A 47,652-nucleotide genomic window follows, 5' to 3' on the forward strand; every position below is an offset into this window, starting at 1 on the left:
CCCGGTTGAAGAAACGATTCTCGGTGCTGAGGCTGAGGACCTCGTTGTGCGGCCCGAACCGGATCTCCTGAAATCCGCCGGCGCAGAGCGCCTGCTTCACACTTGTCAGCGAGATCGGCGCTTCGACGCCGTCGATCCAACCCACCCCGCGGCCCGCGGTAAGGTCGGCCTGGTTGACGTGGATCATGACGGTGGGGGCGGCGCCGCCCATGGTCGGGGTCCCCGCGTCACGGGTGGCGGCTTCGAACACACCACGGAGGATGTCGGCGCGTTTCTGACCACCGTTACGGTCGTCGCTGAGGGCCGCGGCCTCCGCCCCCGGGATCAGCTGCCCGGCCGCCATGCGCGCCTGTTCTTCTTCGGTCGGAAACTTGGGCGCCGCGTGGGCGGAGAGATACGTGTCGAAGATGGCGTTCATGATGCCGCGGAGCTCCGGCGTGACTCCGCCGCGGAGCGGGTAGAGACCGTCGCGGAAGAGCCCGAACCCGACAGTGCTGCGGGCCTCGGCGACGGGCTCGTTGGGGGCGGTGCCGTCGGGATCGAGGCGAGCCTGCCACTGGCTGGCCATACCCCGCACCAGGTCCGCAGGGAACGCGAACCCCTCCCCGGGCAGGCCGCGGATGTCGTCGGTGACGGCGCCGGTCGCACTGGCCACCAGGGCACGTTCGGCAGTGCCGAGGTCGTCGGGCGCGACCCGGGCCGCGACCTGGTCGAGGGCGGTGACGATGTTCTCGGCCGCGTCCACGCCGAGGTCCCCGGCGGTGAGGGAATCGGCCACGGCCGGGTAGTAGGGCGGCAACATGCTGGTGCCCGCCCGGCGCGGGGTCACGTTCTCGCCCAGGCGCACCCGCCGGTTCGCCTCCCGGGAAGAGACGCGGCTCAGGCGAGTGATCAGATCGATGCCGCTGCTGGCCCCGTTCTTATACGCCAGGGACTCATGGCCCAGGATGCGGCGGGACCGCACCGAAATGTCGGCGGCAGAGGCAACCCTGGCCGCATCGACCCGGCGGCCGAGGTCTTCGACCGTGCCCAGCACCATCATCGCGTCCGCCTCGCCCAGGAGCGAGAAAGAGACCGAGTCGAGCACGGCCGCGGCCAGATCACGGGCCTGCTGCAACTGCTGCACGAGAGGTGACTGTGCACGGGGTGCCTGCGCGAGGGGTGCCTGCGCGAGGGACGGCACCGCCTGCGGTGAGGCGGTGGGGTGGTGCGGAGTGGGGGCTCCAGCCATGCCTAATAGTAGATGTGTACTAATAATAAGTCAAGAGGTTCTGCACGAGTATAGAAAATAATTCGGTCGGCGCGGTGCCGTGGTTGGCCGACCACGCGCATCCGTCGGTGCGCCCCTCAGGCACCGCGGGCTCCCTAACGAATTCGACGGAGATTTTACCGATTTCGAGCCCAAACGGATGTTCTGGGCCGGTTCTGAGCAAAATCTCCGTCGAATTCGTTCGGCCGGGGGCCGGCGGCGGATGCGTCGCGATGGGTCGGGAGGTTGGGGCGCCTTCAGGCTGAGCCAGCAGCCCCGCCACCCCCAGCAACAGCAACCTCAGCCTGCAGCGGAAGCGCCCGGACGCTCTCGAAGCGGCGCAACTCCCCGTCGATCGGATCGGTGAAGGTCACCTCGCTCGCCAGGAGCTGCAGCGGGCGGGTGAAATCGTCGAGCGCGACATCCTGAACGACCGGGTACACCGGGTCATCGATGATGGGGATCCCTAGGCCCAGCATGTGCATTCGCAGCTGATGGGTCTTTCCGGTGCGCGGCGTCAGCCGGTAGACGCCCGTGTGCTGCAGAACGGTCTCCAGCTCGATCAGCGACTCGGCATTGGCCGGGTCGTCGGTCACCTCGGCTTGCCAGTGGCCGCGCCTGCTCGTGAGGTGGTTGCGCACGGTGACGGGCAAATCCAGATCCGGCCGCAGCGGGGCCAGCGCCCGGTAGGTCTTTTCGACCTCGCCGCGTTGGAACATCGATTGATACTCCCCACGCCAGCGCCGCTCCGTCGCCAGAACCACGAGGCCCGATGTCACCCGATCCAGGCGATGCAACGGCGAGAGCTCGGGAAGTCCCAACTCGGCGCGCAAGCGCACCACCACACTCTGTGCAACGTGTCGGCCGCGCGGAATGGTCGAGAGAAAGGCCGGCTTGTCGATCACGACGAGTCGGGCATCCCGATGCACCACGTGGATGGTCCCGGGCACGACTGTCTCATCGGCGAGATCGCGATGAAACCAAACAAAGGTACGCGGGCCGTAGGGGTCGCTGCCCACGACCAGCGCGCCCGACTGATAGGCGAAGCGTTCCCCGGCCAGAAACCCGGCGACATCGACAAACTCGGCGAGTCGCTCGAGCAACCACGCACCCATGGTCGGCCACGGATGCGGCCCGGCCCGGCCCCCATCCGGCGTGCATACCCAGGCAGCGTCAAGCCCGTGGCGCTGTGGCAACGGGGAGGGCGGTGGCATTCACCGATCGTACGCCGCCCGGCAACCGCCCCACCAACTCGGAGACACCGGCGGCGAGCCGAAGCACATGACTGCGAAACCCTACAGGTAGTATGTGAATCGCACCCCAACCACTAGATGTGGTTCTTTCGCCCGACTCAGCGTCCCGCCCGATTGCCGTGGGTACCGACCCAAGGAGATGGCAGCGCGTGCTGAAAATGGAAAATCCCGGCGCAGGAAACCTCACGACCGAGCATGCTCTGGGCGCGCTTATGGTGGCCAAACGGGACGGCCGCCTGCTCGCCTTCGACAACGCCCGCATCTACGCGGCACTGGCCAAGAGCTTCACCGAGGTGAACGGCGAGTTGACCCCGCTCACGCACCGCACCATCCGTGACCTGGTCGCTCGCGTCGACCGCGAGATCGCCTCGCGCTTCGCGGTCGACATCAAGATCTACGAGGTGCAGAACATCGTGGAACACGCCCTGCTGGACAGCAAGGAGTACGACGCCGCCGAGGCCTACATCAACTACCGCATCCAGCGGGACTTCGCCCGCAGCAAGGCCACCGACATCAACCACTCGATCATAAAACTGATCAGCAAAGACGAGTCGGTCGTCAACGAGAACGCCAACAAGGACAGCGACGTCTTCAACACCCAGCGCGACCTGACCGCCGGCGCGGTGGGCAAGGCCATCGGCCTGAAGATGCTGCCCCCGCACGTCGCCAACGCCCACCAGAAGGGCGACCTGCACTTCCACGACCTCGACTACCACCCCTACGCGCCGATGACGAACTGCTGCCTGATCGACTTCACGACGATGCTGAGCCAGGGCTTCCGAATCGGCAACGCCGACGTCAACCCGCCCCGGTCGATCCAGACGGCGACGGCCCAGATCTCGCAGATCATCGCCAACGTGTCGTCGAGCCAGTACGGCGGATGCTCGGGGAATCGCATCGACGAAGTTCTCGCCCCCTACGCCGAGAAGAACCTCGAAAAGCACCTGGTCGACGCAGGCAAGTGGATCGCGGATAAGTCGCAGCACCGGTCCTATGCCGAGGAGAAGACCCTCAAGGACATCTACGACGCGATGCAGAGCCTCGAATACGAGATCAACACCCTGTTCACCTCGAACGGGCAGACCCCCTTCACCTCCCTGGGCTTCGGCCTCGGCACCAGCTGGTTCGAGCGAGAAATCCAGAAGGCGATCCTACAGATCCGGATCGAGGGGCTCGGCAGCGAGAAGCGCACGGCAATTTTCCCGAAACTGATCTTCACCATCAAGCGCGGCCTCAACCTTGCACCGAACGACCCGAATTACGACATCAAGCAGCTTGCGCTGGAATGTTCCACCAAACGCATGTACCCCGACATCCTCAACTACGACAAGATCGTCGAACTCACCGGCAGCTTCAAGGTGCCGATGGGCTGCCGCTCGTTCCTGCAGGGCTGGACCGACGAGCAGGGCAACGACGTCTCCGAGGGTCGGATGAATCTCGGAGTCGTGACGCTCAACCTGCCCCGGATCGCCCTCGAGGCCGCCGGTGACAAGGACAAGTTCTGGAGCATCCTTGCCGAACGGGTGAGCACGGCGCGCGACGCCCTGCTCTTCAGAATCGACCGGTGCAAGGAAGCGACCCCGGAGAACGCCCCGATCCTCTACATCTACGGCGCCTTCGGCCAACACCTGAATGCCGGTCAGCCCGTCGACACCCTCTTCAAGAACAAGCGCGCCACCGTTTCCCTCGGCTACATCGGCCTCTACGAGGTGGCCGCGGCCTTTTACGGCGGTGACTGGGAGTCCAATCCCGAGGCGAAGGACTTCACCGTCGAGATCCTGCGCACGCTCCATGGGCGCACCCAGGAGTGGAGCACCGAGTACGGCTACCAGTTCAGCGTGTACTCGACGCCGAGCGAGAGCCTGACCGACCGGTTCTGCCGACTCGACACCGCGAAGTTCGGCGCCGTGGCAAACCTCACCGACAAGGACTACTACACCAACAGCTTCCACTACGACGTGCGCAAGAGCCCGACGCCGTTCGAGAAGCTGGACTTCGAGAAGGTCTACCCGGCGTACTCCTCCGGCGGGTTCATCCACTACTGCGAATACCCGATCCTGCAGCAGAACCCCAAGGCACTCGAGGCGGTATGGGACTACTCCTACGATCGCGTCGGCTATCTGGGCACCAACACTCCGATCGACCGGTGCTACGCCTGTGGCTTCTCGGGCGACTTCGACGCCACCCCGCGTGGGTTCGAGTGCCCCGAGTGCCACAACGCCGACCCGATGACCTGCGATGTCGTCAAGCGCACCTGTGGCTACCTCGGCAACCCGCAGGCCCGCCCGATGGTGCACGGCCGGCACACCGAGATCACCTCCCGGGTCAAGCACATGCCGGGCACCACCGGCATCCGTGGGGCGGATGCCGCGGCATCCGTCGCCGTGGATGCGTAACCCCCGGCCCGGCGAGTGGCTGTCGGAGAAACTGAGCCAGCGGTACGTCGGCGACTACAAGCCCTTCGTCTTCGTCGACGGCGAGGGGGTGCGGTGCAGCCTGTACCTGTCCGGTTGCCTGTTCGCCTGTGAGGGCTGTTTCAACGAGGCCACCTGGAGTTTTCGCTACGGGCAGCCGTACACCCAGGAACTTGAGGATCGGATCCTGGCCGATCTCGGCCAGGAGTACGTACAGGGCCTCACCCTCCTCGGCGGGGAGCCGTTCCTCAACACAGGGGCGTGCCTGGCCCTCCTCGACCGCGTGCGCCGGGAGCTCGGCACGTCGAAGGATGTGTGGTGCTGGACCGGCTACACGTTCGAAGAACTGTTGCGGGAGAGTGCGGACAAGCTGGCCCTTCTCGGCACGATCGACGTTCTGGTCGACGGTCGGTTCGAACTGGCCAAGCGCGACCTCAAACTGCAGTTCCGGGGGAGCAGCAACCAGCGGATCATCGACGTTCAGGAGTCCCTGGCCAGTGGACAGGTGACGCTGTGGGGCGGGCTCACGGACGCGACCGGCACCTTCGAACAGATCGAGAAACGGAACCTGATCTAGGTCAGAACAGCGGCCAGGGCACCGCGGGCATGTCGCCGCGCGGCGCAGGGAACCGCCCTTCAGAGCGCAACCGGTCGCAGCGTGCAGCCAGTGCGGCGATCTCGGCGTCGGTGAGCAACCCGCCGAGGATGTCGCCGAGCTCGCCGGTCAGCTGCGCACTGAACCGGTCGATCCCGTCCAGCTCGTCGGCGATGAGCTCGTCGCCCAGCCAGCCCCAGAGCACGGTGCGCAACTTATGGTCGACGTGAAAGGTGAGGCCGTGGTCGATGCCGTGACGGTGCCCGTCCGGCATCGCCAGGATGTGGTCGCCCTTGCGATCGGCGTTGTTCACGATTATGTCGAACACGGCCATGCGTCGCATCGCGGCCGAGTCCTCATGGATGAGGGTCACCGCACGATTGTGCTCGTCCCGGCCGTCGAAGACGCGACGCCAGCCCGGGGTCGGCGCGGCTTCCCACGGGACGAGGTCGACGGCATCCTGATCGGGATCGGTATGCTGCCACAGCTGCACCATCCCCCGGCCCATCGGGCCACCCCGCAGCCAGGTCCGAGGCACGACGTTCCAGCCGAAGGCCTGCGAGACCAGGTAGGCCGCGGCCTCGCGGTTGGCGAGGTTGCCGTCGGGAAAGTCCCACAATGGATTCTCGCCGGCGATGGGCTTGTAGACCACCGTGAATCCGCCGATAGTGCCGAGGAAAGTCGCGTTCGAGGCCGTCGTGATGCGTCCCGTGAGCTCGAGCTCACCGTCGAGCTCACCGTCGAGGGCGGCATCGTGCATCAGGGGCTGCCGGGGAGGGTGCAGGTGTGTCCGTCGGCGTCGATGGGGTTGCCGCAGAGCGGGCAGAGGGGGCGGCCGGCCCCCACCACCTCGCGCGTGCGCTTGGCGAAGGCCCGGGCGGTACCGACGGGCATCCGTACCAGGAGCATCTCCGCCGGCTCCTGCATGATCGCGTCGAGCAGATCCTCGTCGGGCACGTCGTCACTGGCCGGATCGACTTCCACGAGCGGATAGGCCTCAAGCACGACCTGCACGGTCGAGGGGTCCCAGCCCAGGCTCATCCCGCCGGTGCGGAATTCCTCCGCGACGGGTTGATCCAGCGGCTCGTTGTCGACGAGTTCGACGGGGGTAGTGCTTGGGATGCTGAACGGGTTGCCCTCATGGCTCATCAGCTGGTCGAGCATCTCATCGATTTTCTCGGCGAGCAGCGCGGATTGTTGTTTCTCCAGGGCGATGCTCACAATCTGAGCTCCGGTGCGCACCTGCAGGTAGAACGTGCGAGAACCAGGCGGACCGACGGTGCCGATGACGACACGATCCGGCCAGGCAAACTCATGGACGATTGTGGGCATGTGGGTATTTTAGGCGACCGTTGTGTGCGGCGCCTGACCAGCCCCGCCACCCACCGGCGCGTCGGCCAGAGGGGCGCTGGCGCCGAGCCAAGCGAGGTCGCCGGCATCCGTGTTGATGGCGTGCACGCTCGGCCGGCTGGTGCCGAAGCGCACGATCGAAACGGATGCCGGACCCACGTTGATGCGCTGAAAGAGGTCGAGGTGCATGCCGAGCGCATCGGCCAGAACGGACTTGATGATGTCGCCGTGGCTGACCGCCACCCACACCGCGCCCGGACCGTGCTCGGCCTCGAACGCCGCATCGTGACGACGGATGGCCGCGACCGACCGGGCCTGCATGGTCGCCATCGACTCTCCGCCGGGAAAGGTGACGGCCGACGGCTGAGACTGCACTGACGACCAGAGCTTCTCCTTGGCGAGATCGCCGAGGGCTTGGCCCTGCCACTCACCGTAATCGCATTCGGTGATGTCCTCCTCCACCGGCGTCACGAGCGAGCCGGCCTGCTGATCCAGGATGAACTGAGATGTCTGCCGGCAGCGCTCCAGAGGACTCGACACCACGCCGACCAGCGGCACCACGGCCAGGCGCTTGGCCGTGAGGGCGGCCTGGTCTTGCCCGATCTGGTCGAGTCGAACGCCGGCAGCGCGGCCGGCCAGCATTCCGGTGGCATTTGCAGTGGTGCGGCCGTGCCGCACGAGGATGACTGTGGCCATGGGTACAGCCTAGACAGGCAGGGTGGGAACGGAGCCCGGCCAGACGATCTGATGCTTGAGGAAGCCGGATGTCACGTCGCGTCCTCCAAGCTGACCGCCGACACCGTCCACGCGGTGCAGTCAGCTGGTCTCTCCGTGATTCAGTCGGTCGGGTCGGTGATGAACCCCTCGTCGATCATCCAGGCATAGGCCACATCAGCGGGTTCCTTCCCGTCGACGTCAACCTGACGGTTCATGCCGCGCAGAACCTCGTCGGTGAGCTTGGGCGAAATACGAGCGAAGATCTCTTCCAGGCCGGGGGTGGCCTCGATCGACTCGGTGAAGAAGACCGGCGCGACGTTGTACGCAGGGAAAAACGCGAGATCGTCGATCAGAACTGTGAGGTCGAGCGCGTCGAGTCGACCGTCGGTCGTGAAAACCTCGCCGAAGTTGCAGGCGCCGTCGTCGGTCGCGCTGTAGATCGCACCGGTGTCGTAGATTCCGATGTTGCCATTGGGCACCCCGTCAGCGGCGCCACGTTCGAGTCCGTAGTGGGCGAGCATGGGGTTCATGCCGTCCGGCCGGGAGTTGAATTCGGATTCGACGCAGAAAGTGCGATCCTCCACCGGCAACGCGGCGAGTTCGGACATGGTCGTGATGCCGCCGAGCTCGGCGACCGCCTCACTGCGCACAGCCAGGGCATAGGTGTTATTCATCGGGGCCGGTGCACCCCAGGTGATGCCGTTCTGGATGTCGATGTCATACACGGCTTGCCACATTTTGTCTTGGTCGGCGATCGACTCATCCTGACCGAGGTAGGTCAGCCAGGCGGTTCCGGTGTATTCCCAGAGCATGTCGGCCTGACCAGAAAGAATCAGCTCGCGGGTCGGCTGGCTGCCGGGCAGATTGCTGAGGTCTGTGACGTCGAATCCCGCGGCGGTCCCGGCGAGCACCGCGATCTTGCCGAGCAGTAGCTGCTCCGTGAAGTTCTTGGACGTGACCGTGAGGTCGACGCCCTCGGCGCCCTCGAGCGGGGTGATCGACCCAGGTCCGACCGCGGGAACGTACGAGGTTGCCGGCTTCAGGCCGCAACCGGTCAGAGCGACTGCGGACAGGGTGAGGAGACCGGCTACCACCCCCCAGCGGCCGAGGGACGTGAGGCGGGTGCGAGAAGACGAGCGATACATCTAGAGTCCCTTCGGGCGGGCGATGTGTTCCACAACGCGGCCGACCCAGTCGATGAGCAGGGCGAGCAGAGCCACGAGCAGCGCTCCGGTGACGAGCACGGGGGTGAGGCTGAGATTGACGCCCGTAGTGATCAGGATGCCGAGTCCGCCGCCGTTGACGAACGTGGCCAGGGCCGCGGTGCCCACCAGCAGAACGAGAGCGGTGCGCACGCCCGACAGCATGACCGGAACGGCGAGCGGGAGCTCCACCCGAAACAATACGGCGGAGGAGCTCATGCCCATGCCTCGTCCGGCCTCGATGAGGCGGGCGTCGACCTGCTGCAGGCCCACCATGGTGTTGCGCAGCACCGGAAGCGCGGCGTAGAGCACGAGACTCAGCGTCGCGGCCCAGAAGCCGAAGCCGACCCAGAACGCGAGCAGCACGACGACGCCGATCGCGGGGGCCGCCTGACCGAAGTTGGCGATGGCGAGCACCGGAGCGGTCAGAAACCGCAAGGGTCTGCGGGTCAGGGCGATTCCCAAGGGAATCGCGATGACCAACACGATCACCGCGGCGAGCAGGGTGAGCTGGATGTGCTCCACCGTGTAGACCCAGAGCGCGCCGGGAGCGAGGGTGGTGAGCACGATCGGCGACAGGTTGGCCGTCAGCAGCCAGATCACGAGCGCCAGGAACGCGAGCAGGATGCCGGCCAGCTGGTAGACCAGTCCCCGCCAGGATCGCCACACCGTGCGCGCACGGCTGACCGGTACGCCGGTCGCAGTCGGGTCGCCCGGCGTTTCAACGGCGGAATCGCCGCCGGCAAGGCCCGCCTCTGTATGCGGGGTGCGGGTACTCACTGAACGGACCGCGCGTCAGCGCCGCTGGGATCGGTCTCGATCAGGTCTGCCTCGGCGGCAGACACCTGCGCCTGGAACAGGCCGGTGTTCAGCCCGACGGGGGCCTGGTCTGACTCAAGCACGGCAGCGGACTGTGACCGGGTGATGGCGTCCATCACGGTTTGAACGTCGATGACGCCCTTGAACATGTCGCGGCGGCCCGTGACGAGCGCGGCCCCGGCGCTCGAGACGAGCATCGTGTCGAGCGCGTCATTGAGAGTAGCCCGCTTGCCGACGAGCGGAAGTTTCGGGTCGGGAACGTCGCTGATGACCTCGAGGCGGCCGAGCTGGCGCGCGGAGAGCCACTGGATGGGTCGGCGACGCTCATCGACGATGACCGCGTGGCCGTGGCCGGTCTCGACGACGCGGGCCAGCACATCCGCTGCCCGTTCACCGGGTTTGCCCACGACGGCGTCGCTGAGGCTGACCTCCGCCACCCGGGTCAGGGTGAGCTGTTTGAGGCCGGCGCCGGACCCGATGAAGTTTTCGACGAACTCGTTGGCCGGGTCGCCGAGGATGCGTTCCGGAGTGTCGTACTGCACGAGCTGGGCACCCTCGTTGAAGATGGCGATCCAGTCGCCGAGCTTGACGGCCTCGTCGAAGTCGTGGGTCACGCAGACGATGGTCTTCTGCAATTCTTCCTGGATGTTGAGCAGTTCGTCTTGCAGGCGCAGTCGGGTGATCGGGTCGACGGCGCCGAAGGGCTCGTCCATCAGAAGCACGGGCGGGTCGGCCGCGAGGGCGCGCGCCACGCCGACGCGTTGCTGCTGGCCGCCGGAGAGCTCCTTGGGGTATCGGTCGCGGTAGAGCGCCGGGTCGAGGGAAACAAGCTCGAGAAGCTCGTCGACGCGGGCCGCGATGCGGGCCTTGTCCCAGCCGAGCATCTTCGGCACGATGCCGATATTGGTGGCGACTGTCATGTGCGGGAAAAGTCCTCCGGCCTGAATGACATAGCCGATGCCTCGGCGCAGAGTGTCGCCGTTCATGTCGGTGACGTCGTCGCCATCGACGACGATGCGCCCCTCAGTCGGTTCGATAAGCCGGTTGATCATCTTGAGTGTCGTGGTCTTGCCGCAGCCCGAGGGACCGACGAGCATCACGATCTTGCCGGCCGGGATCTCCATGGTGAGACCGTCGACGGCGGGGCGCGCCTGGCCGGGGAACCGCTTGGTGACGTGGTCCAACAGGATGCTTGCACCGGTGATGCCGGTGGGGGTGACGGATTCTTCGGTGCTGCTGGATTCAGCAGGGTTGGATGCAATGTACTCAGACACGGATACCTCGAGGTGTGGTCAGGCGGCCGAGGCCGACGAGAAGGAGATCAAGAATAAGGGCGAGCACGACAACGCCGATGACGCCCGTCAGCACTGACTCGAGGGAGTTGGCGCCGCCGAGTCGGGATAGGCCGGAGAAGATGAATCCACCCAGGCCCGGGCCGAGGGAGTATGCGGCGATCGCGGCGACACCCATGACCATCTGAGCGGATACCCGAACGCCCGTGAGGATGATCGGCCAGGCGATCGGCAGTTCCACCTGCAGGAGCGTGCGAAACCGGCTCATGCCGATGCCGCGGGCGGATTCCACGATCGATGGAGCGATACCCGACAGGCCCACGACCGCGTTCCGCAAAATGGGCAGCGTGGCGAAGAACGCCACCACGACGACGGCCGGAAGGACACCGAAGCCGAGCGGCGCGATGAGCAGTCCGATGAAGGCAAACGACGGGATGGTCAGGCCGATGGCCGACACCGAGTTGGCGATCCCGGTGAGCGCGGAACTGCGGTAGACGAGTGAAGCCAGCACGACGGCAATGACGGTCGCCAGGATCAGGCACTGAACGACAAGACTGAAATGCTGCCAACTGCTGAATAGGATCTGCTCATACTGATCCCCTAGAAAGTCCAACACATCAAAACCTCTTCGAGTTGAGAACACACTGATTCACCGCCACCGGCACGGGCGCAATGGGAGGCGCGGATGCCGAACTGGATGGGGACGCAGGCTGTGAGCCTTCGGTGAGGGTTGCTGAGCATTCTCGCACGGCCACCCCCCTATTGCCGCAGCGAGATATAACGAACCGGTGTGCGCCTGACTGGCCGACTGGATGCTCCTCTAGGGTGTGAACACCGTTTACGTCAGGAAGCAGCTGAATGAATTTCGATCTCGCAGGCAAGACCGCCCTCATCACCGGCGCCAGCTCGGGCATCGGCAGTCACTTCGCCCGAGCCTTCGCCGCGACGGGGACGAGCCTCATTCTGGTGGCCCGCCGAACCGAGAAATTGGAGGCTCTCGCATCCGAATTGCGCAAGCAGAACGGGATCGACGTCCACGTCATTTCGCAGGACCTGAGCGAGCCCGGTGCGGCCGCCGCGGTCGAGCACCAACTCCTCGACCAGCAGATCACCGTTGATGTTCTCGTGAACAACGCCGGCTTTGGAACCAATGCGCGCCTGGTCGACGAAGACCGAGCCCGCCTTCACGCGGAAATCGCTCTGAACGTCAGCACGCTGGTCGACCTGACGGCTGCCTTCCTGCCGGGCATGGTGGCCCGAGACTCGGGCATCATCGTGAACATCGCCAGCACCTCGGCGTACCAGCCCGTGCCCGGGATGGCGGTCTACGCAGCCACGAAGGCGTTCGTCCTGTCGTTCACCGAGGCCGTCTGGGGCGAGACCCACAACACCGGAGTGCGGGTTTTCGCGGTGAGTCCGGGGTCCACCGACACTGAGTTTTTCGACATCGCCGGTTCGCAGTCACCCGGCAAGCGAGTGCCGGCCTCGAATGTCGTCGACGTGACCCTGGCTGCCATCAGCGCCAGAAAATCGGTGCCGTCCGTGATTGTCGGTGCGCGCAACAGAATCACCGCATCGCTCGTCACGTTCATCCCGCGCAGAACGGTGATCACACTTGCCGGTTCGATCTTCCTTCCCCGGGGCTAGCCGATCGGTCTGTGGCTTTCCGAAGGTCAGGTCCAGTGCCAGGTCGAGAGCAAATTCGGCCAGGGCACCATCGGCCGGCTTTCGCCTCGCGGGGCACTTCTGACGCCGCCGCGGTGAAGTGAGCGACCGGGCGCGCGTCGTGACCTCGAGGCCGACGGCAACCCCGCATCCCGCTTTTCGTTCTGACCAGACATAGGCATTTCAGTAACCGAAATGGCGTTCCACGCAGTCGGGACTAGAGCAGCGGTCCGCGCCGCGCCGATAGCCCGGCGAAGAGGGCGTGCAACAGCGGGAGCGCGGACACGGCTACGAGCACCGTTCCGAGCACGACATCTTCGGCACGAAGCAGAATGCCGCCGATCAGCAGAGCGGCGAAGAGGATTGCCGAGACGATCTGACGTGCGGTTCGCTCGATGATGACCAAGCGACGCTCGATCCGGGGAGTCTGCACCGAGACGGTACCGTCGTCGAATCGCGTCGTGAGGCTGTCGAGTCGCTGGGGAAGCCGCGCGATGATGGCCGCAACCGACGCCACTTGCTTCGCGGTCGCCTGCACCACGTTCCCGCCCTCGGCGCGGATCAATTGGGCGGAATATGGCTCGACGGAATTCCAGATATTGAAGGCGGGGTCGAGCGAACTGCACATTCCCGAGGTCAGCGACATCGCGCGCACGATGAGCAGAAAGTTCTCCGGAAGCTGAAACGGCAGCGAGCGCACCACATCACCGAACTCGATGGCGAAGGCGCGGAACTCGCGCGGGTCGACATCCTGCAACTCGGCGAAACCCATCCCGCCGAAACGGGCGAACAGCTTCGTCATCGCGCGCTCGAGTTCGGCGGTATCAGCGGACGGCAGGAGCACACCCACTTCGCGGATGCCGTCCACCATCCCCTTTCCGTCCCGTGACGCGGCGGCGATGAGCAGATTCACCAGGCCCCGACGCAGGACATCGGGCACGTCGCCCATCATCCCGAAGTCGATGAAGGTGAACTTCCAGGCCCGGCCGTGGTCCGCTCCGGGTACACCGGCGGCGAGCGGCGTGACGAAGATGTTTCCGGGGTGCGGGTCGGCGTGGAAGTAGCCATTGACGAAGAGCTGGTCGAACATGACCGCCGCGAAGTCCTCGGCAACTTCTGACGGGTCGATTCCGGCTGCCCTCAGCCCGTCGACGTCGTTGATCTTGATCGCGGTCACGTCTTGGAGGGTCAGCACGCGCCGCGTGGTGCGCTCCCACACCAATTCGGGAACGCTGACCCGGGGGTCGTCTGCGAAGTTCCGCTCGAACCGTTCGGCGCTTGCCGCCTCGTGCAGGTAGTCGATCTCCTCAAGACTCGTGAACGCGAACTCCTCGACCAGGGCGGGCATGTCGACGCGATCCGAAACGAGACGCACGTGGCTGAGCCAGCGGGCAACACGTCGGAGAGCGCCGAGGTCGACCTCGACGATCTCGCTGATGCGCGGCCGCTGAATCTTGACGACGACGTCGAGCAGGCCGGTCTCGGCGGCATCGAGTTCCGACAGCCGAGCGCGGTGCACCTGACCGAGGGATGCTGCGGCCAGCGGCGAGGGATCGATGTAAGAGAACGCACGCTCGAGCGTCACACCCAGCTCGGCTTCAGCGACGGCCTGGATCGCCGGAAAGGGCACCGGCGGAACCTCGTCTTGCAGACCTTCGAGCTCTTTCGTGATCTCCGGCGGCAGCACGTCGAGGCGCGACGACATGAACTGGCCAACCTTGATCATGAGGCCACCGAGGTCGAGCGCGAGCACGTGGAAGCGCTGCGCGATGTGCTGCAGTCGCGCCGATCTGCTTCGTGCCGCGACCCGCGCGAGCCCGACCCGCGGGAGAAGGACCTCGTAACACCACGTCTGCGCCAAATACAGGGCGGCGAACCGCAAAATCCGGCGGTAGCGGGCACGCAAGTCCGCGACGTCGGTCATCTGATCTCCGTGATGCCGACGTGCTGAGGGCACTCGGTCAGTCCTGGGCGAGGATGGCGTACAGCTTGCGACGCGCCTCATCCAGGATGGCGACAGCCTGCTTCACCTGCTCCGGGTTGCCGGATCGCGCGACCTGCGCGGCGGCCTGAGCCAGGTCGATGCCGGCCTTGGGCAGCGCGGCCGCCCGCCCGGTGTCCCGAGCGCTCTGGGCCTCCCACGGGGCCGGCTGGTCGGCCATGGCATCCGCTACCCCGCGGCCTTCGTCCGTGAGCGAGTAGGTCTTGCGACCGTTGGACTCCTCGGCGTTGATGAGGCCCTCGTCCGCAAGCAGCTGAAGCGTGGGATACACCGAGCCGGGGCTCGGCTTCCAGGCGCCATTGCTGCGTTCCTCGATCTCATGAATGATCTGGTAGCCGTGCATCGGCTTCTCGGCGAGCAGCGCAAGCACCGCCGCACGCACGTTCCCGCGTGCCATTCTCGGACCGGCCTTGCGGTCGAACTGTCCGCGCAGCTGCTCCATGGCATCCCACATTCCGCTGGGCCAGCCCTCACCAGCACCGCCCCGGCGTGCCCTGAACCCGTCACCCATAAATGAACCACTCATGATGTCCTCCTCAGCGCCGAAGCCATCCGGCTCGACGATAGTTAACGATATATCGTTCGCGACGTGATGGCGAAACCAGGATCAATCTTCTTTCCACCGTCTGGGCGGCGCCTGTGCCCACCCTGCCGCGCGGTAATGTTGACCCCATTGCCGTCGCCTTGCACCAGGACGACGCCCCTGAATCCGAGGAGAACCAGATGTCCGTCGGCCTGCTCGCCGTTGTCGATGACATACTCACCGCCGCTCTCAAAGCTAGCGCGAAGACCGCAGGCGTCGTGATCGACGATGCGGCCGTCACGCCTCAGTACGTTCAGGGACTGTCACCGGCGCGCGAGCTTCCCATCGTGTGGCGGATCGCTCTCGGTAGCCTGTTCAACAAATTCGTCATCATCATCCCGCTCGCACTACTCCTCTCCGCCTTTGCGCCGTGGGTGTTGCCGTGGCTGCTGATCATCGGCGGTACCTATCTGTGTTTCGAGGGTGCGGAGAAAGTCACCGAGTGGTTCGGAGTTCATCACGGCACTGACGACACTGAGATGCGAGATGAGCGAAAGCTCGTCTTCGGTGCTATTCGCACCGACCTCATCCTCAGCACAGAGATCATGCTCATCGCACTGGCGGGTCTCGATCCCGATTTTGGCATCTGGATGACGCTCGGCGCCTTGGTCGTGATCGGCCTGGGGATGACGGCGCTCGTCTACGGTGCGGTCGCCCTGCTGGTCAAGATCGACGACATCGGGCTGACGCTGATGAAGCACCCGGTACGACGGGTCAGACGCACCGGCGCGCGCATTGTGCGATCGATGCCGGCCGTGTTCCGAGTGATCAGTGTCATCGGCACGGTCGCCATGTTGTGGGTAGGAGGCCACCTGGTGATCGTGAACCTGAACGACACGATCTGGAGCGTTCCCTACGACGTTCTGCACGCCGTGACGCAGGCGGTCGAACCTGCCGGACCCATCATTGTCTGGGTCACCGACACCGCGATGTCGCTCGTTTTCGGGCTCATTCTCGGCCTGATCATTGTCGCGGCCCTGTCCGGGATCTCGCGCCTTCGCAAGCAGAATCGGTCCCACCGCGTAACGGCCTGACCCCGTCGCCGGCTGGCAAGCCGCAATCAGCATGAAACGAGGATGTCCCGGTGCAGTTCTCCCTGTGGGTGGCCCTTGTCGGCGCGGGCACCCTGATCAGCTTCACGCCCGGTGCGGGGGCGATCAACACCATGAGCAACGCTCTCAACGCGGGCTTTCGCCGCTCCATCTGGGGAATCCTCGGCCAGCAGGCCGCGCTTCTCATCCACATCGTGATCGTGGCACTCGGTGTCGGTCTGCTCGTGGCCGGTTCTCCGATCGCCTTCAACGTTATTCGCTACGCGGGTGCCGCCTACCTCGTCTACCTGGGCATCCGTCAGTTTCTGGCCAAGCCGGAACTCGATGGCGAGCGCACCCGGGCCCTGAGCGATGAGCCCCGCTGGTCGATGTTCCGACGCGGGCTGTGGGTGAACATGCTCAACCCCAAAGCGATCGTGTTCTTCCTTGCGTTCCTGCCTCAGTTCATCCGGGTGGACAGGCCGATGCCGACCCAGTATCTGATCGTCGCGGCCACCGTCGTTGCGATCGACATTCTGGTGATGTGGTTCTTCTTCGCCGGAACAGCGCATTCATTCGCGCGATTCACCCGCGACGATCACGGCCAGCGCGTGTTGAACCGCGTCTTCGGTGTGCTCTTCGTGGCTGTCGGCGTGCTGCTCGCGGTCCTCCACTGAGGAATCCAAACCACCGGTTGAAGGTGTTTTTCGCAGCCGGGTGAGCAGCCGAAAAATCACATACCAAGACCACTAGGCTGTTCGAAGATCGTCCCATTGGCACCTCGGACGTGATCGAGCGCAAGGAGCACAGATGACGCCTGCCGTGGACGCCGACCTCGTGATACTAGGTGGTGGACTCGCCGGTCTCACGCTGGCCGCCCGGCTGGCCCGAGTACGTTCCGGTTTGCGCGTCGTGGTGCTGGAACCCCGCACGGCCTATCAGGACGACCGCAGCTGGTGCTTCTGGCGACCGGAACAGCACGACCTGTCACACCTGGTCTCACGAAGCTGGAAGACCTGGACCTTTTCGGATGCGGCGGGCCTCACCGTTCGGCATCGGGTACCCGGGCTGGCCTACCAGTACATTCGGGGCAGCGATTTCTACGCGAGCGCGCAGGCCGACATCGCCGAGTCTGCGAACGTCGACCTGCGCCTCGGCGTGCACGCCGAGACGGTCGACGCAGTCCCCGGCGGCGTTCGGGTTGAGACGAGCGCGGGCCCCCTACTGGCCCGTCAGGTGGTTGACACCCGACCACGGGCCGCCGAGTCGATGCTGTACCAGAGCTTCGTGGGCTTCGAACTGGAGCGTGAGCATCCGTTGCCGTTCGAGCTCGGCGAGGTCACGCTGATGGGGTCGCTCGACGCCGACGCCGAGGGTTTGAGCTTTGTGTACGCCCTGCCCCTCGGCCGGAACCGCGCGATCGTGGAGTGGACCCGCTTCGGCACGGCGCCGATAGAGCGGGAGCGCCTGGTCGGCGAGCTCGACGAGGTACTCACCGGGCTCGGCCTGGCCGACGCCCGCCGGGTGCGCACCGAGGGTGGCGTGCTGGCCATGGGTCTGGGCCGGCAGACGGCGTCGCCGATCCCCGGGGTCGTGCACGCCGGCAATGCCGGCGGGGCGCTGCGGGCTGCCTCGGGCTACGGGTTCCTGCGCATTCAGCGCTGGGCTCAACTCTGCACGGAGAGCCTGCTCGCTGGCCAGGGGGCGGTGGGCCACCCAGACGAACCTCGGGCGAGGCGCGCCTTCGATCGCATCTTTCTGCAGGCCGTTCGGGCGCATCCGGAACGCACCGCGGAGTATTTTTTCGCCCTCGCCCGCGGCGTTGCCCCCGCCGCGCTGGTGCGCTTTCTCAGCGACGGCGACCGACCCACGGACTACGCACGCATCATCGCGAGCCTGCCGTGGACCCCTTTTCTTGCCCAGGTGGCCGCGCCTGCGGCGTTCAGCCCGGCACAGACCCTGCCGGCCACCAGACCGACGCCGACCACAGAAACCAGCGTGCAGCGATGACCGATCAGACCACTCCTCCCCGTAGCGAGGCCGCCCGCGTCACGCCGCGGCGGCGGCGCGTGCCCGCCGAGACGGTGGTGTTCTCCAGCCTGGCCCTGGTCATTCTGGCCGTGGTCGGACTGGGCATTCCCATGCCCTCGCCCACGGTTCAAATCGTGCTGCTGGGCATCCTCGCCGGTGTGCTGGGCCTGCCCCACGGCGCTCTCGATCCACTGATCGCGCGCCGGGCTGGGCTGTGGCGCACTCCGCTGGGCTTCGCCGGGTTCAACGCGGTCTACATTCTGGTCGTGGTCGGCGTGGTGCTGCTCTGGCTGGTCGCGCCCGTGCTGAGCCTGGTCGCGTTTTTGCTCGTGTCGGCGCTGCACTTCGGCTCCGATTGGAATGCGGACCGGTCGGTCGGGCTGCGTTTTCTCGCCGGATTCGGGCTGCTCACCGTGCCGGCGCTGTCGCATCCTGACCAGGTCAGAGCAATCTACGTGGTGCTGTCCGGTGACGGAGGCGCAGTGGTGGCCAGCGTGCAGGAGTGGCTCGGGCCGATCGCCGTGGCAGGTCTGATGATCGCTGCCCTGGTCGCCCTGCGACACCGGCCGAGCGAGAGCGTTGAGATCGTGCTCGCCACAGTGCTCGGCCTGGCCACAGAACCGCTGGTCTTCTTCGTGCTGTATTTCTGCGCACTGCACAGTTTTCGGCACTTGAAGGGAGGATTCCAGGAGGAGCGGGGCGGCGGACGGCAGACGGCCCTCCTGGTCGTGGTCTACACCGTGGTCCCCCTCCTCGCGGTAGCGGTCTTCCTCGTCGCGTTCGGCCCCGGCGGCGTTCTCAGCGAGCAGATCCTGCAGCTGGTGTTCATCGGTCTGGCAGGGCTCACCGTGCCGCACATGATGGTGGTGACCTACGAAATTCGTCAGCGACGAGCAGCTGGTGCGGTTCTGCTGTGACATCTCCTGCCCGTGCCGAGCGGAACTGTGGTCAGCACTGCGTCGCCCACCAGGGTGATGCCCCCATTCGAGGAGGTCCAGATCTCGGTCGGCTTGCTCGCCGTAGTCGATGACGTACTTACCGCCGCCCCCACGGCGAGTGCTAAGACCGCAGGAATCATCATCGACGACGCGGCCGTCACCCCACAGTACGTTCGGGTTTTCACACCGGCACGCGACCTCCACGCTGTCAGGCAGATCGCACTCGGCAGCCTGTTCAACAACTTCATCATCATCCCGCTCGCACTGCTCCTTTCCGCATTCGCACCATGGGTGTTGCCGTGGCTGCTGATCATCGGCGGCACCTATTTCTGCTTCGAGGGTGCGGAGAAAGTCACCGAATGGTTCGGCGCCCACCATGAGGCTGACGACACTGAACCGCGGGATGAGCGAAAACTCGTCTTCGGCCCTACTCGCACCGACCTGATCCTCAGCACAGAGATCATGCTCATCGCACTGGCGGGTCTCGATCCCGATTTCGGGACCGGTTTGACGCTCGGCGCCCTGGCGGTGATCGGCCTCGGCGCGCGCATCGTGCGGTCAATGCCGGCCGTGTTCCGGCTCATTCTGGGCCTGAGCATTGTCGCGATCTTTTCCGGAGTGTCGCACTTTCTGGAACGGAATCGGACAGACCGCGTAGCGGCCTGACGAGAGCCTCGTGGGCGTCGGCGTGCTGCTCGCCGTCATCCACTAAGAATCTGAGGATGCTTCTGCGTCTACCCGGGCTGCGAATTCCTCCATGCCTGTGGCGATGTTCTCTTGTCGAGAGTCGTCATCTTCGGGGTTGTCAGGAGCGTCATACGGCCAAGACATGTACACGTTGGGGTCGATCACGAGGAACGCGGCCAGCGAGCTGCTCGGGATCGCTTCATAGTCGCGCACCTGCTCGTCTGACTGGTCCATGCCCATCCAGGCGATACCCGTGTTTTCTGGCAGGACAACCCAGCCTTGACCGCGGAACACCTCGGCGAGATCTGGTGGGACGCTGGCATGCACCTGAGCGAAACCGCGGGTGGTGAGGGCCGGTGCGAGAGTGTTGAGGAGTTCCCGGCACACCTGCGCGGATCCACCGGTGATCAGCAACTCGAAGACGGCGGTGCCGTGATCGCTGACGATTGCATCGTCGATGTCATCGTCGGTGGAGTCTTCGTCGAGCTGATTTTCGTCAACGTAGCTGTCCGGTTCGGTGACAAGAGCGCCGAGAAGCCGGCCGTCATCGGTTTCGGCGACGAGGGCCAAAGCCATGGACTCAATTTGGAGTTCGATGGTGTCGTCGAAATAGATCTCAGGCGCGTCATCGACTTCGGCCTGCGGGTGTTCAGCGAACAACGCGACGAAAGCGGTCCGATGCTTCTTATTGAGGCGTCGGACTCGGAAGCTCAGTTTCTCGCTCATGCTTGAGCCTCTCGACGATGTTCTGCGTGCTGTCATGCTCCGGTATCGGAACAATCGAATTTATCATGCGGGCCAGAGCAACATTGGCACTCAGCTCCACACCTCCTCGTCCTGACGCTCATCGTCAGGGGAGCATACTTCCGCTTCTATTTCTTGATCTCGTGCCGAGACGAAGAGTTTTCGCATGGCGCCAAGGTAGCCCGCTGCCAATGAACGTGGCTACTGTGGCGAGACGTTCGTCTTGCGATCCGAGCGGGGCGAGAAAAACAGAATCGAGACCGATCATGGGAAAACTCGACGGCAGGATCGCGCTGGTGACAGGCGGTTCCGTGGGTATGGGCGCGGCGGATGCGACGCTGCTGGCAGCAGAGGGAGCCCGGGTCATCGTGGCCGACATAGCCGATGACGCCGGACAGGCGCTGGCGGATTCGATTGGCGGCGTCTACCGACACCTCGACGTGGCAGACGAGGCGCAGTGGAAGCAGGTGGTGGCCGACGTCGACTCCACCGTCGGTCACATTGACATCCTCATCAACAACGCCGGAATCGTCGCATTCACGCCTGTTGCCACTACAGAGTTGGAGGAGTGGAACCGCGTCATCGGCATCAATCTGACCGGAGTCTTTCTGGGCATCCGCTCGGTCGCTGAATCAATGAAAGCTGCCGGCGGAGGCGTCATCGTCAACGTGTCGTCCACCGCGGGAATCATGGGCTACTCCAACCTGAGCGCCTACGTTGCCAGCAAGTGGGGAGTGCGCGGACTTACAAAAGCCGCGGCCCTGGATCTCGGCGCTGACAACGTCCGCGTAGTCTCGGTGCACCCTGGCGGCATCCGTACACCGATGACCGCGGGTATGGAAAGTTTGGAGATGTACGCGGGGCAGCCGATCCCGCGCATTGGCGAGCCTGAGGAGGTGGCGAAGCTGATTCTGTACCTGGTCGCCGACGCAACCTACTCCACGGGCACCGAATTCATCGCCGACGGCGGTGCGACGGTTGGGCAAGTCCTGAACGTGTGAGCGTCAGGTCGCCGGTTTCGACCCCTGCGGAGTGACGACCACCTTGCCGAGCGCACGCCCTTGTCTGAGGGCAGGGACGCCCATCCGGCGCCCGGTCAGCAGGCCAAGCGCAACGCCGATCGTCGCGACCCCAGAAGCGTGGGCACTGCTCCGCCAACGCAGAAATAGCGGCCGTCCGGAGCAAGCGCCTACCGTGACTGAATAGTCCAACTCGACGATTTGCTGCTTCAGTCGCTTTGTCTCGGCCTGCGCGTCAGAAGCCGTTTCCGAAAGGATGGCACAACACGGTCGGGCAGATGATGGGATTTCGATGGGAAGTTTTTTTGGGATTTTCCATCTTCTCGGTATTGCGGTTTGCTCTCCGTGCCGCTTGGATGCTGGAGATGAACGGTTCTCATGTCCCGAGTCAATGACGCGCCGGTTGTGGCGGTTCCCGTCTCCCGCGCGACAGGGGTTATGGTCGCGGTGCTCCGCGTCGGTGTTGCACTGATGTGGATCCAGAATGTCGCCTGGAAGATCCCTCCGGACTTCGGCCGAGCACAGGAGAACGGACTTTACTTCTGGGCGAGCCAGGCGATCGCCCATCCTGTTCTACCGCCCTACTCCTCACTCGTCGAAGCCGTCATCCTGCCCAATATCGAGGTCTTCGGGTGGTTCACCCTCCTCGTCGAAGGCGGACTCGGGGCTTTTCTGCTCATCGGCCTCGCCACGCGTTTCTGGGCTGTCGTCGGCATCGGCCAGACCCTGGCAATCACGCTTTCAGTACTTTTCGCCCCGAACGAATGGCACTGGTCGTACTATCTCATGGCGCTCGCTCACCTCGCGATCTTCGCGACCGCAGCTGGGCGAAGCTATGGAATCGACGGTGTCCTTCGCCAGCAGTGGGTGCAATCCTCAGGGCGCGCGGCCCGACTGATGATGAGGCTGTCATGAGGCGATCACCAGCCGGCTCGAGCGCCTTCGACCGCGCTAGCGTCCTTCTCGGCCTGGCCTCACTTGTGTTTGCGGGCTTTGTGTTCGGCGCCCAGCTTCCGACCGAATTCGACTTCGTGCACATCGGGGCAACTGGTGCTGTCGTTCTACTTGTGAGTGGCACACTCGCCATCGCCGGCGGTGCCACTCGGCGCCCCGCGCTCTACGCTGCCGCCGGTGTTCTGCTGACCGTCGCCGCGCTCGTGCAACTCGCAGGGCTCGCGGCGTCTTTCAGGCCGCTGGGGGGCGACGCCTCTACCATGGCGGTCACCGGTGGTCTCGGCCTCGGGCTTCTCATGCTCGCCCGCGCTGTCCGTTCGCTCATTCGCACCCACGATTCCGACGAAAGGTAAGCCGTAATGGACCTGAATTCACGCGTTCAGCCCGTGCTCGACGTTGCACGAACTCACGCCCACGCAGTAGATGCGGATGGGCGTTTTCCACATGAGGCCGTCGCGGCCCTGCGCGAGTCCGGTTTGCTCGGACTCACTCTGCCCACTGAGGTTGGTGGTCTTGGTGCGGGGCCACGCGAGCTCGTCGAGGTCATCAGCCAGCTTGCGGGAGCGTGCGGGTCGACCTCCATGATCTATCTGATGCATGTGAGCGCTTCCATGCCCGTCGCAGCCGCACCGCCAGCGGGGATGCCCGCACTCCTCGAGGATCTCGCCAGCGGTCGCTCTCTTGCCTCCCTCGCGTTCTCTGAAGCGGGTTCCCGCTCACACTTCTGGACTCCGGTGTCGCGCGCGACCTCGACGTCAGACGGAATGCATATTTCGGCGAAAAAGAGTTGGGTGACCTCCGCAGGCCACGCGGATGTCTACATCATCTCTACCGGGACTGCGGATGCCGAGACCGTCGACCTGTTCGCGGTCCCGGCAGATAGCCCGGGGCTCAGCGTTGACCGGCCGTGGAGCGGTATGGGATTGCGTGGGAACTCCTCGAGCCCGATGACCATCGACATGGATTCTTCCGAGGGATTCCGTCTCGGGACGGCCGGTAGCGGATTCGGGCTCATGATGAGTTCTGTTTTGCCGTGGTTCAATCTCGGCAACTCGGCTGTGTCTATCGGGCTCAGCCGTGCGGCCGTCGACGCAGCGGTGAGGCATACGGTGGGAACCCGGCTGGAGCATCTCGACCAAAGCCTGTCAGCGCTACCGACAATTCGGGCGCAGTTGGCGAAGATGTCAATCGATCTCGCGAATGCGAGCGCGTACCTTGATCGGGCCGCTGGTCGCGTGGCTGACCCGCAGGAGGATACCCCCCTATTCGTGCTCGGCAGCAAGGCATCATCGAACGATGCCGCACTGCGAATTACGGATGCCGCGATGCGCGTCTGCGGCGGTGCGGCGTTCTCGGAGCACCTGCAAATAGATCGGTACTTTCGCGATGCCCGCGCGGGCCACGTGATGGCTCCGACATCCGATGTGCTCTATGAGTTCTACGGCAGGGCGATCACTGGCCGCCCACTTTTCGACGCACCGGAAACCGTCGCGGCACCCGCCGCCCAAACTCGTGACACTGCCTCTACGGGTGCTGCAGCGTGAGTGCGCCCCTGATCATCGGCTCCGTTGCGTACTCTCCCAATGTCGTACCCATCTGGGAAGGGATGCGAGACTACTTCGCCGAGACCTCAACGCCGATCGACTTCATGCTGTTCTCAAATTATGCGAGTCTGGTGGACTCCCTCATCACGGGAACAATCGATCTCGCGTGGAATACCAACCTGGCCTGGGTGCGCACTGTCGCCCAGACGGATGGAGCATGCCGTGCACTCGCGTCCCGGGATACGGACCTTGTGTTCCAGACGGTGTTCGTCGCCCGAGCAGGCAGCGGTTTCACCGGGCTGGAGAGTCTTCGTGGACGTCGACTTGCCCTGGGGTCACGCGATTCAGCGCAAGCCGCCATCCTTCCCGTACATTTCCTGCGTGAGGCGGGGATCGGCGAAACGGATGTCGATCTCACTCGCATCAATAGCGATGTCGGGAAACACGGTGATACTGGCAGGAGCGAACTCGACGCCCTTCGCGCGGTGCTCGAGGATCGGGCGGATGCTGCGGCGATCGGCATCAACACGTGGCAAGCGATCGGTCGCGGTGAGCTCCTCCCCGGCGCGTTCGAGTCCTTCTGGATCTCCCCCGAGTACAGCCACTGCACCTTCACTGCCATGCCGTCGCTGACGATCGACCGGTCGGACGAGTGGGTGGCAAACCTATTCGCGATGGACTGGGAGAACCTCGAACATCAGCGAATCCTCGAGATGGAAGGCCTGCGGGCGTGGGTGTCGCCGAAACTTGACGGGTATGCCTCGCTCATCGCGGCCGTGCGGGAACAGAAAGTATCGGACCGATGGTGACCGCGAGCCCTCCGGTAGGCGCGGGCCTGCTCCTCGACCTGGTCGAGAACGTGAGCCGGGTGGCAACAGGCCGTACGGCTTCTGTCGACTTCGGGACATGCGATCGGGAGGCCGCCCTGGAACTCATCTCAGCGTGGTGCCTTTCGAGTGGGAATGAGATCGTCAGCATGGTGGGGTCGGCCATCACCGTGCTCCACGGCCGCTCGCCCGACCCGCTCGCCGGGCTCGATCCCGGTCAGCTCCCAGGATCCCGGGTCTGGGTATATACCAATTTCGATTGCAATCTGGCTTGCGACTATTGCTGCGTTCGGTCGTCTCCGAAGGCAGAGCGGAGAGCCATCGGAATGGATCGAGTCCGGCAGATCGCGCACGAGGCTGCAGATGCCGACGTCAAAGAGCTCATCCTCACCGGCGGAGAGCCGTTCTTGCTGAATGACCTCGACGAGTTGGTCAATGCCTGCACGAACAAACTGCCCACGACGTTGCTCACCAACGGCATGCTTTTTCACGGCAGGCGGCGCGAGCGCCTGCGTCGAATGGACCGCTCCCAGCTCGTGCTGCAGATCAGTCTCGACTCTGCCACATCCGAGATCCATGACAGCCACCGCGGCTCCGGGTCCTGGGCCAGGGCCGTCGCGGGCATCCAAATCGCACACGACGAGGGATTTCGAGTCAAGGTCGCAGCCACTTTGCCGGCCGACCAGATGCACGAACTCGCGCCGTTTCACGCCTTTCTCGATACTCTCGGTATCCTGCGGGACGACCAGGTAATCCGCGCACTCGCCCACCGCGGAGTCGCTGAATCCGGCATAGAACTGACCGTTGACTCGCTCATACCCGAGGTGACGATCACCGCCGACGGCGTTTACTGGCATCCCGTTGCCGCCGACCACGACGACCAATTCGTAACGGAAAACATCTTCCCGCTTGCAGATGCGATCGCTGAAGTGACCCGCCGATTCATCGCGCATCGCCGTTCCGCCAACGCAATCTCGGAATGGTTCCCCTGCGCGTGACCGTATCGGCTCGGCGAGCATCCGCGTGGTCTCGGTTCACCCGGGCGGCGAATTCAGGTGGTGTGTGCAACACCGGTTTGATTTGTTCGATTCGAGATTAGTATGGCGAGGTCTTCTGCGGGCGTTCGGTAGCCGTGGCGTGTGCGGGGCCGGCGGTTGAGCTCGGCGGCAACGTTCTCGAGGATCCCGGACCCTACGGCCTCTGGTGGGACCCTCCGGCCTCTGCGGTCGCTGTGTTGCCCGCCCTGACCGCAACGCGGCGGCAACCTCCAAGCGCAACGATCCACGACCTTGAACGTAGAGGGCCTGGTAGATCGTCTCGTGTGACACCTGCATCTCCAGATTCTTCGGATGCTCGACTTTCAGTCGACCCGCAACCTGTTCCGGGCTGAACCGATCAGTGAGCATCACGGTGACCTGTTCCCGTAACGCTAATCCGTCCAGGTTCCGGGCTCTTGGCCGCCGAGCCCGTGCCCAGGTCTGCTCCTGCGCGAGCGAGGGCACGTAGCGGCCGGCGGCCTGGTTGCTGGTCACCTCCCGACTGATCGTCGACGGCGCACGGCCCAGTGCCGCTGCGATGCGACGCACCCCGTGACCCCGGGCGAGCTGGAATCCGATCTCTTCTCGCTCTCGCAACGATCAAAGTCCGACACGGGCGACACTGAAATCCTGAACCGGTGATGGCAGCACCTTCTGATGCTCGCTTAACCACCGATACCCAGTAGGACGCGACACCCCCGCGGCCTGCGCCGCGACGGCGACCGACAGCCCCGCGTCCACCCCCTCCCAAAGCCCCGTCTTCCCGGTCCATCTTTCCAGTACAGAGGACGTCCATTCTCCCTGGAAAAGCTAGCCCCAGCGCCACGAGTGGCCTACCTTGGGGACGAGCGGAATACCCCGGAGGCCAATTCGCTACCGCCGTATGTCGGCGGGCACCGCTATCGAGTAAGGAAGCTCACCGTGGCATACAACGTCGCCCAGAAACTCATCGCGTCGCACCTGGTCTCCGGGGAGATGGTGCCGGGGACCGAAATCGGCCTGCACATCGACCAGACCCTCACCCAGGACGCGACCGGGACCCTGGTCATGCTGGAGTTGGAGGCGCTGGGACTGGATCGCGCGCGCACGGAGGTTTCCGTGCAGTACGTCGACCACAACCTGTTGCAGGCCGACAGCAAGAACGCGGAGGACCACGACTTTCTCCGCTCCGCCTGCCAACGGTTCGGCCTGTGGTTCTCGAAGGCCGGGAACGGGGTGTCGCACCCCACGCATATGCAGCGGTTCGGCATCCCCGGCAAGACGATGGTCGGCTCCGACAGCCACACCCCGGCCGCCGGCTCGCTGGGGATGCTGGCCATCGGCGTCGGCGGCACCGAGGTGGCCCTGGCCATAGCCGGCGAGCCCTTGTACATCAGGATGCCCGAAATCTGGGGCGTGAAGCTCACCGGACAACTGCCGCCGTGGACCAGTGCCAAAGACGTCATCCTCGAAATGCTGCGCCGGCACGGCGTCAAGGGCGGCGTCAACCGGATCATCGAATACTACGGCCCCGGCCTCGCCACCCTGACCGCGATGGATCGGCACGTGATCGCCAATATGGGCGCCGAACTGGGCGCGACCACCACCGTTTTCCCGGCCGACGCTCAGGTGCAAACCTTCCTGCGCGCCGAACAGCGCGAGCAGGATTTCACCGAACTGCTCGCGGACGAGGATGCGACCTACGACGTGACCGGGGAGATCGATTTGGCTTCTATCGTGCCGTTGATCGCGCTTCCCAGCTCGCCCGGCAATGTCGTGCCGGTGCGCGAAGTGGCGGGGCGCCCGGTGGGACAGGTCGTGATCGGGTCGTCCGCGAATCCGGGCCTGCGCGATTTCGCGATCGTGGCCGCGATCACGAAGGGGCGGCAGTCATTCCCCGGCCTGTCCCTCGACGTGAATCCCAGCTCCCGGCAGATTCTGCAGGACATGACCATTATGGGGGCCACCCTGGATCTGATCGGGGCGGGGGCTCGACTGCATCAGTCCGGCTGTATGGGCTGCATCGGCATGGGCCAGGCCCCAGCGAATGGCAGCATCAGCCTGCGCACGATGCCGCGCAACTTTCCCGGCCGCTCGGGCACCCAGGAAGACTCGGTCTACCTATGTTCGCCGGAGACGGGGGCCGCCGCCGCGCTGACGGGACAGATCACCGATCCGCGGGACCTGCCCGGGCTCTTCGGCTTGGAATATCCCCAGATCACACTTCCGGTGGTGTCGAGCGTGAACCTGGCGATGCTCGAGAAGCCCTTACCGCCGGAGGAATCCATAGCGGTGCACCTGGTCAAGGGCGAAAACATCTCCTCGTTGCCGGTCTTCGGACCGCTCTCCGAGCACATCGAGGCACCTGTCGCCCTGATCGTGGGCGATGACATTTCGACGGATGAGATCCTGCCGGCGGGTGCGCGCGTGCTCCCTTTCCGCAGCAACGTCCCCAAGCTCGCCGAATTCACCTTCGACCAAGTCGACCCGACCTACCCGACTCGCGCTGCCCAAACCCGAGATACGACCGGCCACATGATCGTCGCCGGTGCCAACTATGGGCAGGGCTCCTCTAGGGAGCACGCCGCGATCACCCCGCGCTTCCTAGGATTAAGGGTGGTGCTGGCGGTCTCGTTCGCACGCATCCACTGGCAGAACCTGGCCAACTTCGGCGCGCTGGCGCTCCAGTTCGCGGATGCGGCCGATCACGATCGCATCGCGCAGGATGACGTGCTCGTGCTCGACGGGATTCGTGAGGCTCTCTCGAACGGAACGGAGATCCTCGTGCGCAACACAACCCGTGATGAGGTCTACTCCGTGCGCCACGAACTCTCGACCCGGCAGATCGAGATGCTCCTCGTCGGTGGCCTCATCCCGTGGCTGCGCACCCGGAGCGCGCGCCGAGCCGCCGTTCCTGAGGAAACCAAATAGGCCAGCGCAGTGTCATTTTGCGGCAAATTTTCATTCTGTGACGGTAACCGCATCCAGTGCCCGACCATCTCAATGTCGCATGTGACGGTGAGTGCCAGACCAGCCACGAGGGCGTGTCCGTCGCCGGTGATGCCGGCCGGGGACAGTCGCTCATCGTCTGGGCCTTCACTGAAGGTCGCGCCGCAGCAGCAGCCGTCGATCGTTTCTTGGAGGTGAGACGCAGCTGCCCTCCCCAAGCCAACGGACCACCCCTTCGCCATCTAATTGACTTTCAACCCAACCGCGGCACTATGCGCCTAGACCGTGCGGAAAACGGAGATCAACAAGCATGAGATCCTCGAAAATCAGCAGACTCCACGCGCTGTCAGCGTGGCCGGCTCCGAACTGAGAACGGGCGGCACCGACCAGCCACGCGCGGCAATCACAGCACCGTTGACACGCGCACAGCGGTAGCGGAGCATGAGGGAAATGGAAGTTGAGAACGACATGCAAAAGAAGTCGCTCACCGCACTCGTGCGCCACCATCTCAATCACGCACGGGACGCATCCAGCGGTCGCAGCGCGGAGACCGTTTACGGCGGCCACGTGCACGTCCTCCGGCAAACGCTGATCGCGCTCCGTGCCGGGCGACGCCTTGGAGAACACGACAACCTGGCTGAAGCAACCGTGCAGGTCCTCGAGGGGCGGGTCGTTCTCACCTCGAGTGGCGCATCGTGGTCTGGATGGCGCGGGGACCTGATCACGATGCCGCCGGGCCGCAACTCGCTGGAGGCTGTCGAAGACGCGGTCATCCTGCTCACCGTGGCGAAGCTCATCGCTCCGGCGCGGCGTCCTCCGCCGATTGCACTCGGCAAGCCGACGGCAGATGGGGGCCGTGACGGGACGACCGAGGGGACGGACACCATCGTGCTCGACGCCCGCACCATCCCGCACGCCATCCGGCACGCGGCCGTCTTCGGCGCGCTCGACGCCGTTGTGCCGGGGTTCGCCCTGGACGTGATCGAACCGCACGACCCCCAACGGATGCTGGCGGAACTTCAGCAGAGCCAGCCAAACACTTTCGACGTGAGCTACATCGAACGAGGCCCGGAGCTCTGGCGGGTGCGTTTCAGCCGCGCTTAACCGACAGAGCCGACCGGTGAATTCGGGGAAGTTGTTGGTGGCCAGGAGGCGTTCGATCTCTTGGCGGCCGTCATCGCGCCAAGTGATTCCGTTCCACTCCAAATATTTCCCCACCTTGGCCGCCAGAATCGTCAACAGTACGCGGCACGCTGAGGAGCAACCAAACCACCTGCATTTCCAGTCAGGAGAACCGAATTCCCGTGGAGTAAACGCGATGGGGAGACCATCCCTGCGGATGATCTCACCGGAAACCGTGTGAATGGCGACTAGCTGAAGGAATCTCCACAGGCGCAACTGCTGCCCGCGTTCAACAGTGGAGACCCAGGCAGATCAGTCACCAGCTGCGGATCGATTTCCCGGGACAGCCCGAGATGGACGTCGTGCACGAAAGTATCTATCGGGCTCTGTATTCGCCGCACGCAAACGGGCTGTCCCGGGGAATGGCCCGTCACCTCCGAACCGGGCGCCGCGGGCGTCCGACCCACCGTCACACGACGAAACGGCGTTCGAGGTTCTCCGGCCCGCTGCTGGGCGAGCGCCCCGTTGAGGTCGACACCCGACTGGTTCCCGGCCATTGTGAAGGCGACCTCGTCTGCGGAACCTTTAACCGTTCAGCCATTGCGACCCTCGTGGAACGCACCACTGGCATGCTCCTGCTCGTGCACCTGAACGGCAAACGCGACGCCGCCACCGTCCGTGAACGCGTCGGTCAGGCCATGTCAGGGCCGCCGGCGCACCTACGAAAATCATTGATCTGGGACCAGGGTTCGGAAAGGGCTGAGTGTCTGCAGTTTCAGACCGAGACGAACATCCCGGTCGCGATGGTGATTTCCTGGTGTCGGGATATCTCCGCTCCCTGATCCCAGGTCGTCGAGCGGCGCAGCCTGCGTCGCGACGGCCACCGACAGCCCCGCGTCCAACTCCTCCCAAAGCGACAAACGAACGCTCAAAGGCGACAACGGTCGAGCCAACAACAACACCCCACAGAACTCAGTGTGTTGCGCTCACCACCTGAACTCGCCGACGACCTCATTGGCGTGATGTCCACCTTGCCGACGGCACGCCCTTCTCGGGTCATCATTGTCGACGTAGCGTAGGCGGGTGATTCCCGGCGGCACGGCCGACAAGCTGCACGACCCCTCGTGCAATTCATCGCGTCGCTGGCCGCCGGGGTTACCTGCATCTGGGGTCAGGAAGACGATGTGGAGCGCTCCTGTTTATGGGAGGACATGCCCAGCGGTCGTGAAGAGGCGGTACCACTCCTCACGGCTGAGCGGAATTTCGGACCCTGCGGCAGACTCCACCACTCGCGCGGGCTTGGTCGTCCCCAGGACCACCTGAATGTTGGCCGGGTGCCTGGTGATCCAGGCGACCGCGATCCCCGTCGGCGTGACCCCGTGGGCGGCGGCGATGTCATCGAGGGCGTCATTGAGCGGGCCGTAATTCTCCCGGTCGCCCACGAACACGCCGTCGAAGATGCCGCTCTGGAATGGCGACCAGGCCTGCAGGGTGATGTCGTTCAGTCTGCTGTACTCGAGGAGCCCGTTGTCGCGGTCAATCGACTGGTCCAGCCCTGCCATGTTGGCAGCAACTCCCTGCGCGATCAACGGTGCGTGGGTGATGCTCAGCTGCACCTGGTTGAAGGCCAGCGGCTGGTTGACCGAACGCTTCAGCAGTTCGATCACCCCGGGCGTCTGGTTGGAGACACCGAAGTTGCGCACCTTTCCCGCGGCGTGCAGCGCGTCGAACGCCGCAGCAACATCCTCGGGCTCGACCAGAGTGTCCGGACGGTGCAGCAGCAAGATATCCAGGTAGTCGATGTTCAGCGCCGCGAGAGACTCGTCGACCGAGCGGAGGATGTGCTCCTTGGAGAAATCGAAAAAGCCCTGACGGATGCCGACCTTTGACTGAATGATGACCGCCTCACGCTCTGCGTCCGTGAACGTGACCGCGTCACCGAACCGCTTTTCGCAGCCGTGCGCGCCACCGTAGATATCGGCGTGATCAAAGAAATTGATGCCGGCATCCCGCGCGGTGCCGACGAGAGCGCGGATCTCCTCATCGTCCATGTCCGAGATCCTCATCATCCCGAGAATGACATTGGATGCCTGCAGATTTGTACGCGGAGGGTTGTATATCTTCATCAGACCATCCTGCCCTACTTCGAATTTCTGCCAGCTCGCGCTCAAAGAAAAACCAAGGGGGAAGAGGGAGCCGAGAACCGAGTGAACTTTGCACCGTCAACGGACGCATGGAATCGTCAAAAGTGGTCGAGAGCGTGTTGGATCTGTCTTCACAAACAGCACTCATCTTGGGCCATCGCCTAGGTGGTGGTGAATCAATCTACTCGAAGAAGGTTTTCTGAGAAAGACCGGCGGCGTTTGCGGACGAGAAGAAGTCCCGTCAGGAAGAGCAGAGTCGCGAGAATTATCGGTTGGCCAGGGTCGGCGCCCGTGGCTGCGAGAGATCGACCAGCATCGACTGGCGGGCCGCCTACCACGCCGACCTTCACTGTGACAGTGGCGGTGTCGCAATTGCCGTCAACGTCACAAACTTTGTAGGTGAAGGAGTCGGTGCCGGTGTAGCTGGAGTCGGGCGAATAAGTTACCTCTCCGACATCAGGGTCAACATCGACGGTGCCGTGGCTGGGGCCGGCAACGATCGAGACCGAAGTCGGGTCAAGATCACCATCACGGTCAGTGTCATTGTCGAGGACATCGATGACTACTGGTTTGCCGGTAGTCGTGGTCACGTCGTTGTCTGCAGCAACTGGTGGCGTACTGGTTGCCGGAGGAGCCGTAACCCTGACTGTGACGATTGCGGTGTCGCAACGGTCTGTGGTGTCGCAGATCTCATACGTAAACGTATCGGTCCCCGTGTACAACGAGTCCGCGGTGTATCTGATCTCACCAGAAACAGGGTCGACCGAGAAGGCACCGTGTGATGGCGCCACAGTCACCGACACGGTCGTGACATCGAGATTTGCGTCGACGTCCGAATCGTTGTCCGCGACATCAATCACTAATGTGACACCGGAGACGGCCGGCGAGCTGTCATCAACAGCCACCGGCGAAGACTGAACCACCGGAACTGCAGTGACGTTGAGGGTCACCGTGGCGGTGTCACACACCGGTCGACCATCACAAATGCGGTACTCGAACGAGTCCGAGCCGACATACGAACCCGACGGCGTGTACGTGACAACACCCGTGGTCGCGTTGACCGACGTCGTCCCGTGGGCAGGCGGTGTCGTGACCACGACCGATGTCAGATCCAGGTCGCCATCAACATCAGTGTCATTCGCCGGAACATCAACCGTACGGGCCACCCCAGAAGTCGCCGCAAACGGCCCATCATCAACAGCCACCGGCGAAGACTGAACCACCGGGTTCGTGGCGGTGACGGACTTGGTATACGTGCCGAGATCGGAGTTGTAGTGGTACGAGGAGCCCGAATAGTCGTAGATGTTTGCATTGACAAGACCGGTACCTGGAGCTTTTACCAAGGCTGTGACCGTGACCACGATCGAGTTGCCGCCTGCCTTGCCCGTCCCTAGACAGGACCTGTAGGACCCACTTGTCGTAACCGGGTCCCATGTGCACGCGTTGGCGTAGAAACCGGCGGTCGGCGGACCGCCAGCCCCTGTTTCTGGCTGCGTATAGGTGCCAGTCACGGACAGAATTTCAAAAATGGTGCCGTCAAGTGAGGGCCCAGCGGACAGCTGCTCGTAACCCTGTGTGGCAGTCTTTCCCGTCAGTGAGTAGCTGACTGTCTGACCGACAACAACATTTGTCGGTCCTGTCACGGAGGTCACTGCGTTGCGGTTTTGAGAGACGAGCTTCTCAACGTAAATCTCGCGTGTCGTCGGGGTGCTCACGGTGGTGACTCCCGGGGCCGCAGCCGAAATCGTGAAGCCACGTTTGGCGTTGTAGGCCGCCGCATCGCGTGTGATCTCGACCGTCCACCATAGCTTCGTGCACGAATTGGCAGCGATAGCGGGAACACTTTTTGTCGCAGTGCTGTCGAGATTGATGTAGGTATTGGCAGTCGTCCAATTCCATGCCACGTCAACACCGCTAACCGCCGTGCCGGTTACGTTGCATACCTTGGCACCAACCGAAAATTGGTTGGGCCCTGACGTAACACTGTTGCTGTCCAACCCGACGACGTTCCACTCGGTGGGGGTGATCGTTAGCGAATTAGTAGCGGCAGAAGCGGGTGAAACGCACACAGCGAGAATAATGGCGCTCAGGGCCGTGATCGCACCAACGCGAAATTTGACAGGAATCAAGACAGGGGCCTTTTGCTAGTCGGGTTTCTCGAGGGTGCAAGTTCCTCCGAGCAAGACCATGCCGCCGCTAGGTGTCGGTGGCGAGATCTTGAAGATCCTGTCAATAAGGGTCCGGACTGTACATACCCCAGTTAGGGACTGTGCGGAAGCCGGATTGAGCCAAACACATCGCATCCGACGAGACCGGTGGAACACCGCTACGGGCCCGACGGTCTCGGTATGGGCCACATACTGCCCGAGGGGGGCGATTCGCTTAGCATTTAAGATAATCCGACGCGCGTGAACAGGGGCAAACTTGAACCAACCTCCGAGCGATCTCAAGACTTTTTTCGACCGGGCCGATTGGATGCGCAACTTCAGCAAGCCGTCCGAGCCCGAGTACCCGAATCCGTTCGACCCGGCACAATTGAACCATGACCCCGCTCCCCCGCAGCACCCCCGAGGCCGAGGGAATCTCCTCCGCCGCCATTCTCGATTTCATCGCCGCGGCGGAGGCGCAGCTCGAGAGCCTGCACAGCCTCATGGTCGTTCGACACGGTTGCGTCATTGCGGAGGGCTGGTGGTATCCCTTCGCGGCGCAGCATCCGCACCTCATGTTCTCGGTGAGCAAGAGCTTCACCTCGACCGCCGTCGGGCTCGCCATCGGCGAGGGCCGGCTCACATTCGACGACCTCGTCGTCGACCTGCTACCAGACGACCTGCCCAAGCAGATCCACCCGCACCTGGCCGCGCTGACTGTGCGCCATCTGCTCACCATGACCACGGGGCATCCGACCGATACGGTGTCCCTCGCCGACGACTCGCACGGTGACAACTGGGCGCGCACCATCCTGGCCCAGCCCCTCGAGTTCGCGCCGGGCACCCACTACGTCTACAACAGCGGCGCGAGCTACCTGCTCTCGGCGATCCTGCAGCGGCTCACCGGAGAGCGTCTGTTCGACTACCTCACCCCGCGGCTGTTCGACCCGCTCGGCATCATCGGCGCCACGTGGGAGTCCTGCCCGCGCGGCATCGACGCCGGCGGCTGGGGGCTCTCCCTCACGACCGAGCAGCTCGCGACCTTCGGCCAGCTGCTGCTGCAACGCGGCGAATGGAACGGCACGCGACTCGTGCCGGCGGAGTGGATCGACGAGGCCACCCGGGTGCAGGTGGACACGTCGGGCACCGAGCACGACGTCGACGGCCGTCAGGGCTACGGCTACCAGTTCTGGCGGAACCGGCCGACCGGTTACCGCGCTGACGGAGCGTTCGGTCAGGTCTGCCTCGTGCTTCCAGAAACGGATGCCGTGGTCGTGCTGACTGCGGCGCTCCCGACCGCGCAGCGCGCGCTCGATCTCGTCTGGGAACACCTGCTGCCCGCTTTCACCGACCAGCCGCTCGCAGAGATACCGAGTGGTCTTGCCGGAAAGCTGGCGGGCCTCACCCTGCCGACCGTCGTGGGCGAACCCACGTCACAGACGGCGGCGCGGGTGGCGGGCGTCCGCTTCGACTTCGACGATGCGGACGTGACCGCGGTAACTTTCGAGCCGGGACTGCTCACGATCATCCGTGGCGGCGTGGGCCGGCGGCTAGCCTTCGGCCACGGCGAATGGGTGGCATCCGCCGATGCCCGGGTACTGGCGAGCGGCGCGTGGGTCTCCCCCAGCACTCTGGTCGTGCGGGCGCACAACGTGGGCACGCCGTTCTCGCGCACGTACACGCTCGAGTTTCGGGATGACGCGTTGACCCTCGACATCGAGCAGAGCGTGGCGTTCGGGGATCCGCCCCCTACTCGCCTGGTCAGCCGGTAGCTGTGCAGATCCCCGTGGTTCCGTGCCTGAACGTGCCTGCATGATGGCGATCGTGAGGAGACACGGCCAACTACACGGCGTTCCGTATGAATCCGCGCAGATAGGCGCGAAGGACTGGATCACAGACATAGACGATTTCGTGGCGGACTGAAATTTCGTCCATGCCGCAAACCTAGCAGTGTCGAGTTCCATCGGACTTTGGCGGCAGATGCGAGGCCTTCCAGCGAAGCCTTGCCGCTGGCCAACTTCAGCCTGCCCACAATCGCCACTTATGGGTTCCGGGCCCGGAAGCCCCGGCGCGCTGGCCCGGAACGACCCGGCCGCTACCCCTCGATCCCGAGCTTCACGGATCCGCCAACCACATCCCGGTCCCCCAGCGGCTGCGCCGGCCGTGCATTGTGACTGTTTGCGCCTTCAAGTGTACCGATCTGCTCCGCCAACATCGAGATCGGCGTGCTCGTCACGACCCACTGCACATCCTCGGTGCACGGCGGTGTGGTCAGACTGCCCGAGTACTCGTAGTTGTCCAGCGTCCGCGGCAGCACGGCCGCGATATCCATTGTCACGTCCTCGTCGTCAGCCATATGCGTGGCCGCGTCGACGAACGGCGCCAGGACGCCGGATGTTTACCCCTCGGCCACGAGGATGCCCAGCACCAGTGGATTGCCAGCCGCATCCGCGTGCACCAGGTGCAGCTCGGCCGCCGCCGGCTGGCCGTTCACGGTGTGCTCCGACGGCACGTGGGCGTGCATCTGCTGCAGACTGTACTCGTCGCCGGCGAAAGTCAGGGTCTCGCCCTCGCCGTCGGCCTCGAACTCCACCGCGTGCCCGGTGTCGAACACATCGGCCTCCGCGTCCTCCGCGCTCAGCTGGATGACCGAGCTCGGTGCGGGCATGGTCGCGGGCAGGTCGATCGAGGACTGGGCGGTGCCCGCGCCGCAGGCCGCGAAGCCGGGGTCCACCTCCGCCCACGATGCCGGTCCGCTCGCGCCGTCGCAAGACCATCGCGCCGGCTCCGCCACCGGTGGCTTGCTCGACTCCGGCGTGGGCTGGGCGCAGCCGACAAGGGTGATCGCGGCCACCATGAGAGCTGAGGTGATGAGCCAAGGTCGTGCGGACCTGGGAACTCCTGGAAAACGGCATAGAAAAACGCCACACCGAACATGTGGCGTGACCACTCTTGTGACAGAGCTGCTTTCCCGAATTATCCTCTCGCTGCACCCGGTCTACGGTCACCGCCGATCTCCTGCAGTGCGAAAGCACCTCGCCTGAAATCCCCACGCCCCTGCCGGACATCCCTCAGTATGAGAGTTGTGACCGACACCGATCGCGAGAAGCGAATGCATAACCTCGCCGTGCTCGTCGTCGACCCTGTGCGCCGCTATCTGCACCGCCGCACCGACGCCGCGACGGCCGACGACGTGATCGGCGACACTCTGCTGGTGTGCTGGCGCCGCCTCGACGAGGTGCCCGACGACGCACTTCCCTGGGCGATCGTCGTCGCTCGACAGTGCCTCAGCAACGCTCAACGCGCCGAGCGCCGGCGCATCCGTCTCATCGGCCGCATCATTGCCATCGACCCGCCGCCGGCCGCTGCGGACGAGAACCCCGCAGCATCCACCGTCGATGGCGCCGCCAAGACGGCCCGCGTGACCACCGCCCTCGCCGGCCTGCGTCGAAACGACGCGGAGATCCTGCGGCTGTGGGCATGGGACGAGCTGAAAAGCCCGCAGATTGCCGTCGTGCTCGGCATCAGCGCGAACGCAGCGGCGATCCGCCTACACCGTGCGAAGGCTCGCCTCAAGCAGGAGCTACTGAAATCCGGCGACCCGACCGGACATGTACCGTACGACGAAGGGAGCGAAGATGCACGACGATGACCGTGCGCTGCGCGATCAGCTGCGTGCCGCCGATCCGGCCCGCACGCTGCCCCCTGCCTCGCCGACATGGCTCGACCACAGAATGGAGCAGATCATGACCGACCAATCCCCTATCACCACGACCGTCACCCCCACGGCGCCGCGACGCGCCTTGCGGCGGTGGATGCCGGTGGTCGGCATCGCCTCCGGCCTCGCCATCGCCGCCGCAATCGTCGTGCCCCTCGTCGTCGTCGGCCCGGAGCCCACCGTCGAGGCGTTGCAGCCTCCCATGGACGGAGGCCTCGCGAGCGGCAGCTGCCTCAGGCTCGAGCCGGCGACCGTCGCGGCGCAGGAGCAGGCGTTCGCCGCGACGGTGCTGCAGATCCAGGGCGACACCGTTCTGCTGGAGGTCAGGGAGCGCTTCGCTGGCGACGTCGCCGACCGCGTGGAGGTAACGCAGGTCGACGCGATGACCTCCGACTTCTCGGGCGTGCCCTTCGTGGTCGGCCAGAGCTACCTCGTCGGCGCAGTCGATGGAACGATCACCGGCTGCGGCGTCACCGGGGCCGACAGCGCTGAGCTTCGCGCGGTCTACGACGCAGCGTTCCCTGGCTGATCCACGCCCGCGAGCGGATGACGGGACCGGTGCCGGAATCGTCACATCTGGTTTCGGACCCCGCGGCGGTCAGTGAGACCGTTGTGTCGTGCCCCGGAAGAAAACGAGTTTGCCGGATGCGACAGTAACTCACTGCTGCGCCGGGATAATCTCCTGGCCGATCAACAACGATGTCCGACCGACCGGTCGGTTCGCATCTAGGATGGTCCCATGGATCGTCGGTCACTTATTCTCAGCGCAGCCCGAAACCTCACTCTCGAGCGCGGTGTTGTGCCGTCCTTGAACAGCACCGCGAGTGCTGCGGGGGTGTCGAAGGGCGGACTGATCCATCATTTTCCTTCGCGCGCGGCTCTTGTTCAGGGCTTGGCCATCGGGGCGTTGGAGGAGCTCGACGTAGCGATGCTTGCGGCGTCGATGGAGGGCCGGGCGGCGGAAGCCTGGCTCAGGCTTTCCGTGCCGACGGGTGATGACGTGGCTCTGTTCCGAGCTTTAGCGGTCGCGCACCGGGCGGTCGAGTCGCCGGGTGATGACGTCGCTACCGCCGCGCAGGAAGCCGGCTCTCGGTGGGAGGCCATGATTCAGAAGGAAACGGGCGACGTCACACGCGCGCGGGTGATCCGCCTCGTCGGTGACGGACTCGCAGCCAACGTGATCGCCGGCATCGAGCCTGCCCCCACCCCCGCACAACTCGACGCACTCCTCGACGCCCTGATCCCTCGACCCGGTGGTGCGTCAAGACAATGAGTGGAGCGCTACTGGGCGCGATTGCCGGCCTAGCGGCCCTCGACGCCTTCAATCCTGCGACCATCGTCGCCGTCACACTCATCCTGCTTGTTGCACCCAGTCGGCCCGGACTAACGGCACTGGTGACCATTCTCGGCGCGGCCACAACCGTGTTCGTGGCGGGTGCAGCACTGTTTCTCGGCGCTAGCGCAGCCGCAGGCGCCGTCGGCGGCATTGTGCTCGCGCTGCGCTATGTCGCCTTCGGGGCAGCGGGAGCCGCGGTGGTTATCGCTGGCGTTCGACGCTTCCGAACCCGACCCCGCAAACCCATCGAACTGCCCACGTGGTTTACCCCGTGGACTGCATTCCCTTTTGGCGCACTACTCACGGCCGCCGATCTGCCCAACGCGTTCCCCTACTTCATCGCTATCGAAAGGCTCCTCGACGCGCAAGCCAGCACAGGTGAAGCGCTCCTGGTGCTGGCCGGGTATACGGTCATCTACTGCCTACCCTGCCTAACGCTCCTAGTCATCGGCCTGCTCTCTCGCCAACGAACCCATGCGCTCCTGGCCCGCATCACCAACAGACTCGGAACCGGAGACGTCCCAGCGTCACATCCGGCGGCGATCGCGCTCATGACCCTTGGTCTCTTCGTCGGGACTCTGCCTCTCTGGGCTCTCAGCTAACATCGTCCGCCCCTTCTTTCTGGGTCTTCATCCTGTCTGGCCATTCGCGACGCATGGGTCCACTACCTCCTCGGTAGCTTCATCGAAGTGGTACTTCTCATCGCCATTGCCGTAACCGCATGGAAGTGGCCGCCGACTCAAGTCGCATACTCACCGACGTAGGCAACCAACGCGAAGAGCCCGCGTCACAGTCCCACGGACATCCACTCGCGGGAGCAACGACGCCGGGTGCACTGTGCTTGCTGCGCCAATTCCATGAGCGCGGTTGATGTTGCCGGAGATGGGCACTAAATTGTGGATTCCCTGAATTTAACCGTCGTCTTCACGCTTTTCTCCAGTCCAGCCAGTCCATATTCGACCTCACTGCCAACAAAGGGGATGTCCCTTGGATTCATTGAGAAGGCTCACAACCGTCGCACTCGCGGGGTTATCCGTGTTCGCTTTGGCCGCCTGCGGAACCGGAACAGCAGTAACCCCCAACGCGTCCGACGCCAGGGCGAGGTTAGCTCCAGCGGTCGCAATCGTGCCGACAACGGTCGCGTCTGGCGCATTCAGTGAGACGGCGCAGGTCTCCCTTGGGAAGGACGGGGCGCGCTCTACGGCCGGCGCGGCCGGAAGCGGTGACGTGTACTTCCCCAACGCCGGCAACGGCGGGTACGACGTCCAGCACTACGACCTTGCCCTTCGCTACACGCCGCCGACGGAACCCACGGTCCTCACAGGCCGCCTCAGCGGCGTCGCGACCATCACACTCCGCGCGAAGCAGGATCTGCAGTCGCTTAACTTCGACTTACGCGGCCTCGACGTTTCGTCGGTCCGGGTGGACGGCAAGGCGGCGGCACACGGGAAAGCGCAAGGCAAAGACAGCGCCGAGTGGTCACAGAAGCAGGACAATGCAAACCGATACTGGGAACTCACCGTTGAGCTGCGGCCGAAGCTCGAAGCAGGACAGACGACGACCATTGTCATTGAATATGGCGGGATCACCGGGCGGCCACTAGACACCACCGGGGCCCTTTACGGGTGGGTCACCACTGCTGATGGCGCGATGGTGGTCAACGAGCCCGATGGAGCGGCGACCTGGTACCCCGTGAACGACGACCCGGAAGACAAGGCAACTTACAGGTTCCGCATCACGGTGCCGGCCGGTAAGACAGCTGTGGCAAACGGGCTGCCCGCCGGGGCGCCCAAGACAAAGGCCGGCTGGACAACATGGACGTGGCGGGCATCCGACCCGATGTCCAGCTACCTGTCGACGGCGAGCGTAGGCGACTACGCCTTGTCCCGCGACGTGAGTCCGGACGGTCTGCCGATCATCAATGCGATCGACGATGGAGTGACGGGCGCGCCTCTTGCAGAAACAGCGGCGGCACTCGCGCTGCAGCCCCAGATGATCACCTTTCTGGAGGCCCAATTCGGGCGATACCCGTTCGAGTCGTTCGGCGCCATTGTCGACGACGACTCGGTCGACTACGCCCTAGAGACTCAGACCCGCCCGGTGTACTCCGAGGTCGCGGACGAAAACACAGTGGTGCACGAACTGGGGCACCAGTGGTTCGGCAACTCTGTGACCCCGGCTGATTGGAAGGACATCTGGCTGAACGAAGGCTGGGCGACCTATATCGAGTGGCTCTGGGCAGAACATCAGGGCACCGCATCAATTTCCAATCAGTTCGCCGACACGGTGGCATACCTGGACGCAAACGACGGCTGGGCACTCAACATCGCAGACCCGGGTCGCGACAGCCTCTTTGCGAATCCGGTCTATCTGCGAGGCGCGGCTACCCTGTACGCATTGCGCGCGAAGATCGGTGACGACGCGTTCTTCGCCGGCGCCCGCTTGTGGCTGACTGAGTACGACGACTCGAATGCGACCACTGCGGACTTCGAAGCCGTAATGGAAGAGAGCTCAGGCCAGCAACTCCAGACTTTCTTCGACGACTGGTTGCGCGAAGGCGACCGCCCGGCAATGCCCTAGCCATCAGCGCAGTCCCTGGCAAGGAGAACCCGAAGGTTCACGGCTCGATGTGCCCCGAGCAATCGAGCCCGACTGACTTCATGCGCCCGGACAAAGTGAAACACACAGCGTTCGAGACCATCCGACACAGGTGAACACAGAAAAACAGCCGGAGCTACGGCGCTGAAGAAGAACTCGCAGCCACACGAAACCGCAAGATCCACTCAAACCAGAAATCGTTCCTGAGAAGCCCCAGGTGCGATTTCTTTATATTTGCCTTCACTGATCCGGTTGACCGACGACTCTATCCAGTAGCGCTTGCCGAGGTTGGTCTTCCGGCAGCGTCAGGCCTTCACATCTCCGCGCCATCCGCCGTCGGAGGTTCCCTTCGCCTCGATGAACTCCTTAAAGTTCCTGAGGTCTTTTTTAATGGCGTGATCGTCGATACCGAGAGCGGCCCCAGCCTTCTCAAGCAGCCCTGTCGCCTCCCAATCAAGCTGTACCGTCACCCGTGTCTCGTTCGCGGCCAACTTATGGAACGTGACAACTCCCGCGTGGTCAACCTGGCCGCCGGTGCTGTTCCAGGCAACACGCTCGTCAGGGTGCTGCTCAGTTATCCGAGCCTCAAACTCGCGCTCCACGCCACCGACTTTAACCTTCCACTCGGTGAGAGTGTCGGTCACCTGCGTGACGGATTCAACAAAACTGAGAAACTTTGGAAACTCCTCGAATTTTGTCCACTGGTTATACGCGACGGTAACGGGAACGTTGACGTCGACAGTCTCGATGGCGTTGGGCATGATGACCTCCTAATGCGAATTCGACGGATGAAATAGTTTCTGCAATCCCATTCACAGTACCGAAGGCTAATCCAAGGTCAACCCGGGTAAGGAAAAACTCGCGGGAACGAGAAGGTTCCTGTGCGTGGAACCTCAGCAGCGTGAACAGGCGATGGGACGGGCTGAACGACGGGCGAGGGAGACTCTTCAGAATCTCTCTCGGTCCAAGGGCGAAGGGCGACCAAAATGCACTTCAGATCGATGACGATCGCGGCCGTGGGGCTAAGCGACGCCGCCCCGGCACCCAACTCTTGCATGCAGTGCAGAATCGCCTCGACTGCCGCTACGGCGGCATCAAGGGGTGCGCTATCACGCGGGCCATCGTCCGGGGCACGCAAGGTTTCTGCGACTGCGTGCAGGGCATCGCTGAGAACCGGAGGCAGTTCGGGCGGCAGCTCAAGGGGAATCGGTTTACCCCAGATCATGCCCGCAAAAACCTCGGACAGGTTGCGCACGTGAAAGGTGACGTTCTCCAGGGCCGCGAGGCCCTCCTAGTCAACAACAAGATTTCTGCGGTTGAAACGAGCGCGAGGGTTACCCTTACGACTCTCATCGGCGCGTTGCACAGCCGATTTGACGTCTCGTGCCGCGTCCGTGAGTGCGCTGCCCCTGGTCGCCCGGAGTTGACGCTCGGGAGGCCAACTCCCAACCAAGGCCACGCCGATATCGCTGAGGTGCGTGGCGAGGGTGCCTCAAAAACTGCTCAACCGCTCGACCTCCGCCCACAGTAAGCCATCGCATGCCTCCGATAAGGGGGCCGAGGCCGATGACCAGCCAGATCGTCTAAACGCTGGGCTCGCTCAGGATGAGCACGGCCCCGGCGAGGGCGATTCCGAAGGCCAGCCCAGCGAGGGTTTGTAAAGCGCTGCGGAGCGAACGCATGAGGATTGAGTGCATGCTCAGAAGTGCGCCCAGCGGCGCGTAGTACCGCAATTCCTGAGCGTTTCCAGGGAGGAAAGGGAACGGTATCCAGGCAATCGCCACAGCAACAGAGATCCCGGTGATCTGGAGGAATCGCGGAGGTTGGAGACGACGACGAACCGACGTCACCGTCTCATGCCGCTGCATCTCTTGCGCTGCTCATTCAAAAAATTATTTCGCGTGACGTTGAGACCAGATCAACTTCTGAGATGCTCTGAACGCTCGTTCGCGCGTTGCTCGCCAGGAATGCATACGATAACCAAGTGACTTTGCCGAACGGATTTCATCTAGCGAACCGAGAGTTCTTTGCCCGCGAGGTGCTCAATGTCGCACCCGAAATTCTCGGCTGCATCCTTCAACGCACCGATGACGACGGCATTGTGACCATTCGAATTACCGAGGTCGAGGCGTACGCGGGTGAACGCGACCCCGGCGCACACGCCTATCGGGGCCAGACGAATCGGAACAAGACAATGTTCGGTCCCGCCGGGCACCTCTACTGCTACTTCACCTATGGAATGCACCACTCGCTGAACCTCGTCGCCGGACAACCAGGACAGCCATACGGTTGTCTCATCAGGGCGGGAGACGTGATGGGAGGTGCCGCCATTGCCCGCAGCCGTCGAGAAAGCAAACCACGAAAAGTTCCTCTTCCCAGTAGCAGTTTGGCGCGGGGCCCTGGCTGCGTTGCCCAAACCTTCGGGGCAACCCTGGCAAACGACGGTGACGATCTTTTTGGCGGACAGTGGAAGTTTTTCGTTCCGGATGATGGCCTGGTGTTACCCCACCGAACCGGACCACGCGTTGGCGTCAGCGGACCCGGCGGCAATGCGATGAATTTCCCCTGGCGATACTGGTTAGCTGATGCGGCATCCGTCTCAACCTACAAACCAGGCCGCCCGTAACCGTGGCTCGCCGTTTGTCTGCATTGGTGGCCGCGGGTGGTTATATTTTCGTCAGGGCCTCGCCCTTGTGCATCGCCACGTGGTCGGTCGTGTCACTCGTGATCTCGTACTGCGGATCATCGGGACTGCAGCGGTGAGTGTGCCCTTTGTATTCCACGTCTATCGTATGAATTTTCGCGATGGTGCCGTGTACATGGCCGGCCTCGGAGTTCCAGCGCACGTGATCGCCGACTGAGTATTTTTTTGTCATTGGTATGCCTTCCACTGCCATAATCTTGCTGGATCTTTCGAGCGTATTCGCTGCACCATCTTGCTTCGAATTGGCACCCTCGGGTTTCACTCTTCCGGTGGATACCAGAGGCGGTTACCATCGACTTTCGCGAAGCTGGTGAGGGTGTGGGGCTTGGTCGAGGTCAGGCTCATGATGTCGGCAACCTGCAGACCGCGAGCCAGCAACGCGTCTCCGATCAGTGATCGGTGACAACGCCAGGGCACGGCCTCGGCACACATGATCGCCACCGTCTGCTTCTTCGTCAGCGCCACCAACTCGTCAACGCCGGCAACGAACTCGGGCGTTTGCATGTAGTCGGCATAGTTGCGAAAGCTTCTGTTACGCCACGCTCCGTTGATAGATGCTTCTGCCGCCGGAGTATGCCGTAACCCGCCTAGCTCGGGAAGTCGCTGATAGTCAATACCTGCCTCCGGCATGCTTGTGTCGAGTTCGTGTTCCCCAAATTGTGGGTTGTGACGAGACCCGGGAACGGTGCGAACGTCGATGAGTCGTTCGACACCATTTGCTTTCAACATTCCAACGAACTCATCAACGGGATGAGTGGAATGCCCGATCGTGTACACACAGATTCCGGCCATGTTCCCATTGAACCGCAGTACTGAAGCCCGCATCAGAAATGTCAGATTTATGCGCCCGACACTCGGCTCCGCGATAAAGGGCGCAGCCTCGTATGGTGGCATCGCTCTGTTGCCGTCCTGAAGCCATCGGTAACCTGATCAGTGACGAAGCTTCTTCGTTCCAGCCCGCCGGTTCACGCGGAAAAGGCGAGGATACCTCCGGTGAAGCCGCTGTCACTGGATTCCTGAACGAACGGAAGAAAGCATGCAATCTATCCCGGCCCGTTCCGACCATTCGCATGCGAATAAAACTGCAGGGGCTGGTGGTGTCCCATTGACAGTGTCAATGCCGGTGGGCGTAGCCCGGGCTGGAGTCATTGTGCTCCACGAGGTCTGGGGCCTCTCCGCACCGGTCACCGCTCTCGTCGTCCGCCTAGCCGGCTGCGGCTATATCACCGCCGCGCCGCACCTCTACCACCGCATCGCAGACCCCGTCGTCACCAATGGGAAATTCACACAAGCCCGCCGTCACCACGACACCCTCACGAGGGAAGGGCTCACATTTGACATCGAGAGCGCCTTGTCCTGGGTCCGTGCCCAAGGAGCACAGAAAGTAGCGGTAATAGGATTCTCCCTGGGAGGCACCCTCGCATTGTGGGCGGCAGCAACACTGCACATCGATGCCGCAGTCACCTTCTACGGTGCCGGCCTGGATTCGCCACGCTGGCCTGGCATCCTCAGCGGAATCGATGCCGTACGCGTGCTCAAGGCTCCCTGGTTGGGAATATATGCCGGCACAGACGCCAGCACCCCGGCCCGTGACCTCCAACAGGTGCGCGAAATCCTCACCCATAACACCACGCAATCCGCGGTGGTTGTTTACCCCAGAGTCCGTCACGGCTTCGCCCTGGACCCGGACCTTCCACGCCACGCCGCAGACGAGACGACAGACGCATTCGAGCGAACATCCCTCTTCCTAAAAACCCATCTACGCTAAACCACCCAGCCAGTCCCGTAAATGGTGTCGCTCGTCGGTCACCCGGCGCATCACACCTAGCGCCATACGCGATGCACGTGGCCCAATGAGGACGGAATGGCCCATCATCGATACAGCAACAAACCGGGAGCGCATCAAGAGCCGCACCGCGTTCCAACTCCACGTCAAGGAGAAGCCCGATGCAAATGGCCGCGTCGTGCTGCGCTGCCCCGCACTGGCCGCCAGCCCGACCGTGACCTGCCCCTTACGAGAACTGCTCAAGACCGTGACGGACAAGATCCGCCCCGCGGTCGACGTAGAAGATCTGCCCGACTTCGCGGACAAGATCTGCAGCCAGCATTCCGTGTCCTTTGACATTGCCAACAACCGGCGCAACGCGGAGGCGTTCGAATACGGCACGAAGGAATGGGATGAATTCCACGACCATGCTCGCAACTCCATCGAGTCCCTGAACGACCAGATCAAAAGCAACGGGCCTGAGGACATCGAGTCCGCCAGGCGCCGCCAGGTGCGCGGATTCGGCGCCGCGTGAAATATAGTCGCCATCCTGCTGACGAACTTCAACCTCCGCAAAATCGCCGCTTTCATCAGCGACAAAATTAGGGACGACGCAAAAAACACGTTCACGGAGAACCCGTCGTCCGCCCGATTCGCCGCCGCGACCGCGAATGGCACAACCCCTACACCGACACCTACCCGGCCGGCGTCATGCGGCCCGACAAGGTCAAACACCTCGCATCGGACGAAACCGGCGGACCACCGCTACGGACCTAACAGTCCCGCTCAGGACCAGATACCGCTCAGATGGCAAAAACACTTAGCATTCGAGACAATCCGGCGCGCGCGCAAACGCTTAAAAAGCTGCAGGACAGCCGATGGCACGACGACAACTCAAGCATCGCGACCGAAATCGGACGCGAGAACCCCTTCAACCAGAAATCGTTCCCGAGAGGCCTCAGGAGCGATTTCTTTTTGTTTCGACCGGACCATTTCGTGAAGAGTTTCGCGAACGGCCCTTTGGTCGGGCTGACAGGATTTGAACCTGCGACCCTTTTATGGTTCAGGCCTTAACTTCGATTTCGCCAAATGTCTTGGAAAACTCGCGGATTCCCTTGTTTTTACAGGTGGCGAGTAGCGCTTGGTGGTAGCGGTAGTCCGGCGAGTTGGTAGCACGTTTCCGGGTACATGGTAGCGCTGGCGGTCACGGGACTGCTCTGCTGTGAGAAGACAACGC

General features: G+C 63.7%; 47 protein-coding genes and 1 pseudogene. 28 read left to right on the forward strand and 20 right to left on the reverse strand.

Annotated features, from left to right (window positions below; all coding sequences use genetic code 11):
• Together E3O47_RS03290 and E3O47_RS03295 are read right to left on the reverse strand one after the other, a co-directional pair.
• Positions 1–1,231: DUF222 domain-containing protein (locus E3O47_RS03290; RefSeq protein WP_134419492.1), on the reverse strand; the 1,231-nt coding region annotated here is incomplete at its 3' end.
• A gap of 275 nt (positions 1,232–1,506) precedes the next feature.
• Positions 1,507–2,352, reverse strand: coding sequence for a pseudouridine synthase (locus tag E3O47_RS03295; protein WP_241986066.1), 846 nt, complete (start codon positions 2,350–2,352; stop codon positions 1,507–1,509).
• A gap of 308 nt (positions 2,353–2,660) precedes the next feature.
• Between E3O47_RS03295 and nrdD the strand changes: the two genes are divergently transcribed.
• Both nrdD and nrdG read left to right on the forward strand, forming a co-directional pair.
• Positions 2,661–4,898: an anaerobic ribonucleoside-triphosphate reductase gene (nrdD, locus tag E3O47_RS03300; RefSeq protein WP_134419510.1), complete on the forward strand. Its 2,238-nt coding sequence runs from the start codon at positions 2,661–2,663 to the stop codon at positions 4,896–4,898.
• A complete protein-coding gene (gene nrdG / locus E3O47_RS03305; protein ID WP_134419494.1) occupies positions 4,891–5,493 on the forward strand; it encodes an anaerobic ribonucleoside-triphosphate reductase activating protein in 603 nt (200 codons plus the stop codon). The genes nrdD and nrdG overlap by 8 nt, the downstream gene beginning before the upstream one ends.
• A 1-nt stretch (position 5,494) precedes the next feature.
• Here the strand turns inward: nrdG and E3O47_RS03310 are convergent, their stop codons facing one another.
• The 7 genes from E3O47_RS03310 to E3O47_RS03340 form a co-directional block, all read right to left on the reverse strand.
• Positions 5,495–6,271, reverse strand: coding sequence for an SCO1664 family protein (locus tag E3O47_RS03310; protein WP_134419495.1), 777 nt, complete (start codon positions 6,269–6,271; stop codon positions 5,495–5,497).
• Positions 6,271–6,843 (reverse strand): DUF3090 domain-containing protein, encoded by a 573-nt coding sequence (locus E3O47_RS03315; RefSeq protein ID WP_104101569.1) that lies wholly within the window; start codon positions 6,841–6,843, stop codon positions 6,271–6,273. Before E3O47_RS03315 ends, E3O47_RS03310 begins: the two co-directional genes overlap by 1 nt.
• Positions 6,844–6,852: 9 nt before the next feature.
• A complete protein-coding gene (locus E3O47_RS03320) occupies positions 6,853–7,557 on the reverse strand; it encodes a histidine phosphatase family protein (protein WP_104101572.1) in 705 nt (234 codons plus the stop codon).
• A gap of 140 nt (positions 7,558–7,697) precedes the next feature.
• The gene (locus tag E3O47_RS03325; protein ID WP_104101575.1) at positions 7,698–8,723 is read right to left on the reverse strand and encodes a glycine betaine ABC transporter substrate-binding protein; all 1,026 of its coding nucleotides are present in this window, start codon (positions 8,721–8,723) and stop codon (positions 7,698–7,700) included.
• Entirely contained in the window at positions 8,724–9,392 is a 669-nt protein-coding gene (locus tag E3O47_RS03330; protein ID WP_241986068.1) for an ABC transporter permease, read from the reverse strand.
• A gap of 164 nt (positions 9,393–9,556) precedes the next feature.
• A complete protein-coding gene (locus E3O47_RS03335) occupies positions 9,557–10,804 on the reverse strand; it encodes an ATP-binding cassette domain-containing protein (protein ID WP_104171244.1) in 1,248 nt (415 codons plus the stop codon).
• Between the two features lie 61 nt (positions 10,805–10,865).
• Positions 10,866–11,507 (reverse strand): ABC transporter permease, encoded by a 642-nt coding sequence (locus E3O47_RS03340; RefSeq protein ID WP_104101578.1) that lies wholly within the window; start codon positions 11,505–11,507, stop codon positions 10,866–10,868.
• Between the two features lie 242 nt (positions 11,508–11,749).
• On the opposite strand from E3O47_RS03340, the gene E3O47_RS03345 reads away from it, so the two are divergent.
• On the forward strand, positions 11,750–12,538 hold the full coding sequence (locus tag E3O47_RS03345) for an SDR family oxidoreductase (protein ID WP_134341959.1): 789 nt from the start codon (positions 11,750–11,752) through the stop codon (positions 12,536–12,538).
• A 235-nt stretch (positions 12,539–12,773) separates the two neighbouring features.
• Here the strand turns inward: E3O47_RS03345 and E3O47_RS03350 are convergent, their stop codons facing one another.
• Positions 12,774–14,480, reverse strand: coding sequence for an AarF/UbiB family protein (locus E3O47_RS03350; RefSeq protein WP_134419497.1), 1,707 nt, complete (start codon positions 14,478–14,480; stop codon positions 12,774–12,776).
• A gap of 37 nt (positions 14,481–14,517) precedes the next feature.
• Positions 14,518–15,084, reverse strand: coding sequence for a PadR family transcriptional regulator (locus tag E3O47_RS03355; RefSeq protein ID WP_104101585.1), 567 nt, complete (start codon positions 15,082–15,084; stop codon positions 14,518–14,520).
• Positions 15,085–15,281: 197 nt separating this feature from the next.
• On the opposite strand from E3O47_RS03355, the gene E3O47_RS03360 reads away from it, so the two are divergent.
• The 5 genes from E3O47_RS03360 to E3O47_RS03380 all read left to right on the forward strand — a co-directional run bounded on the left by E3O47_RS03360 (position 15,282) and on the right by E3O47_RS03380 (position 19,807).
• Positions 15,282–16,175: a DUF808 domain-containing protein gene (locus tag E3O47_RS03360; protein ID WP_134419498.1), complete on the forward strand. Its 894-nt coding sequence runs from the start codon at positions 15,282–15,284 to the stop codon at positions 16,173–16,175.
• Positions 16,176–16,225: 50 nt separating this feature from the next.
• Positions 16,226–16,849, forward strand: a complete 624-nt coding sequence (locus E3O47_RS03365; protein ID WP_104101588.1) for a LysE family transporter — start codon at positions 16,226–16,228, stop codon at positions 16,847–16,849.
• 133 nt (positions 16,850–16,982) lie between these two features.
• Positions 16,983–18,182: a lycopene cyclase family protein gene (locus tag E3O47_RS03370; protein ID WP_134419499.1), complete on the forward strand. Its 1,200-nt coding sequence runs from the start codon at positions 16,983–16,985 to the stop codon at positions 18,180–18,182.
• Positions 18,179–19,120 carry a Brp/Blh family beta-carotene 15,15'-dioxygenase gene (locus E3O47_RS03375; protein ID WP_104101593.1) on the forward strand — a complete coding sequence of 314 codons (942 nt, stop codon included), beginning with the start codon at positions 18,179–18,181 and terminating at the stop codon, positions 19,118–19,120. The genes E3O47_RS03370 and E3O47_RS03375 overlap by 4 nt, the downstream gene beginning before the upstream one ends.
• 57 nt (positions 19,121–19,177) lie before the next feature.
• The gene (locus tag E3O47_RS03380) at positions 19,178–19,807 is read left to right on the forward strand and encodes a DUF808 family protein (RefSeq protein WP_241986070.1); all 630 of its coding nucleotides are present in this window, start codon (positions 19,178–19,180) and stop codon (positions 19,805–19,807) included.
• A 42-nt stretch (positions 19,808–19,849) separates the two neighbouring features.
• Here the strand turns inward: E3O47_RS03380 and E3O47_RS03385 are convergent, their stop codons facing one another.
• Positions 19,850–20,554 (reverse strand): hypothetical protein, encoded by a 705-nt coding sequence (locus tag E3O47_RS03385; protein WP_134341958.1) that lies wholly within the window; start codon positions 20,552–20,554, stop codon positions 19,850–19,852.
• A gap of 284 nt (positions 20,555–20,838) precedes the next feature.
• Here E3O47_RS03385 and E3O47_RS03390 point away from each other — a divergent pair, with 284 nt between their 5' ends.
• The 3 genes from E3O47_RS03390 to E3O47_RS03400 all read left to right on the forward strand — a co-directional run bounded on the left by E3O47_RS03390 (position 20,839) and on the right by E3O47_RS03400 (position 22,898).
• Positions 20,839–21,573, forward strand: a complete 735-nt coding sequence (locus E3O47_RS03390) for an SDR family oxidoreductase (RefSeq protein WP_134419500.1) — start codon at positions 20,839–20,841, stop codon at positions 21,571–21,573.
• A 396-nt stretch (positions 21,574–21,969) separates the two neighbouring features.
• Positions 21,970–22,506, forward strand: a complete 537-nt coding sequence (locus E3O47_RS03395) for a TQO small subunit DoxD (RefSeq protein ID WP_134341957.1) — start codon at positions 21,970–21,972, stop codon at positions 22,504–22,506.
• Positions 22,503–22,898 carry a hypothetical protein gene (locus E3O47_RS03400; protein ID WP_104101606.1) on the forward strand — a complete coding sequence of 132 codons (396 nt, stop codon included), beginning with the start codon at positions 22,503–22,505 and terminating at the stop codon, positions 22,896–22,898. The genes E3O47_RS03395 and E3O47_RS03400 overlap by 4 nt, the downstream gene beginning before the upstream one ends.
• An 18-nt stretch (positions 22,899–22,916) precedes the next feature.
• Here E3O47_RS03400 and E3O47_RS16395 read toward each other — a convergent pair whose 3' ends face one another.
• A complete protein-coding gene (locus E3O47_RS16395) occupies positions 22,917–23,144 on the reverse strand; it encodes a hypothetical protein (protein WP_233191443.1) in 228 nt (75 codons plus the stop codon).
• A 348-nt stretch (positions 23,145–23,492) separates the two neighbouring features.
• Here E3O47_RS16395 and E3O47_RS16400 point away from each other — a divergent pair, with 348 nt between their 5' ends.
• From E3O47_RS16400 to E3O47_RS03440, 7 genes and pseudogenes are all read left to right on the forward strand, one after another.
• The gene (locus E3O47_RS16400; RefSeq protein WP_233191444.1) at positions 23,493–24,089 is read left to right on the forward strand and encodes an acyl-CoA dehydrogenase family protein; all 597 of its coding nucleotides are present in this window, start codon (positions 23,493–23,495) and stop codon (positions 24,087–24,089) included.
• A complete protein-coding gene (locus tag E3O47_RS03410) occupies positions 24,086–24,898 on the forward strand; it encodes a PhnD/SsuA/transferrin family substrate-binding protein (RefSeq protein WP_104101612.1) in 813 nt (270 codons plus the stop codon). The genes E3O47_RS16400 and E3O47_RS03410 overlap by 4 nt, the downstream gene beginning before the upstream one ends.
• 188 nt (positions 24,899–25,086) lie before the next feature.
• Positions 25,087–25,914 carry a radical SAM protein gene (locus tag E3O47_RS03415; protein WP_198418017.1) on the forward strand — a complete coding sequence of 276 codons (828 nt, stop codon included), beginning with the start codon at positions 25,087–25,089 and terminating at the stop codon, positions 25,912–25,914.
• A 960-nt stretch (positions 25,915–26,874) separates the two neighbouring features.
• Entirely contained in the window at positions 26,875–28,863 is a 1,989-nt protein-coding gene (locus tag E3O47_RS03425) for an aconitate hydratase (RefSeq protein ID WP_134419502.1), read from the forward strand.
• Between the two features lie 71 nt (positions 28,864–28,934).
• Positions 28,935–29,131, forward strand: a pseudogene (gene gltD / locus E3O47_RS16405) (glutamate synthase); the annotation flags it as partial.
• Positions 29,132–29,331: 200 nt separating this feature from the next.
• Positions 29,332–29,985: a DUF2249 domain-containing protein gene (locus E3O47_RS16850; RefSeq protein WP_194085915.1), complete on the forward strand. Its 654-nt coding sequence runs from the start codon at positions 29,332–29,334 to the stop codon at positions 29,983–29,985.
• 278 nt (positions 29,986–30,263) lie between these two features.
• Positions 30,264–30,845, forward strand: a complete 582-nt coding sequence (locus tag E3O47_RS03440; protein WP_134419504.1) for an IS30 family transposase — start codon at positions 30,264–30,266, stop codon at positions 30,843–30,845.
• Positions 30,846–31,202: 357 nt separating this feature from the next.
• Here E3O47_RS03440 and E3O47_RS03445 read toward each other — a convergent pair whose 3' ends face one another.
• Together E3O47_RS03445 and E3O47_RS03450 are read right to left on the reverse strand one after the other, a co-directional pair.
• Positions 31,203–32,129, reverse strand: a complete 927-nt coding sequence (locus E3O47_RS03445) for an aldo/keto reductase (RefSeq protein WP_104171202.1) — start codon at positions 32,127–32,129, stop codon at positions 31,203–31,205.
• A gap of 194 nt (positions 32,130–32,323) precedes the next feature.
• Complete coding sequence (locus tag E3O47_RS03450; protein ID WP_134419505.1) at positions 32,324–34,276, reverse strand: tandem-95 repeat protein; 1,953 nt, start codon at positions 34,274–34,276, stop codon at positions 32,324–32,326.
• Between the two features lie 413 nt (positions 34,277–34,689).
• On the opposite strand from E3O47_RS03450, the gene E3O47_RS03455 reads away from it, so the two are divergent.
• Positions 34,690–36,066 carry a serine hydrolase gene (locus tag E3O47_RS03455; RefSeq protein WP_134416652.1) on the forward strand — a complete coding sequence of 459 codons (1,377 nt, stop codon included), beginning with the start codon at positions 34,690–34,692 and terminating at the stop codon, positions 36,064–36,066.
• A gap of 323 nt (positions 36,067–36,389) precedes the next feature.
• On the opposite strand, the gene E3O47_RS03460 is transcribed toward E3O47_RS03455, so the two are convergent.
• Together E3O47_RS03460 and E3O47_RS03465 are read right to left on the reverse strand one after the other, a co-directional pair.
• Positions 36,390–36,650, reverse strand: coding sequence for a carbonic anhydrase family protein (locus E3O47_RS03460; protein ID WP_134419506.1), 261 nt, complete (start codon positions 36,648–36,650; stop codon positions 36,390–36,392).
• A 42-nt stretch (positions 36,651–36,692) separates the two neighbouring features.
• Positions 36,693–37,151 (reverse strand): carbonic anhydrase family protein, encoded by a 459-nt coding sequence (locus E3O47_RS03465; RefSeq protein ID WP_134419507.1) that lies wholly within the window; start codon positions 37,149–37,151, stop codon positions 36,693–36,695.
• 228 nt (positions 37,152–37,379) lie between these two features.
• On the opposite strand from E3O47_RS03465, the gene E3O47_RS03470 reads away from it, so the two are divergent.
• The 5 genes from E3O47_RS03470 to E3O47_RS03490 all read left to right on the forward strand — a co-directional run bounded on the left by E3O47_RS03470 (position 37,380) and on the right by E3O47_RS03490 (position 41,928).
• Positions 37,380–37,946 carry a sigma-70 family RNA polymerase sigma factor gene (locus E3O47_RS03470; RefSeq protein WP_104101734.1) on the forward strand — a complete coding sequence of 189 codons (567 nt, stop codon included), beginning with the start codon at positions 37,380–37,382 and terminating at the stop codon, positions 37,944–37,946.
• A complete protein-coding gene (locus E3O47_RS03475) occupies positions 37,933–38,541 on the forward strand; it encodes a hypothetical protein (RefSeq protein ID WP_134373423.1) in 609 nt (202 codons plus the stop codon). The genes E3O47_RS03470 and E3O47_RS03475 overlap by 14 nt, the downstream gene beginning before the upstream one ends.
• A gap of 210 nt (positions 38,542–38,751) precedes the next feature.
• Complete coding sequence (locus E3O47_RS03480; protein ID WP_104101666.1) at positions 38,752–39,285, forward strand: TetR/AcrR family transcriptional regulator; 534 nt, start codon at positions 38,752–38,754, stop codon at positions 39,283–39,285.
• Positions 39,282–39,950 (forward strand): GAP family protein, encoded by a 669-nt coding sequence (locus E3O47_RS03485; RefSeq protein WP_104101668.1) that lies wholly within the window; start codon positions 39,282–39,284, stop codon positions 39,948–39,950. Before E3O47_RS03480 ends, E3O47_RS03485 begins: the two co-directional genes overlap by 4 nt.
• 625 nt (positions 39,951–40,575) lie before the next feature.
• Positions 40,576–41,928: a M1 family metallopeptidase gene (locus E3O47_RS03490; RefSeq protein WP_233191446.1), complete on the forward strand. Its 1,353-nt coding sequence runs from the start codon at positions 40,576–40,578 to the stop codon at positions 41,926–41,928.
• Between the two features lie 323 nt (positions 41,929–42,251).
• Here the strand turns inward: E3O47_RS03490 and E3O47_RS03495 are convergent, their stop codons facing one another.
• Positions 42,252–42,707 (reverse strand): SRPBCC family protein, encoded by a 456-nt coding sequence (locus E3O47_RS03495; RefSeq protein ID WP_104101671.1) that lies wholly within the window; start codon positions 42,705–42,707, stop codon positions 42,252–42,254.
• Positions 42,708–43,930: 1,223 nt separating this feature from the next.
• Between E3O47_RS03495 and E3O47_RS03500 the strand changes: the two genes are divergently transcribed.
• On the forward strand, positions 43,931–44,572 hold the full coding sequence (locus tag E3O47_RS03500) for a DNA-3-methyladenine glycosylase (protein WP_134341943.1): 642 nt from the start codon (positions 43,931–43,933) through the stop codon (positions 44,570–44,572).
• Positions 44,573–44,612: 40 nt separating this feature from the next.
• Here E3O47_RS03500 and E3O47_RS03505 read toward each other — a convergent pair whose 3' ends face one another.
• Together E3O47_RS03505 and E3O47_RS03510 are read right to left on the reverse strand one after the other, a co-directional pair.
• Positions 44,613–44,912: a DUF2945 domain-containing protein gene (locus E3O47_RS03505; RefSeq protein ID WP_347232578.1), complete on the reverse strand. Its 300-nt coding sequence runs from the start codon at positions 44,910–44,912 to the stop codon at positions 44,613–44,615.
• Positions 44,909–45,442, reverse strand: coding sequence for a DUF488 domain-containing protein (locus E3O47_RS03510; RefSeq protein ID WP_134416658.1), 534 nt, complete (start codon positions 45,440–45,442; stop codon positions 44,909–44,911). Before E3O47_RS03510 ends, E3O47_RS03505 begins: the two co-directional genes overlap by 4 nt.
• Before the next feature lie 325 nt (positions 45,443–45,767).
• On the opposite strand from E3O47_RS03510, the gene E3O47_RS03515 reads away from it, so the two are divergent.
• The 3 genes from E3O47_RS03515 to E3O47_RS16290 all read left to right on the forward strand — a co-directional run bounded on the left by E3O47_RS03515 (position 45,768) and on the right by E3O47_RS16290 (position 47,489).
• Positions 45,768–46,418: a dienelactone hydrolase family protein gene (locus E3O47_RS03515; protein ID WP_277870363.1), complete on the forward strand. Its 651-nt coding sequence runs from the start codon at positions 45,768–45,770 to the stop codon at positions 46,416–46,418.
• Positions 46,419–46,503: 85 nt separating this feature from the next.
• Entirely contained in the window at positions 46,504–46,950 is a 447-nt protein-coding gene (locus E3O47_RS03520; protein ID WP_134419509.1) for a hypothetical protein, read from the forward strand.
• Between the two features lie 272 nt (positions 46,951–47,222).
• On the forward strand, positions 47,223–47,489 hold the full coding sequence (locus E3O47_RS16290; protein ID WP_206750121.1) for a hypothetical protein: 267 nt from the start codon (positions 47,223–47,225) through the stop codon (positions 47,487–47,489).
• Positions 47,490–47,652: the final 163 nt, after the last annotated feature.

This window comes from Cryobacterium sp. TMT2-17-1, assembly GCF_004402765.1.
Lineage (GTDB): Bacteria > Actinomycetota > Actinomycetes > Actinomycetales > Microbacteriaceae > Cryobacterium > Cryobacterium sandaracinum.

What these genes read in the sequence shown, in the direction of transcription:
- E3O47_RS03380 (WP_241986070.1), top strand. Translation starts at nt 19,178, where the DNA reads ATGCCCCCATTCGAGGAGGTCCAGATCTCGGTCGGCTTGCTCGCCGTA.
- E3O47_RS03445 (WP_104171202.1), bottom strand. Translation starts at nt 32,129, where the DNA reads ATGAAGATATACAACCCTCCGCGTACAAATCTGCAGGCATCCAATGTC.
- E3O47_RS03520 (WP_134419509.1), top strand. Translation starts at nt 46,504, where the DNA reads ATGAGGACGGAATGGCCCATCATCGATACAGCAACAAACCGGGAGCGC.
- E3O47_RS03345 (WP_134341959.1), top strand. Translation starts at nt 11,750, where the DNA reads ATGAATTTCGATCTCGCAGGCAAGACCGCCCTCATCACCGGCGCCAGC.
- E3O47_RS03375 (WP_104101593.1), top strand. Translation starts at nt 18,179, where the DNA reads ATGACCGATCAGACCACTCCTCCCCGTAGCGAGGCCGCCCGCGTCACG.
- E3O47_RS03325 (WP_104101575.1), bottom strand. Translation starts at nt 8,723, where the DNA reads ATGTATCGCTCGTCTTCTCGCACCCGCCTCACGTCCCTCGGCCGCTGG.
- E3O47_RS03475 (WP_134373423.1), top strand. Translation starts at nt 37,933, where the DNA reads ATGCACGACGATGACCGTGCGCTGCGCGATCAGCTGCGTGCCGCCGAT.
- E3O47_RS16290 (WP_206750121.1), top strand. Translation starts at nt 47,223, where the DNA reads ATGGCAAAAACACTTAGCATTCGAGACAATCCGGCGCGCGCGCAAACG.
- E3O47_RS03510 (WP_134416658.1), bottom strand. Translation starts at nt 45,442, where the DNA reads ATGGCCGGAATCTGTGTGTACACGATCGGGCATTCCACTCATCCCGTT.
- E3O47_RS03310 (WP_134419495.1), bottom strand. Translation starts at nt 6,271, where the DNA reads ATGCACGATGCCGCCCTCGACGGTGAGCTCGACGGTGAGCTCGAGCTC.
- E3O47_RS03400 (WP_104101606.1), top strand. Translation starts at nt 22,503, where the DNA reads ATGAGGCGATCACCAGCCGGCTCGAGCGCCTTCGACCGCGCTAGCGTC.
- E3O47_RS03350 (WP_134419497.1), bottom strand. Translation starts at nt 14,480, where the DNA reads ATGACCGACGTCGCGGACTTGCGTGCCCGCTACCGCCGGATTTTGCGG.
- nrdG (WP_134419494.1), top strand. Translation starts at nt 4,891, where the DNA reads ATGCGTAACCCCCGGCCCGGCGAGTGGCTGTCGGAGAAACTGAGCCAG.
- E3O47_RS03460 (WP_134419506.1), bottom strand. Translation starts at nt 36,650, where the DNA reads ATGGCTGACGACGAGGACGTGACAATGGATATCGCGGCCGTGCTGCCG.
- E3O47_RS03455 (WP_134416652.1), top strand. Translation starts at nt 34,690, where the DNA reads ATGACCCCGCTCCCCCGCAGCACCCCCGAGGCCGAGGGAATCTCCTCC.
- E3O47_RS03495 (WP_104101671.1), bottom strand. Translation starts at nt 42,707, where the DNA reads ATGCCCAACGCCATCGAGACTGTCGACGTCAACGTTCCCGTTACCGTC.
- nrdD (WP_134419510.1), top strand. Translation starts at nt 2,661, where the DNA reads ATGGAAAATCCCGGCGCAGGAAACCTCACGACCGAGCATGCTCTGGGC.
- E3O47_RS03315 (WP_104101569.1), bottom strand. Translation starts at nt 6,843, where the DNA reads ATGCCCACAATCGTCCATGAGTTTGCCTGGCCGGATCGTGTCGTCATC.
- E3O47_RS03370 (WP_134419499.1), top strand. Translation starts at nt 16,983, where the DNA reads ATGACGCCTGCCGTGGACGCCGACCTCGTGATACTAGGTGGTGGACTC.
- E3O47_RS03385 (WP_134341958.1), bottom strand. Translation starts at nt 20,554, where the DNA reads ATGAGCGAGAAACTGAGCTTCCGAGTCCGACGCCTCAATAAGAAGCAT.
- E3O47_RS03360 (WP_134419498.1), top strand. Translation starts at nt 15,282, where the DNA reads ATGTCCGTCGGCCTGCTCGCCGTTGTCGATGACATACTCACCGCCGCT.
- E3O47_RS16395 (WP_233191443.1), bottom strand. Translation starts at nt 23,144, where the DNA reads ATGCATCAGATAGATCATGGAGGTCGACCCGCACGCTCCCGCAAGCTG.
- E3O47_RS16400 (WP_233191444.1), top strand. Translation starts at nt 23,493, where the DNA reads ATGACCATCGACATGGATTCTTCCGAGGGATTCCGTCTCGGGACGGCC.
- E3O47_RS16850 (WP_194085915.1), top strand. Translation starts at nt 29,332, where the DNA reads ATGGAAGTTGAGAACGACATGCAAAAGAAGTCGCTCACCGCACTCGTG.
- E3O47_RS03320 (WP_104101572.1), bottom strand. Translation starts at nt 7,557, where the DNA reads ATGGCCACAGTCATCCTCGTGCGGCACGGCCGCACCACTGCAAATGCC.
- E3O47_RS03485 (WP_104101668.1), top strand. Translation starts at nt 39,282, where the DNA reads ATGAGTGGAGCGCTACTGGGCGCGATTGCCGGCCTAGCGGCCCTCGAC.
- E3O47_RS03465 (WP_134419507.1), bottom strand. Translation starts at nt 37,151, where the DNA reads ATGGTGGCCGCGATCACCCTTGTCGGCTGCGCCCAGCCCACGCCGGAG.
- E3O47_RS03515 (WP_277870363.1), top strand. Translation starts at nt 45,768, where the DNA reads ATGCCGGTGGGCGTAGCCCGGGCTGGAGTCATTGTGCTCCACGAGGTC.
- E3O47_RS03390 (WP_134419500.1), top strand. Translation starts at nt 20,839, where the DNA reads ATGGGAAAACTCGACGGCAGGATCGCGCTGGTGACAGGCGGTTCCGTG.
- E3O47_RS03355 (WP_104101585.1), bottom strand. Translation starts at nt 15,084, where the DNA reads ATGAGTGGTTCATTTATGGGTGACGGGTTCAGGGCACGCCGGGGCGGT.
- E3O47_RS03480 (WP_104101666.1), top strand. Translation starts at nt 38,752, where the DNA reads ATGGATCGTCGGTCACTTATTCTCAGCGCAGCCCGAAACCTCACTCTC.
- E3O47_RS03395 (WP_134341957.1), top strand. Translation starts at nt 21,970, where the DNA reads ATGTCCCGAGTCAATGACGCGCCGGTTGTGGCGGTTCCCGTCTCCCGC.